Source organism: Legionella busanensis (assembly GCF_900461525.1).
Classification (GTDB): Bacteria; Pseudomonadota; Gammaproteobacteria; order Legionellales; family Legionellaceae; genus Legionella_C; species Legionella_C busanensis.
Genome location: NZ_UGOD01000001.1, coordinates 3,193,015 through 3,250,685 on the forward strand (window position 1 = coordinate 3,193,015; position 57,671 = coordinate 3,250,685).

Genomic DNA, 57,671 nt, shown 5'->3' on the forward strand with positions numbered 1-57,671 from the left:
TGGATACCAAATAACATTTTCAATCCACTGTAACCAAATAGCTAAAAAACCAGCTTTTTTACCAAAAGCTTCTTTAACCCAAATATAAATACCACCCTGGCGAGGCCAACCAGATGCTAATTCTGCAGAAACTAGTGCAGTAGGGATTAAGAAAAACAAAGCACCAAAAAAAAAGAAAAAAATCAATTGGCTACCAAATAAGGCCGTAGCAGGTAAATTACGAATACTATCAACTGATCCTACAGTTATCATGGTGAGACTAAAAATACTCAGCACGTGCTTGTTACTACTCATTGCATTCCTTCTTGCTATTTAAAACTGGCAAATAATTTATTATACGAGGATTAGCTTAAGAAAACCTTAATAATAGAATAAAAAATAAACAAAGTCCTAACTTTACTGTACTTAGAGATATTTGTAAATTATACATTACATTATTCTTGCTTTATTCCACTTAAATGCTTAATTTTAAGAAATTAGGTACCTTTGCAAAGATATAGTATTTCCCACTAATCTCAGACAAGACACAAAATAAGAAGACAACCAATTGTATAGGAGCATATAAGTAAAGTGGGAAACTTTTAATGCAGTATGAAACTTAAATAGAAGACGCTATAAAAAACCCTTGCTATACTTTTTCAATTCAATAATTAATGGCCTTAAAAGCTAATGAATAATAGTTTACTCATGCATGTTTTTATTTTTTTGGCTGCAGCTGCCATTATTGTCCCTATTGCTAGTCGGTTTAAGTTAGGTTCTGTATTAGGCTATCTTGTTATTGGTATATTAATAGGCCCATATGGTCTTAAACTGCTAGGTAATGCTGAGCAAATTATGCACTTTGCTGAGTTTGGTATTGTCATGATGCTCTTTTTAATTGGCCTAGAACTTGAACCTGAAATGCTTTGGCGATTAAGAAAAGCAATTATTGGCTTAGGTAGTTTACAAGTTATTTTAACAACGGCCTTATTTACCTTAATAGGTATTTTATTAAAATATAAATGGCAGGAGAGTTTAGCAGTTAGTATGGCGCTTGCGTTATCCTCTACTGCACTTGTTTTACAAATGCTTGAAGAAAAAAATTTATTACATACAGTAGAAGGCGAAACATCCTTTGCTGTTTTATTATTTCAAGATATTGCTGTTATTCTTATTTTAATTATTTTACCGCTGCTTGCTCCAGCAGGGTTTTCTCAACTTTCTCATTTGCCACAAGAATTTACAATTTCTCCTAGATGGCTCCATGCTCTCTTTGTTATTGGCGTTATTAGTGCCATTATACTCATGGGCCATTACTTATCTCACCATCTATTTTTTCTTATTGCCAAAACTAACTTGCGTGAAGTTTTCACAGCTGCCTCTTTAGCTATAGTCGTAGGGATTACTTTACTTATGCTAAGTATAGGTGCCTCCCCTGCACTAGGTGCTTTTATTGCAGGCGTTGTTCTAGCCAACTCGCAATATAAACATACTCTAGAAATGGATATCGAACCTTTTAAAGGATTACTGTTAGGTTTATTTTTTATTTCTGTAGGTATGAGTATGGATTTTAGCCTTTTTAAGGCATACCCCCTACCCATTATAGCTACAGTCGTTACTATTATTACTATAAAAGCGTCCTTATTAATTTTTTTAGGTCGCTTATTTAGTTTAACGGGTTCACAACGAATTGGCTTTGCGCTTGCTTTATCACAAGTAGGTGAGTTTGCATTTGTTCTCTTTCAATATGCGAGCAATGTAAGAGTTATATCAAATGAAACTGCAAATCTGTTTAATTTTATAGTCGCTCTCTCTATGGCATTTACGCCATTTCTCATGCTAATTTATAATCGATTTATCGTTCCAAGATATCTAAGTAGAATTCCTACTAGAAAATTTGATGAGATTGAGGAAAGCAATCCTATAATTTTGGCTGGTTACGGGCGTTTTGGTCAAATTCTTGGTCGTTTCTTACGCGCTCAAGATATAAGTTTAACGATTTTGGAAAAAGATCCTGAGCAAATTGAATTACTGCGCAAATATGGTTTTCAGGGTAATTTTGGTGATGCAACTAGGCTCGATATTTTACGCCGTGCGGGCGCAAATCAAGCTAAAATACTTATTGTGGCTATAGGCGATACAGAAGTTTCTCTTAAAATTATTAAATTAGCCAAACAATATTTTCCTAATTTAAAGATTTATGCACGCGCTCGGAATAGACGCCATGCTTATGAGCTCTACAAAGAAGGGGTAGATTATTTTAAACGCGAAACGTTTGATTCTTCATTAACAATGGCTCGTGATGTCATGATAGATTTAGGGTATAGTTCTGAGAGTATCCGTCGTAAAGCAAAGATTTTTTCTAAATTTGATGAGAAATCGCTATATGAATCTTTTGATTTTTTCGACAAAGAACATGAGCTCATTCGCTATTCACGCTCTTCGAATATTGAACTTGAACGTATTTTACAAAGCGACCAACAAATTGACCGATCTTATAATCGCCAACGTAAACGAACTGAAGTGGGGCAATATCCCCACCAGCAAATATGAATTTAACTCTAAATCAATTAAAGTTTTTAAGCTTTGTCTTTGGCAAAGCGTTCAATACTTTCCATAATTTCTTTATGAGCTGTATCAATGCCATCCCAACCATCTACTTGAACCCATTTACCCTCTTCTAAATCTTTGTAGTGTTTAAAGAAATGCTCAATGGATTGTAATAGATGTTTTGGTAAATCTTCATACGTTTCAACATCAGCATAAATTTTAGTCAGCTTATCAGTAGGTACTGCTAATAGCTTTGTGTCTTCTCCAGCTTCGTCAGTCATTTTCAACATACCTACTACTCGACAAGCAATAGCAGAGCCATTCAATAAAGGAACTGGAGCAACAACTAATACATCAACTGGATCCCCATCTCGTGATAAAGTACTAGGAATATAGCCATAGTTCACAGGATAGAACATAGCCGTACTCATAAAACGATCTACAAATAACGCGCCACTTTTTTTGTCAACTTCATATTTAACTGGAGCGCCGTACATAGGGATTTCAATGATAACGTTAATTTCATGTGGTACATTACGACCACTATCAATATTTATTAAGCTCACTTTATTTCATCCAGATTTAAAAAATAGCGTATTATGCGTAAATCTTTTTTAAAAGGCAAAAATTCTTAAACTTATTTTTATAATGATTAATTGAACAATTAACGTGTAAAAGCTTTAAACTATAATTTATTGCGAGTTTAATAAATGATTTGAAATCTTTTGCTCATTTTAATTTAGGTTTTGTACCGTGCTTTGTGAGATAACATTTAACAATATAAAGGAGCCTCTAACTCTTTAGATATCAAACTCATTTAGTTTAAATACTTTTTCTTCTTCTCCTTCTAAGTTTATAATGCTCATTTACTTCAGCCCTGGATACTTATGGATTGCTTGTTTTGTAAAATTGCCCAAGGTGAAATTAAAGCAAACATTATTTATGATGATAAAAATATGGTTGCTTTTCATGATATTCACCCGCAAGCACCTACACATATATTAATTATTCCTAAAAAACATATTACGACAATTAATGATGTAGAACATATTGATGAGCAGTTATTAGGTCAAATGATTTTGAAAGCTAGGGATATAGCAAAAGCTCAACAACTTAGTGAGAGCGGGTATAGATTAATTTTTAACGTTAACGCTGGTGGTGGACAGGCAGTTTACCACATTCATTTACATTTACTGGGTGGCCGGCAAATGATGTGGCCTCCAGGGTAGGGTTTTGTACATGCACGATTTATACAGACAAATTTTAAAGAATATTGGTGAAGATCCAGATCGAGAAGGCTTAATAGATACGCCTACACGCGCAGCAAATGCTATGCATTACTTAACAAAGGGCTATCAAGAAAAACTAGAAGATATCATTAATAACGCACTTTTTATTTCTGATATGAGCGAAATGGTGATCGTAAAAGATATTGAGTTATATTCAATGTGTGAGCACCATTTATTACCTTTTTTTGGCAAATGTCATATTGGTTATATTCCCCATGGTAAGGTCTTAGGGTTATCTAAATTTGCAAGACTCGTTGATTATTATGCTCGACGCTTACAAATTCAAGAACGATTAACTTCGGAAATTGCCCATTGTATTGAAGATATTACCGGTGCTCGTGGTGTTGCTGTCGTCATTGAAGCTAAGCATTTATGTATGATGATGCGTGGTGTTGAAAAACAAAATTCAGCCATGATCACTTCAGTTATGTTAGGCGAAATGCGTGAACATTCTATCAGCCGAAGTGAGTTTTTAAAGTTAATTAAGTAACACAATGCATCTAAATTAATCATTGCATTGTCTAAATACTCTTATCTTTCTACCAGAAAAAGCGGTGCACTGCCTTAAAGGCGGTGCCGGCATTAATTAAACGTTCTCCCGACTTAGTATGCATAGCTTACTTTTAACACTTTTAGACCTATACATAATACTTTCTCATAATATATATTAAGTTTAAATTATAAGCTATTTACTCAAAGAAATAGCACTTAAGCATTATTTTTTTGTACTCTGCAAACTAATTCAATTTCTTTTATTTCTACTGCTTCTGGTTTACTTATCGGGTCAATTCTTAATTCCCCAATAAAACCAGATAAGCTAGGTATACTAAAAACGACTTTCTTAAAATCGCTACTGGCCTCAATAAGCTCCGTGCGGTTAGCATTTCCTGAAAAGAATCGTTGCTTAGGGGTTTGAAAAAATACTTGTGCAATATCAGTTTGAGAAGCACGAAGTGAAAGAAGTACATCCAAAACCACACACTTTTCTATCTCTTTAGACGAGATATAAATTTGTGGATCATTATTTTCTGCTTTTAATTTTAAAGCTGATTCATCAGAGGGTAATATAATAGCATTTTGTATTTTGATATCTTGTTTATGCTCCGATAATCGAAATATTGTATTTCCCTCAGGCCATTTAAAAGCAGGTAAAATGCCTGTACGAGTGAATGAAGCATTAGTCAAAAGACCGTAAAGAAGGCCATCTTTTAAAGGCCCTGGATACAAAACTGGGCAATTGACTTCTTTTCCCTTTCGTATTTCTCTATTAAGGCATTTTATACCATCTGCCCTTACTTCACGCATACTTTTATAGAATTTTACATGATTTAACATATCGTTATATAACACGCTTAATATAAAAAGTATCGTAAACAAGATAGCAATCTTATGTATCAAACTTTTATTTATTTTATAAGTCTGCAAGATGTGCAATAAAATTGCTATAGCCCAAGGCCATAAAAGAGTAATCCAAAAATAATGCCACGGGTAAAAATTGAAAGAAAATAACTCTTTAAAGGTTGTTATTTCTGGCGGATGAAAGTTTGCTCTTCCTGAGCCCACCAGTAAAAGATAAATTAGAATTATGCTAAAGATAGATATATAAATTAATGCTGGCTTACTTTCTTCCCAACTAGGGGATATTTTTTTAACCAAAGAAGCGCATGACCAATAGAAAAAACCCATAATGAATATTAAGGCAATACTAGTTAAACCTATGGCTAAATTTGGTGAAGTATGTGATGGTAGAAAAGAACGAGCAACTTTAGCTAATATATAAATCCAAAAATCAATTTGATTAGGATACGCCATCGGTGCATCAGGTCGATGAGTACCCCCTTGCCAAAAGATTATTACCCACAATTGAGCAATTATTGTAATAATACCTACAAATAAAAGTAAATTACAGCCAATCAAAAGAGGCCTCGCTTGGCCTAACTTTAAAATTTTTATAAAAAATAAGAAAAGGATACTTAATATTAAAATTGAGAAAGCGCCACTTATATAGGAAAAACCAGCTAGCAAACCTAAGATAGGTAATAGTAAAACTATTAATTTATGATTGTGCCATTTTTCATTTATAAATAAATAAATTAAAAATATATTACATACTAAAGGAATAACTTGATGGTAGGCTAAATTTTGCATGCCCCAATAAGTAGCTGGTTGTAGCATAAGCAAAGTAAAACTAAAGGCTGAAGCAGCCAATAATCGATCTTTTAGTGCTACTAATAATAGTTGCCATTGAAGTAAGAGTAGAAAGCCTAACACTATCAGCATAGAGAGAAATTGGTAAGCAATAGTGTTCCCTTGCAAAACTCGATAAGCAAGAGCGTCTAATACTTTGCCAACAGGGTATAGGGTATCATTAGCTGGGGCAAAAAGTTTTGTTAACTTAAAAGAGCCCATATCATGCATCATGTACCCACGCCAATCATCTAAATAGGGAATATCAATACCAAAACTTAGCCAAGAAATTTCTGCAAATATAAGAATAGAGATAGGTAAAAATAAAAAAATATAAATTAATTTGTCACGCCATTTAATTTGCATAAAATATTGTCCTAAACATTATTAACTATCCCTATATCCTTTAATTTATTAGATTTTAGGCTTCAGATGAGAAATAGGATTTAGCATTTAATTTAAATATAATTTCATTTATTAATTATTTTTTATATCTATGCCAGAATGCCAATCATTAGAATACATTAACTATGGCTGCAGTACCTAACCTTAACGTGAGGCAATATTGATCTTGCTAATCTAGCTAGTAATAACTCCGCTTTCTATAGCTATCCTAATAATATGAGCGGCATATCCTAACACAATAATATTATGCTTTGAATAGCTTACAAAAGTGTAAAAAGAGCGAGCTAATAAACTCAAAGGCTTATGATGGAAAAGCATAATACCTTTAATTAGTCTTTATAAAGGTCCATATAATATCAATAACGTCCATTTTTTAATTAAGCGATATTTCATAGAGGGCGAATTTACAGATACTGAAGAAAAAGTATTATCTGATAACTTTTTTGATGCTTTGGGAAATACGCATGCGCCAGTTTATATTCATAAAACCAATTTTTAAAAAATCGAGCACTGCCTTAAAGGCAGTGCTTAGCCAAATTAATCTTCTTTTGGTGAGTATAACTCTTCTGGCTCTGTCACATTACTTTGTCCATCTAGATTAGATGTTTTATCTTCCTGATTAGTTACCTCTTCTGAATTTAAAGACTCTTGTCCTTGTTCCTCAGAAGCTTCTGGCTGGCTAGGTGCTGCAGCTTGTGGCTTATCTTTCCATTCAAGTTTAATGCGATTTTGTTTATCGATACCTGCAACATAGACTTCGATTTCTTGACCTTCGCTTAGTACTGACTCAACTTTTTGATTTCTATCACTACAAATTTGTGAGATATGTAATAAGCCATCCTTTCCAGGTAACAAATTAATAAAAGCACCAAAATCAACAATTTTGCTAACTTTACCTTTATATGTTTGCCCTACTTCAACCTCAGCAACTAGTGCCTTGATTTGCCGTTGTGCATCCTCTAAAGCTTCAGCATCAGGTGAGAATAATTGAATTGTACCAGAGTCATCTATATCGATAGAAACACCGGTAGATTCAATTAAACCTTTAATTGTTGTACCACCTTTTCCAATAACAGTGCGAATTTTATCTTCAGCGACTTTCATAGTTGTAATACGTGGCGCGTGCTTAGAAAGCTCTTCACGATGCTCAGAAAGTGCATTATTCATAACGCTTAAAATATGAATTCGACCTGCTAAGGCTTGATCTAACGCTTGTTGCATAATTTCTTTAGTAATACCTGTAATTTTAATATCCATCTGTAGCGCAGTAACACCTTTTTCAGTTCCCGCTACTTTAAAATCCATATCACCTAAATGATCTTCATCACCTAAGATATCTGTTAAGACGGCGAAACGTTCGCCTTCTTTAATAAGTCCCATAGCCACACCAGCTACAGGTGCTTTTAAGGGAACGCCAGCATCCATTAATGCTAAGCTAGTACCGCAAACAGTAGCCATTGAACTTGATCCATTAGACTCTGTAATTTCAGAAACAACACGTAAAACATATGGAAATTCATTGGCCTGTGGTAAAACAGCCATTAAGCTTCGTTTAGCAAGACGCCCATGACCAATTTCTCTACGTTTTGGACTTCCCACCATGCCAGTTTCTCCTACTGAATAAGGAGGAAAATTATAGTGCAGCATAAATCGGTCTTTACTTTCGCCTATCAAGCTATCTAAAATTTGCGCATCCCGCTCATTTCCTAAAGTAGCAGCTACAATCGCTTGAGTTTCACCGCGCGTAAAAAGAGCTGAGCCATGTGCTCGCTCTAAAAGTTTAGTACGAATAGCAATTGGTCTAACCGTTTGGTTGTCCCTACCATCGATACGGGGCTCACCGTCTAGAATACGTTGTCTGACCAATTTTTTCTCTAAATCACTTACGAAATCAGCAATACTTGATTGATCAATTTCAGCTTGCTCGGCAACGATAGTATCAACTACTTGTTGCTTTATACTCAATAATTGCTGGCGGCGTTCTTGTTTGTCCCTAATTAAATAGGCCTGACTAACAGCATCTGTAGCAAGCGCTTCAATGCGATTTTTTAATTCTTCATTACTAGTAGGCGGCATCCAGTTCCAAGTTGGTTTATTAACTTCCCCTGCTAATTCTTTAATTCCTTGAATAACACCTTGAAACATTTCATGACCAAATAAAACGGCACCAAGCATGATTTCTTCGCTTAATTCACGCGCTTCAGACTCAACCATTAAAATAGCATCATTAGTTCCTGCAACGACTAAATCCAAGTCAGATTGCTGAATCATTTTATGGCCTGGATTGAGCAAATAAATACCATCTTTATAACCAACACGCGCTGCACCTATAGGCCCTTGAAAAGGAATACCAGATATAGCGAGTGCTGCAGAAGCACCGATCATCGCTATAATGTCGGCTGGTACCTCTGGATTGAGTGACATTACTGTAGCAATAATTTGTACTTCATTATAAAAACCATCTGGAAATAGAGGGCGTAAGGGGCGATCCATTAAACGAGAAATTAATGTTTCTGACTCTGACGGGCGTCCTTCTCGCTTATTAAACCCACCAGGAATTTTTCCTGCAGCATAGGTTTTTTCTTGATAATTCACTGTCAAAGGGAAAAAACTATTATCGCCAGCGCCTTCTTTATTCCCTACTACAGTTACCAAAACTTGAGTGCCACCCATACTTGCAAAGATAGCTCCATCAGCTTGGCGTGCTATTTCACCCGTTTCTAGAGACAAAATATGCTCACCAAATCTTATCTCTTTAACAATTTTTCTACTCACGTAACTTACCTCATTAGAAATTAAAAAAAAGGCGCAGAATAACTGCGCCTTTTATGATGTATACAGCAGGTGTCTTATCCCTAAGGAAAATAGACTTTTAATAAGAATCACGCAGTCCAAGGCTTTGAATAAGATCTTGGTATCGTGCTTGATCTATGCTTTTTAAATATTTTAAAAGCTTACGTCTTTTATTAACAAGTGCTTGTAAACCACGACGTGAATGAAAATCTTTACGATTTACCTTAAAATGTTCTGTTAAATATTTAATACGCTCAGACATGAGTGCCACTTGAACTTCTGGTGAACCGGTATCTTGGTCAGCGCGTTGATACTTTTTTACAACTTCTGCTTTTTGTGCGCTAGCTAGCGACATAGGCTTACTCCCAAATATAAGCTAAGTATATTTTAATAAAGTTGTGTATTCTAGCAAGGCCTATGCTAGGACACAAGTACTTAGCCACAATTATAGTTAATATTTTGCTCAGTCCAGAAATGAATTAATTTAACAAAAAGACTTTATAAGGAACAGAAAAGCAACCATTTATTTATTTAACTAATATTCAAAAGATATATTATAATTTCAAACCGCTCATATTTTTAGCTAACAATCGCTTTACCTTTAGTACACTAGCGTCACTTAAATCCCCCAAGCCTATAAACTGCCCTTGATGATTGTGCAAACGCACACAGCCATGCGCTAGATCATTGTCTAGGGTCGTAATGATTTTTCCTTGACGTAAATGTGCTTCTTGGCAATCATCAATAGTAACAATTGGAAAATGATTAACTGCATATTCACAGGGAATTAAACATGCTAATAATGATTCTGAGTCAAGACAAGTTAAGTCACTCAATTCATACATAGGTTTATTTTTAAAATGATCAATATAAACTCTATGGAGCTTAGTTAAATGCGCATAAACACCTAAATTCTCTCCAATATCTTCAACTAAATTGCGGATATAGGTTCCTTTACCACAATGTACTTTAATAGTGAAATATTGGCCATCAAATGCAAGTAGCTCTATAGAATATATATTTATAGGTCTTGCTTCTCTCGCTATTGTAATTCCAGCACGTGCAAACTTATAAAGTGGTTGACCTTTAAATTTTAATGCCGAATACATAGAGGGTATTTGCAGCGTTGGCCCAAGAAATTGGTTAATACTTTCTTCTAATTGTTGCTTTTGAATAGCATACTCGTCAACCGCCGCGATAATTGCTCCGCAAGCGTCACCCGTATCAGTTTTAGCGCCTAATAAACCTGTGGCGAGATAAACCTTACTATCACTTAATAAATACTGACTAAATTTAGTTGCTTCGCCAAAACAGATTGGTAACATGCCGGTAGCGAGTGGATCTAAGCTGCCAGTGTGGCCTGCTTTCATTGCTTTAAAAAGATGTTTTACTTTTTGTAGGGCTAGGTTAGAGGTAATTCCTTGCGGTTTATTCAGCAGCAATATTCCATTTATTGGCCTCTTCTTTTCATTCATGCTCATGATCAGAATCTTGGCGAGGCACATTTACATCATCAATAAGTTTTCTTAAGCGCCGGCCATATTCTATTGACTCATCATAAACAAAATGCAACTGAGGGACAGTACGCAACTTTATTGTACGTGCTAGTGCTGTTCTTAAATAACTCGCTGCCGTATTTAAAATCTGCACTGTTTGTTCGACATCGCTATTTAATACAGTGAAATACACTTTTGCATGTCCTAAATCAGCAGAGATTTTTACTGCTGAAATAGTAACAAAAGCAGGCATGCGTGGATCTTTGATTTCTTGCTGAATAATTTGTGATAGCTTGCGCTGAATCATTTCTGCTACACGATCGGTGCGCTTAAAGTTATTACTCATAAATCTCGCTTGATTTCTATTGTCTCAAATACTTCGATTAAATCGCCAGCCTTGACATCATTATAATTTTTAACACCTATACCACATTCAAAGCCCTGTCGAACCTCAATTACATCATCTTTAAATCGTCTTAGGGATTCCAGTGTACCTTCATATATGACAACGTTATCACGTAATACTCGAATAGGGTTATTTCTTTTGATAGTACCTTCTATAACCATACATCCTGCAATAGCACCTAATTTGGGCGAGCGGAAGACATCACGTACCTCAGCAATACCAATAATTTCTTCTTTAAATTGCGGTGCAAGCATGCCTGAAAGCGCACTTTTAACTTGATCGACGATGTCATAAATCACGCTATAATAATGCAGAGAAACAGACTCTTGCTCAGCAAGACGTTTAGCCCCGCCATCTGCGCGAACATTAAAGCCTATGAGAATAGCATTTGACGCAATCGCAAGATGCACATCAGATTCAGTAATACCACCAACACCACTTGCCACGATTTGTACTTTTACTTCCTCATTAGATAATTTAACTAATGCATCAGCAATAGCCTCCACAGAGCCCTGCATGTCCGCTTTAAGTACAATACCAAGCACCTTAGTCTCGGCCATAGCCATATTTTCAAATATACCTTCAATACTTGATTTTTGTCGGCGTGCTAATTTTACATCTCGGAACTTTCCTTGGCGGAATAAAGCAACTTCCCTTGCTTTCTTTTCATCAGTAACAACAACTGCCTCATCACCGGCATGAGGAATAGCAGATAAACCTAGTACCTCTACTGGAATTGATGGACCTGCACTGTCAATTTGCGAGCCATTATCGCTAACTAAAGCTTTAACACGTCCATATTGAAAACCAGCTAATAATATATCACCTTTATGAAGGGTACCGTTTTGCACTAGTACAGTTGCAACAGGCCCGCGTCCTTTGTCAAGTCTAGATTCAATGACAACTCCTCGAGCCGCTCCATCTGTATGCGCTTTTAATTCTAATACTTCTGCTTGCAATAATACTGAATCCAGAAGATCATCAACGCCCAACCCTGTCTTTGCAGAAATATTTACAAACATGGTATCACCGCCCCACGATTCAGGAATAACCTCATAGTTGGACAGTTCATTCATTACACGTTCAGGATCAACATCAGGTTTATCCATTTTATTAACAGCAACAATCATTGGAACTTTCGCAGCTTTAGCATGTTGTACTGCTTCAATAGTTTGTGGTTTTACACCATCATCTCCAGCAACGATTAAGATAACAATATCTGTTGCTTGTGCACCGCGAGCGCGCATTGCGGTAAATGCAGCGTGACCTGGTGTATCTAAAAAGGTAATATTTCCTTTAGGCGTGCTCACATGATAGGCACCAATATGTTGAGTAATACCACCTGCTTCTCCAGCTGCAACTCGAGTGCGGCGAATATAATCAAGTAAAGAAGTTTTACCATGGTCTACGTGTCCCATAATAGTAACTACAGGTGCACGAGGCTCTTGGTTACTACCTTGTGTTAAGGTATTACCTAAATCTTGTTCAATAGCATCTTCTTTAAGTACCTTTGGTCGATGCCCCATTTCCTCAACAACAATAACTGCTGTATCTTGATCAATCACCTGATTAATTGTTGCCATAGCGCCAAGGCCCATCATAACTTTAATGACCTCTGCGGCTTTTACTGACATTCGTTTAGCTAACTCAGCAACAGTAATTGTTTCAGGTATAACTACATCACGAATTACAGGTGCAGTAGGCATAGCAAAACCATGGGTTAATGCTTCTTCTGCTTCACGATATTTCTCTGATTTTTCATTACCTTTACGTTTTTTCGCTTTATTACGCTTAAAACGAACCTGAGCATTTTCATCATCAATTTGAGGAGGTTGATATTTATTCTTCTTTTTACCTTTTTTCTCAGATTTGTCACTCTCTTCATAGTCAAAGTGCTTTTTCTTAGCCCCTTTTTCTATTTCTGTCTTTGGAGCGACTATTGCTGGATCCTTTACAAATAATTTAAGAGCCAAATCATCTTCTTGCTCTAACTCTTCTGTGGTATTTATTTCATCAATGTGCTCAGAAGTAGTTTCAGCCTCGAGTTCTTCTCCACTAGCTAATTGTTCCTCTTTAGCTTCAGGCATTTTTACTTCTTCTTCGCTTATACTGGTGTCAGGGGCTTCAGCTTGTTCAGAAGATGTAGCCGAGGTAGTTTCATTTATATTTCCTTCCACTTCCGTAGTTGGAATTATTAAATTCTCTTCTAATAAGGAATCTGTAGCCTGCTCTTGTATGCCTTCATTAGCAGAGAGCTGTTCATTTGGAGTTTGCTCTGGTAATGCTGAACGTTTTACATACGTTTTCTTTTTTCTAAATTCAACATTTACTGTTTTAGATTTGTGAATATCATTACCCTGCGGTATCTGTGTTAAGCTTTTGCGTTGCAAAGTAAAGCGCTCAGGTGTAGTACGTATATCACGTTTACCACTGCTTTTTAGATAATTTAGCAAGATTCGCTTTTGGTCTTCATTTACAGTTTGCACATCATTCGTAAATGATAAACCCGCTTCCTGCAACTGGTTCAATAAACGCTCAACTGGAATTCCCACAACTTGAGCCAATTGTTTAACCGTTACATCCGCCATATTCATGATCCTCGTTCAGCAATTATTTCATCGCTTATGTTCATATTTTTTGCTTGTTGCATTATAGAATAAATTACTAACAACATGCTTTAAAACCTTAATAACTAACTACAAATTTAAAGATAAGATCCTCGATTTATTTTAGTTTAATTTTAAGCTGTCATTTTAATTTAATTATATAAATTCTTTACGACACAACTTAAGCTCATTAAAGTTAAATAGGTCATTTTTCTATTAACTGTAAACTTTTAAATCCCACACATTTTTTTGTATTTATGTTAGTACCACTTCTGTCTTTAAATAAACCAAGGTTCACGAGCTTTCATAATTAAAGCCCCAGCCTTTTCCTCAGTCATACCAGGAATATCTAATAATTCATCTACAGAAAGTTCAGCTAGTTCTTCAACTGTATTAATGCCTTGGGCGCGTAGACTAGCAGCGATATCCTCTGTCATTCCTTCTAAGGTTATTAAATCATCATCATTTGAGGAATTTGATGTTTCAGTTCCAGATGTTAATGCTTGTGTTAATAAAGTGTCATTAGCACGATTTCTTAGCTCATCAACAATTTCTTCATCAAATTCTTCGATAGCTAAGAGCTCGTCTTTAGGTACGTAAGCAATTTCCTCAAGCGAAGAAAAGCCATTTGTTACTAATAGAGTAGCTAATTCTTCATCAATATCTAGTGCTGAAGTAAATAAATTAATACTTTTCGAAGTTTCCTCTTGATTTTTATTATTAAATTCTTCAATTGTCATAACATTGAGTGTCCAGCCAGTAAGCTGACTAGCTAACCTTACATTCTGACCATTACGACCGATAGCTTGTGATAATTGCTCTTTCTGAACAGCTAAATCCATTGTATGAGTATCTTCATCTACAACAATAGATGAAATCTCAGCTGGTGCCATTGCATTAATCACTAACTGAGCAGGATTATCATCCCATAGAACAATATCCACTCGCTCACCACCTAACTCACTAGATACGGCTTGTACTCGAGCACCACGCATGCCCACACAGGCACCTACAGGATCAATACGGCCATCATTTGTCTTAACAGCAATTTTAGCTCGTACACCAGGCTCACGCGCAGCTGCCTTAACTTCAATAATATTTTCACCTATTTCTGGTACTTCAATTCTAAATAGCTCAACAAGCATTTCATTGCGAACCCGACTAATGTAGAGCTGCGGGCCTCTAGCTTGTGGAGTAATATCATATAAATATGCTCGAACCCTATCATTTGTCCTAAACATTTCATTAGGAAGCATCTCTTGTCGTGGTAAAAAGGCTTCTGCTTTACCACCCAAATCAACAATGATGTTGTCCCGAGTAACCTTTTTAACTGTACCGTAAATGAGTTGCCCTAACTTACTTCTAAATTGATCAACAACTTGTTGTCTTTCAGCTTCTCTTACCTTTTGAGTAATAACTTGCCGTGCTGTTTGCGCAGCAATTCTACCAAATTCAATAGAGGGCATTGGCTCTTCTAATGTATCTCCAATTTGCAGGGATGGCGAACGCTCTTTAGCTGCACTTAATGAAATCTGACTCTCTGTTGATTCAAGTTCCTCATCTGGCACAACGTCCCAATAACGAAATGTCTCATATTCACCAGTTCGAGGATCTAATTTAACGCGAACATTAATATCAGCTACTGATAATTTGCGGGTTGCCGATTCTAACGCGGACTGAATAGCTTGCAATACTACCTCTTTGCTTACCCCTTTTTCATTGGATAATGCTTCAGCAATTAATAGCACTTCTTTACTCATTCTTGGCCTCACTCGCCTATCAAATTTGCTTTTATAATTTGGGAAAACTGCACTTCATATTCTTCATCATCCATATTTAAGATAAACGTATCTTCCTTTACAGATTGGATTATCCCTTTTATGGTACGCTTACCCTGGATAGGTTTATGAAGTTTCAATTTTATACCATAACCTATATATTGTTGATAATGTTCTTTATCAAATAAAGGGCGCGGAATACCTGGCGATGAAATTTCTAAGTTGTAATGTCCTTGAATTGGATCCTCGACATCTAAAAGTGCACTTACCTGCTTACTTACTCGTTCACAATCATCTATGTTAACGCCATCTTCCTTATCAATATAGATCCTTAATAATGAATATTTACCTTGCGACAAATATTCGCAGCCCCATAATATATAGCCTAATTGATTTACTACAGGCTTTATTAAATCTTGAATATCCTTTCTAATCATAACATACTCAATTTACAAAGTATTTGAATAAACTAAAGGCTTAATTCCAGATTAACGTTATTTAGTGATTCTTAATCAGGCAAATAACCTTTCTTTAATTACTAAAATTTGCCAATAGTAAAATTTTCTCTTTGGATGTAAAAATATCCAATATTAAAAGTTATTCATTATGAATAGTTATCGGCTTGCATCGCTTAAATATCAATAATTCGTTTCAAGATGCAAGGAAGATGACTACCGACTAAGTTTAATTATTAAATTTATTTAGCCGGCCACATTAATAACGCAAAGCATAAATTCTAACTAATTAAATTAGGTAGAATTGTCTCACCTCTATACGTCGAGCTAACCTATACATAATAAAAAACCCCATAAATGGGGCTTTTAATAGTGGTAGCGGGGGCAGGATTTGAACCTACGACCTTCGGGTTATGAGCCCGACGAGCTACCAGGCTGCTCCACCCCGCATCAACTGAGGCAATTATAAGCATGCCTCCAAAATATAGCAAGTTTTTTTTATTATTTCCTACTGTGTAAAGGCATTAATACATGCATTAATTAGCCCAGAAGGAAATATCCCTAAAAATAAAAGAGATAAACAGTTTAATGAATAAATAATAGTCGATGACTTCGAGAAAAATACTTCAGAAGTTTCAGCAGGCTCATCAAAATACATGAACTTCACAATCCTAATATAATAGTAAGCGCCTACTACAGCAAAAATTAACCCTACTACAGCTACCCATGTCATACCAACATCAATCAACGCTTTTAAAACGAGTAATTTTGTAAAAAATCCTACTGTCGGAGGAACGCCAGCCATTGAAAACATAACTATTAACATCATAAATGCTAACCATGGATTACGCTTATTTAACCCTCTTAAATCATTGACTTCTTCAATCTCAAATCCACTCTTAGAAAGTAAAACAATAAAGCCGAACGCAGCAATCGTCATTAAAGAATATACAAGAATATAATATGTCGCTGCAGCATAACCTGCAGCACTACCAGCTAATATACCAAATAATGTGTAACCAACATGCGCAATGGCTGAATAAGCAAGCAGTCGCTTAATATTAGTTTGACTTACAGCAATTAAATTACCTATGGCTGTTGATAAAAGAGCCATGACTAAAATAATTTGCTGCCATTGTGGCGTTACATTAATTAAACCAATAGTTAATATCCTTAAAGCCATACCTAATGCAGCAATTTTAGGTGCAGAGCTAATAAATAAAGTTACTGAAGTTGGTGCACCTTGATAGACATCGGGGGCCCACATATGAAAAGGTACCGCAGCAAGCTTAAATCCTACGCCTACAATAATAAAAACCAGCGCAAAAGAAATAAGCATATTTTGCTGATTCCAATTCACAGCAATAGCATTTGCAATATCAAGTAAATCTAATCTACCTGTAGCGCCATAAAGAAGAGAAAAACCATAAAGTAGCATGCCTGAGGCTATTGCACCCATAATAAAATATTTTAAAGCAGCCTCTGCAGCATCACTGTTTGTTCTTCTTATAGCCGTCATGGCATAAAGTGGTAAAGATAATAATTCTAAGCCTAAATAGATAGTTAGTAAGGAATGAGCTGAAACAAGTACCATCATGCCTAGGGTTGAGAATAACCCAAGAATATAATAATCACCTGCTGGCATTTGACGTTCGTCAATGTAGGCGCTTGAATAAACAAAACAAATGAATGTACTAATTGCAATAAAAATCTTCATCAGCTGAGCAATGTCATCACTAATGAATAAGCCATTTAAGATGAGAACTTTAAAGTTTCCAAGCAACATAAAACTGCATAATGCAGCTAAAGTAAGCCCAATCAAACTAATAGATAACGTGATATTTTTATAATGGTCCCTAAAGAACAAATCGGCTAGCAAGGCAATAGATGCCGTAATTAAAATTATTATTTCGGGAAAAGCAAAATTAAGGTTATCAAGTAATGAAATCATGTAATTAACCTGCCATTATAATTTAGATTTATCAGCGTAAGCCAGTGTGTTACTGACAGATTGGTGCACATAGTTAAGTATCGGTTTTGGATAAATACCCATTGCTAGTACCATCAATGCCAGTAATACATAAGCGCTTAATTCAAAGCCAGATAGATCTCTTAGAGCAGCAACTTTTTCATTTGCTACTCTGCCAAATATCACTCTCTTGTACATCCATAAAGTATAAGCGGCACCAGTAATTAAGGTTGTTGCAGCCCAGAAAGCAATCCAAAAATTAGCCTTAATACTCCCAAGAATAATCATGAACTCACCTACAAAACCCGAAGTACCTGGTAAGCCTGCATTAGCCATAGCAAAAAGCATAAAAAACGAAGCAAAAACGGGCATTGTATTTACAATTCCACCAAAATCCTTTAATTGTCTGGTATGCATACGGTCATAAAGATATCCTACACCGGCAAACATAGCGCTTGACACAAAGGCATGTGAAATCATAACGACAATAGCACCTTCAAGAATTAAACCTGCATTAGCCAAACCTGCATGGTTAGCAATTGCATAGATAGCAAAACAGCCTAACGTAACAAATCCCATATGTGAAATAGAAGAATAAGCAATCAAGCGTTTCATATCTTGTTGAATAATGGCAATCAGCGCAATATATACAACGGCAATTAAAGATAAAGCGATCATGACAGGCGCAAAATAACGACATGCATCAGGTACGATAGGAAGGGCGAAGCGAATAAAACCATACCCACCTAATTTAAGTAGAATCGCTGCTAATACAATTGAGCCACCAGCTGGTGCTTCTGTGTGTGCATCAGGAAGCCACGTATGCACAGGAAACATAGGTATTTTAATTGCAAAACCAAGAAAAAAGGCAATAAAAATTAATGATTGAGCTGTCATCGTTAAGTTAGCAGCATAAAGCATTTCAATTTTAAAAGAACCTGCTTGAAATCCAAGGTAAATGAAAGAAGCAAGCATTAAAACCGAACCTAAAAAGGTATAGAGGAAAAATTTTATTGCCGCATAAACTCGATTATCAGAGCCCCAAATACCAATAATAAGATACATAGGAATGAGAGTTGCTTCAAAGAAAATGTAAAATACAATTGCGTCTGTTGCCGAAAATACCCCAACTAATAAACCTTGCATAATTAGAAACGCAGCTAAATATTGACCCACGCGTTTATGAATACTGTCCCATGTTGCTAAGATAACAATTAAATTAGTAAATACGCTAAGTACAATCATTAGCAAGGATAAACCATCAATACCAAGGCTATAGTTAATACCAAAAGCAGGCATCCAAGGTAATTCTTCAATATATTGCATACCAGCTAAATTTGGATCAAACCCAATGACTAGAGGGATACAAAGAATTAAAGTGAGCAAAATAGTAAACAATGCTAAAAAGCGAGAATTATTTGGGCTTTTATCATCACCAGTCAAAAATACAAATATTCCGCCAATAATAGGTAACCAGATTAATAAATTAAGCAAATAATGCATTTCCTCACCTTCTATTAGCCAAGTAATAACCAGCATAAAAAGACAAACAGACCCAATACCATTACTGTCGCGTAATGATATAGATACCCACTTTGTAGCGCTCGCCCTTTTCCAGCGGCCCAGCGTACCATACGACCCGTCCCATTAACAAAGAAGCCATCAATTAATGCTTGATCGCCGCCTCGATAAAATATACGACCTAGAGCTTTAGAACCACGTACAAAAACCCTATCGTTGAATGTATCAAATCCATATTTATTTAATAGCAATTTATAAACACCAGAAAATTTTCTTGCCAAAATGGCTGGTGTACTTGGAAAAGCAATATAACAAAGCCAAGCTAAGAAAATACCAGCTAAAGTTACCCAAAAAGTAAGTGTCAAAGGAGAATGAATAGCACTCATTAATGGTGATGTTACTTCATGCGCTAACTCAGCTAATACGTTATGTTCTGGTAAAACAAAAATTGATTTATCTAATAGAGCAGGTCTATCAAATAACATTGGCATGTATAATATATAACCAATAATGACTGATGGGATAGCCAGAAGAACTAATGGCACCCATACTACAACTGGTGATTCATGTAAATGTGACCATGTATGTTCATCCATCCGTGGCTTACCATGAAACGTCATAAACAAAGCTCGGAAAGTATAAAGCGCTGTAACCATAGCGCCTAGAGCAACACAAAAATAAGCGTAACGTGCGCCTGGTACAGTAGCCAATTTAGTTGCTTCAATAATGGTATCTTTAGAATAAAAACCTGCGAAAGGTGGAATAGCACATAAAGCTAAGCTGCCTATAATAAATGTTACATAAGTGATTGGCATTTTCCGCCATAAGCCCCCCATTTTACGCATATCTTGCTCATGGTGCATGCCAATAATAACTGAGCCTGCGCCTAAAAATAATAATGCTTTAAAGCAAGCATGAGTTAATAAATGGAATATACCAGCGCTATAGGCTGAGGCGCCCATAGCAACCATCATATAACCTAGTTGAGATAATGTTGAATAAGCAACAACTCGCTTAATATCATTCATCACAATTGCAAGAATTCCGGTAAAGAGAGCACCGGTTGCACCAATAACTAGAACAAAACTTAGCGCTGTATTAGAAAACTCGATCATAGGTGAGATACGAGCAATCATAAACACACCAGCGGTAACCATGGTTGCGGCATGAATGAGTGCAGAAATAGGTGTAGGACCTTCCATCGATTCAGGCAGCCAAACGTGCAATGGTACTTGAGCTGATTTACCCATCGCACCAATAAATAGCAGGATACAAATAACTGTAAGTAATGACCAATTATGTCCACTATAGAGCTGAATAGATTGGCCAGCTAAAAACTTAGCACTTCTAAAAACTGTTTCATAATCGATACTACCTGTATATGCTAAAATTAAGCCTATACCTAACACAAAACCAAAATCTCCAACACGGTTAACTAAGAAAGCCTTTAAATTACCCTCTATAGCTGATTCTTTTGTATACCAGAAACCAATCAGTAGATATGAGACTAAACCTACACCTTCCCAGCCAAAAAATAGTTGCAGAAAGTTGTTAGCTGTTACCAGCATTAACATCATAAAAGTAAATAATGAAATGTAGCTAAAAAAGCGTTGATAGCCATCATCATCAGCCATATAACCAATACTATATATATGTACCAGTAAGGATACAAATGTGACTACTACTAGCATCACAGAGGTTAGAGGGTCAATTAAAAAACCAATATTAAAGGTATAAGGGAAAAAAGCACCGCCACTTGCCCAAGTATAAAGATTAGTATTTAAATCACCAGCCCTACCAGAAAAAATTGCTGTCGCTACGATAAGAGATAAAATAAAAGAAATACCTACACCGGCAATAGTCACTGAATGAGCACCAACGCGCCCAATTTGGTTACGAAAAAAGCCAGCAATGATTGAGCCAATAAGCGGGGCAAGAACAAGTAAAAGACATAGTTGTTGAATATGCACGTTATTAACCTTTTAAATGATTCATTTTGTCGATATCAATGTTGCCACGATTTCTATAAAGCAACACAACAATAGCCAAACCAATTGCAGCTTCAGCAGCAGCAACAGTTAAAATAAAGAAGACGAAAACTTGCCCTGCTATCCCACCATAATAATGGGAAAAAGCAATAAAATTTGTATTGACTGCTAAAAGCATTAATTCAACGCAAACAAGAAGGAGAATAATATTTTTTCGATTTAGCATAATGCCAACTAAACTTAGTCCAAATAAAAGGGCAGCTAAGATTAGGTAATGATTAACTGGTATCATGAGTTTTCCTGCTACTTATTTTTCAGATTTTAGCGAAACAAGCTTAACTCTATCTTCAGCTCGAGTCATAATTTGTTTTTTAATATCTTGTCTTTTCGAACGTATAATACCACGGTGCGCTAATGTGATAGCTGAAATAATAGCAACTAATAAAAGAACCGCTGCTAACTCAAACGCTAAGACATAATCAGTATAAAGAACCATACCTATCTGTTCTGTATTTGACAATCTATTCTTCATTGCCTTCACATCCGCTATATCATGCAAATCCAAAGGCTGAGCTATGGGTACAGATGGCGCAACAGCTTGCGAGTACCATGTATCTGGTAAAGCAATTAGCAGCAATCCAACAAGGAGCGCAATTAAAATCATGCCAAATGGCAAATATCTAGCAAAGTGCGCCTTTAAAGATTCTGTATCAATATTTAACATCATCACGACGAACAAAAAGAGCGTCATAACTGCGCCTACGTAAACTAATACTAAGATTAACGCTAAAAATTCTGCTCTTAATAAAATCCACAGCACTGAACTTGCAAAAAATGTTAAAACAAGAAACAAAACACAACGAACAGGATTATTTTGCGTAATGACCATGATTGCAGAGAGTAAAGCAAGCGCTGCAAAGACGTAAAAAATTACTTGAACTAATAAATTTCCCATCATTACCCCATTATCGCCATTCTTTATCAGCTTCTCTATCGGAAGCCAGTCTTTTTTCCATCAAATCGCCAACTGCTAAGAGTTTTTCTTTTGTCATGATATTTTGGCCACGTTGGTTAATATGGTAATGCTGTATAGGTGTTAAAACGATTGAATCTACGGGACAGGATTCCTCACATAAGCCACAATAAATACATTTAAAGGCATCAATATCGTAGCGCGTTGTACGTCTTGAACCATCTGCACGTTCTTCCGACTCAATAGTGATAGCTAGTGCAGGACAAACCGCTTCACATAATTTGCAAGCTATACAGCGCTCCTCACCGTTGGGATAGCGTCTTAATGCTAACATATGCCCACGAAAACGGGGCGAAATTGGTGTTGCTTCTTCAGGAAATTGGATGGTAACTTTTTTCTTAAAAAAGTATTTTCCTGTTAATTTTAAGCCTGCCAATATATCTAGCAGTAGAAAGCTTCGAATATAATATCTTATGACTCGGTATATGTTTTTCATTAATTTACTCAGTTACTAATTAAACCACGGTTTTAGCTGTGCCAATACCATTAAAGCAGTAACAATAACCCATACAATAGTTACAGGAATTAAAACTTTCCAGCCCAAACGCATTAATTGATCATAACGATAGCGTGGGAGTGTGGCACGTACCCATAGATAAACAAATAGAAAAAATGAAATTTTTACCAACAACCACACAAAACCTGGTACAACATCGAAAATATCGCCTAAAATTGGAATACCTTCAAAAGGAGATAACCAGCCACCCAAGAACAGTAGTGAGATCACTGTTGAAATTAGTACCATACTTGCATATTCTGCTAAGAAGAAAATCATAAAGCCCATACCAGAATATTCAACATGGAAACCTGCTACAATTTCTGACTCTCCCTCTGCTAAATCAAATGGTGCACGGTTAGTCTCTGCAAGTGCTGCAATCCAAAATATAACAAAAAGAGGAAACAAAGGGATAAACCACCAATGCCAAATTCCACCTTTTTGAGAAAGAACGATATCAGTTAAATTCATACTACCAGCAGCAAGTAATACACCTACAAAAGCAAAGCCCATAGCAATTTCATAGGAAACTGTTTGTGCTGCACTACGTAGAGAACCAAACATTGCATATTTAGAATTCGATGCCCAACCGGCAATTAATACACCATAAACAGCCAAAGAGCTAAGTGTAAAGATAAGCAAGACACCAGCGTTTATATTGGATAAAACAAGTCCTTGACTAAAAGGTATCACTGCCCATCCAGCAAGTGCTGGCGCTAATGCAAATAAAGGAGCAATAATAAATAAATATTTATTAGACTTATTAGGAACTACGATTTCTTTGTGTATAAGTTTAATTAAATCAGCAAACGGTTGTAATAGCCCTTTTAGCCCAACACGATTAGGACCAATACGTGCTTGTATATAACCAATAACTTTACGCTCAGCATAAGTTAAATAGGCTACAACGAGCAATAATGGAACTACAATAACTAGGATCTTAATAATAATCCAAAGCAAAATGCTAATATCATGAAGCATGTTCTTACCTATTTAGCGCTTAATGGTGATTGCTGCAAATGAATGCCCTAAATCTAATGTCTCTGGTACTGCATTTACGACCCAGATTGCATCTAAAGCTATCCGCTCGTCGCGTTCAAGTGGCAATGTTATCTCAATATCTCCTTGAGAAACAGTAGCAACTTTATCTAATTGCAAACGATTAGCAGTTTCTGGGTGAATTCTAATACAAACAGGATCAGCGGCAGCACAATGCTGTAAAGCTTCTGCATTACGGACAATGTAATCTGTGCGATATAATGGCCATTCGCCAATTCGAACTAACTGCTGATTTAACACAGGTAAAGATTCAGGATAATAAGGTTGATATTTTATCTCACTCATCATATTTACATGTGTTTTAATCTCATCTAATACTTCCTCTGATGAAGTATATTCAAAACCTTCACAATCTAATAAATTTCCTAAAACTCTGAGTACTTTCCAAGCAGGCCTAGCCTGACCGAAAGGCTTACATACACCTTTAACTGATTGCCAAATATTGTCAATATTAATATAAGTTCCAGACGTTTCAGTATAAGGCGCTATGGGTAATATGACATTTGCATAATCCTTCATAGAATCATGACTAAACGCTGAGAGCATCACTACAAATTCAGCGCCTAACATTGATTGACGAGCGCCATAAGGATTAGCGAAATCAAAACCTGGCTCAAGTCCAAGTAAGAAATAACCTTTGAGCTTATTCTCTAGAGCTTTTTGAATATCAAAACCGGGATTATCTATTGTTTTACCTGCAGCACTTCGGTGTGGCAGCATACCCGCTAATTGGGCACCTGCAGTATTTGCTCCTGTAGTAAAACGAATTACCTTCACATTTGTTAATTGCTCTAAAGCATACACTAATGTTCTTATTAAAGCTGCATGCGGATGATTTTCAGCAGTTGCTCCTAAAACAATAACAGATTGTGGTTGTTTTAAGCCATTTGCAATTGCTCGTGATTTTTCACTAGGTTCAAGCCCAATTAATAACCGTTGTACTTCTTTTGAAAATTGTGAAATATCAGGTGAAATTGCCAGTAATAGTTGAGCAATTTGCTGAGGTATTTCTAAAGGAGAGACAATTTCTTTTGTATCTACAACAAAATGGTAATCATAATCAACTGAGTTAATTGCATAAATTTTTGCACCGTCTCGATAAGCCTTACGAATACGTGTACTAGCTAGAGGTACTTCTCGGTTAATGTTACAACCTATTAAAAGAATATGTGCTTGTTTTTCTAACTCGGCGTACGTTAATGTATTATTTACGATGATAGGTAAATAATCTTGATCGCTAAAGTCTGTTTGATGAATGCGATGGTCAAGGTTATTAACACCCAAAGAGCGCATTAATTTTTGTAATAAATAAAATTCTTCTAATGTTGCAGAAGGTGAGGCAAAAGCAGCGAATTGTTCTGCACCATATTGCTTTACAATGCGACTTATCCCTTCAGCTGTAAATTTTAAAGCAGTTGGCCAATCAACTTCTACCCATTGTCCATCTTTTTTAATTAATGGCTGTGCAGCCCGACCTGGCCCAATTAAACCTAAATAACTAAACCTATCTCTATCGGAAAGCCACATTTCATTAATTTGTTCATTTTCGCGTGGCACAGCCCGCATAAGTTGATTTCCATTTCGTACATGTAAATGAACATTTGATCCTAAGCAATCATGAGGCGCAACACTATCATACTGCACTAATTCCCAAGGGCGAGCAGTAAAACGATAGGGCTTAGAAGTTAGAGCGCCTACAGGACATAAATCAATAACATTTCCTGATACTTCTGAAGTCATACTATGATTTATAAAAGTACCAATTTGCGTTTTTTCACCACGCCCTAACGTACCAAGTTCACGAACACCCGCTATCTCAGTACCGAAACGCACACATCGAGTACAATGAATACAGCGAGTCATTTCAGTCGCAATTAAGGTTCCTAAGTCATCATCCACAACTGAGCGCTTGGACTCATCGTATTCAGAATTTGAATAGCCAAAGCCTAATGAAATATCTTGTAGCTCACACTCACCGCCTTGATCACAAATAGGACAGTCCAGCGGATGATTAATTAATAAAAATTCCATCACGGCTTTTTGAGAACGAACCGCTTCTTCTGATTTCGTAAACACCTTCATACCATCAGTAATTGGTGTAGCACAAGCCGGCACAGGTTTACGACCATTTTCGACTTCAACCAAACACATCCGACAATTTGCAGCTATTGATAACTTTTTATGATAGCAAAAACGAGGGATATAAATGCCTGCGTCATCGGCAACCTCTATAATCATTTTACCGTTTTCCGCGTCTAGCGTTTTTCCGTCAATTTCAATAGTAGCCATTTTTAAACCTTATCAATTATGCCGCAATCATTGAGCGCTTATGCTTGATGAAATAATCAAATTCATGATAGAAGTGTTTCACAAAGCTTTGCACAGGCCAAGCTGCTGCTTCTCCTAGTGCACAAATCGTACGGCCTTCAATCTTATTAGCAACATCAACTAATTTCTCAATATCTCCAGGCTCACCATGACCATGCCGGATACGATGAATTAAGCGTACCATCCAACCCGTACCCTCACGACAAGGCGTACATTGGCCACAGGATTCATCCATATAAAACTCAGAAATTCGATAAAGGGCATCAACCATGCAGGTTGTTTCATCCATAATAATTACGGCACCTGATCCTAATCCTGAACCTGCTTTTTGAATACTGTCATAATCCATATCGAGCTGCATCATAACATCACCTGGTAATACTTTCATGGATGTTCCACCAGGAATAACAGCTTTGATACGATTATTATTAAGCATGCCACCAGCTAGCTCTAATAAATCTTTGAACGGCGTGCCAAGTGGAATTTCAAAATTTCCAGGCTTATTGACATGACCACTAACACTAAAGCACTTAGTACCACCATTATTGGGCTTACCTAATTTTAAAAACCAGTCACCACCTTTTTCTAAAATAACCGGCACAGAAGCAAAAGTTTCAGTATTATTAATTGTTGTAGGTTTACCATATAACCCATAATTAGCAGGAAAAGGTGGCTTGAATCGGGGCATGCCTTTGCGGCCTTCAAGTGAGTTTAATAAAGCGGTTTCTTCTCCACATATATAAGCGCCAGCACCTAGATGGCTATACAAATCAAAGTCAATGCCACTACCAAGGATATTTTTGCCTAGTAATCCTGCATTATAGGCTTCTTTTAAAGCTTGCTCACAATGTTGAAATGGCAGCCAAAACTCGCCCCGAATATAATTATAACCAACTGTTGCACCCATAACATAACCAGCGATAGCCATGCCTTCTATTAATTGATGGGGATTATAAGTCAGAATATCTCTATCTTTGCAGGTACCCGGTTCACCCTCATCTGAATTACAAACAACATATTTTTGTACAGGTGCATTACGATTCATAAAGCTCCATTTAAGCCCAGTTGGGAATCCTGCACCACCTCTTCCCCGTAGGGCAGAAGTTTTTAGCTCATCAATAATTTGCTGAGGCGGCGTCTGTTCAGCTAAAATACGTCGCCATGAACTATATCCGCCTAAACTTTCGTAAGACTTTAATGTCCACGGTTCTTTAAGATGAAGCGTTCGGTAACACACTTGATTTAGTTGAATCATTGCTACGACCTCACTCACGAATATTGTTCTAAAACTTGATCAATTTTATCTTTGGTCAAGTTTTCGTGATAATCCTTGTTCACTTGCATCATAGGGGCATTGATACATGCACCTAAACACTCGACTGAACGAATAGTAAAACGCCCATCAGCTGTAACTTGACCTAGATTTACCCCAAGTTTTTGCTGTAAATAGTCAACTACTTCTGCTGAACCTCGTAATTGGCATGAAATATTGGTACATACATTGACTATATTTCTAGCTGTAGGTTTATGCTCATACATTGTATAGAAAGTTGATACTTCATATACAGCAATTGCAGGCATATCTAAATAATCAGCAACAGCGTCCATTAATTCAGACGTTAAATAACCATATTGATCTTGTACAATATGTAAGGCACTCATAACCGCAGATTGTTTTTGATCTGGAGGATATTTTGCTATCCAACTATCAATTTCTGCTATTCGCTCAGGCGTTAAAAATTGACAAAGTAGTTTTGCTGAATTCTGAGACATATTTTAACCTTAAAAATATTTAACCTTGCAATTGACGAACAGCCAATATAAAACACTACAGTTAATTTTCAGTTTCTTTATTATTGAACAAATCCTAGCGCTAAAACGTAATGCAATTCTTTATAGTTATATTTCAAGAATGTAGTAGCTTTGAGTACGTGCCAAATTAATTATTTTTAATAATTTATTATTAACTTGGAAGCTAGTTTTGTCGCTTTAATTCTAAGTTTAAAATAGACCCGTATATTAATTACCGGTCTATCTCCCCAAATACAATATCTTGACTTGCCAAAATTGCCACACCATCTGCTAACATATGGCCTTTAACCATTTCATCATAACTTGATAAATGAGCAAAACCTGGCGCACGAATTTTTATTCTATAAGGCTTATTCGCCCCATCTGATACCAAATAGATACCAAACTCGCCTTTGGGCGCTTCCACAGCTGCATAAACTTCACCTCGTGGCAAACAAAAACCTTCGGTAAAAAGTTTAAAATGATGAATTAAGGCTTCCATATCATGTTTCATCTCAGCGCGTTTTGGCGATGTTATCTTATGATCATTAATTCTTACAGGCCCGGGATTTGCTTTCAGCCATTCTATGCATTGACGAATAATACGATTAGATTGACGCATTTCTTCTACGCGAACTAAATATCTATCATAGCAATCGCCTGTTTTTCCTACTGGAATATCAAACTCCATTTGATCATAAGCAGCATAAGGCTGCTTCTTACGTAAATCCCACGCAATACCTGATGCACGTAGCATTGGGCCTGTAAAACCCCATTGCAACGCATCCTCTGGTGAAACAACGCCTATATCAACTGTACGTTGTTTCCAGATGCGATTATCAGTAAGGAGCGTTTCATATTCATCTACTCGCTTAGGGAAGCGCTCTGTGAAGGCCCAGAGAAAATCTAGTAAACTGCCTTCTCTATCCTGATTCATTTTGTCCACTTCTCGATCATTATGCCAGCGAGAAGGTTTATATTTTGGCATACTATCAGGTAAGTCCCGAGCAACGCCACCTGGACGATAATATTTAGCATGCATACGTGCCCCTGATACGGCCTCATAACAGTCAAATAAATCTTCTCGCTCACGAAAACAATATAAAAAAACTGTCATTGCACCAATATCAAGCGCATTAGCACCCACCCAAAGCAAATGATTTAATATACGTGTTACTTCGTCATACATTGTGCGAATGTACTTAGCACGAATGGGTGGCTCAATCCCTAGAAGTTTTTCAATTGCTAAAATATAACCATGTTCATTACACATCATGGATACATAATCAAGGCGATCCATATAACCAATATTTTGAAGGTACGGTTTGGTTTCGGCCAATTTTTCGGTGGCACGATGTAATAAACCGATATGAGGATCAGCTCTTACTATCGTTTCGCCTTCAAGCTCTAATACTAATCGTAGAACGCCATGTGCAGCCGGATGTTGTGGTCCAAAATTGAGTGTATAATTTTTAAGTTCAATCATTAACCACCCCTTTTACATCAAAATAGCGATTATCATTACGTATTACTTTAGGAACAAGGACACGAGGCTCTAAATCCACTGGCTCATAAATTACTTTTTGGGTAGCAGCATCATAACGCATCTGCACATGGCCACTTAGTGGAAAATCCTTTCTAAAAGGATGACCAATAAAACCATAATCAGTAAGAAGACGTCTTAAATCTGGATGATTTTCAAATAAAATACCATATAAATCATAAGCCTCACGCTCAAACCAATTTGCACCTTTCCATAAGTCATGTACGGATGGAACAATTAAATGATGTTCCTCTACAAAGGTTTTAACTCGAATGCGATGATTAAGCTTTGTCGACAATAAATGATAAACTACAGCAAATCGAGGTTTATCCATTATATAGGCTCTGGACTCATGTCGCTCAACGCCCCGCGAAAAACCATACTCTGTTGCTTCTTGGGTTTCCCAATCATATAAACCATAATGTAGATAATCTACGCCACAAAGATCCATAAGCTGATCGCAAGCAAATAATTCATTGGTTTTTAGGGCATTTAAAACGAATTTGAGATTAGCTATCTCAACGTCTAATGTAATTTCACCAAACTCAGTATTAACTAAGGCTAATTTGCCATTTAATTCTTTTTTAATACTTTCCGTTAAAGCTGCTAATTTTGTCATCTGATTTTACTGTCCTAATCTAAACTTCAATCACAGATTTATGCTTAATTTTGTTCTGAAGCTGGATTATGCCATATAAAAGCGCTTCAGCTGTAGGAGGACAGCCAGGCACATATACATCTACAGGTACAATCCGATCACAACCACGGACCACTGAATAAGAATAATGATAATAGCCACCACCATTAGCACAAGAGCCCATCGAAACAACCCATCTGGGTTCTGGCATCTGATCATAAACTTTACGTAACGCAGGTGCCATTTTATTGCATAGCGTTCCTGCAACGATCATCACATCAGATTGCCGGGGACTAGGCCTAAAAATGATGCCAAAGCGATCTAAATCATAACGAGAAGCGCCAACGTGCATCATTTCAACAGCACAACATGCTAAACCAAACGTCATTGGCCACATTGAACCACTACGCGCCCACCCTACTAATTGGTCAATTGAGGTAGTGATAAAGCCTTTTTTTTGCAATTCTGCAACCGCCATAGAAGCCTCTAGAAAAATCTTATTCCGTAACTATGCTCACTCTAAAAATATGGGTTTCGAAGCCAGCTCATTTAGTTTTAAACTATGCTTTACTTGCATAAATGTTGCAGTTTATAAGCAATTAAAAGAGGATGCAAATACAGTTAACTAAGTATAAAGCCAAAGAAACGATTTCGAAAGGTGTCTATTCCCACTCAAGAGCACCCCGCTTCCATTCATATATAAAGCCTATTACCAATAAGCCTAAGAAAATCATCATTGCCGCAAAACCAAACCAGCCAATCTTTCTTAAGACTAAAGCCCAAGGAAAGAAGAAAGCTGTTTCTAAGTCAAATATAATAAATAGTATAGCAACTAAATAAAATCTTACATCAAAAGGAATGTGGGAACTCTCAAAAGCATTGAATCCACATTCGTAAGGAGCATTTTTAGCTGAGTCTGGAGCATGCTTAGAAAGCAAAGCCCCAGCTGAAAATAAGGCTACGCCTAGACCTATGGCGATAACAATAAAAACAAGTACTGGCAAATATTGTGATAGCATAGTTTCATTTCGCTTAAGATTGGTGCCGAAGGCCGGACTCGAACCGGCACAGCTTTACGCCACCGCCCCCTCAAGACGGCGTGTCTACCAATTCCACCACTTCGGCAAATAATTATTGTTTTCCTTTGCTGCTATCAACCGGTACAGGAATTTTAGTCTCCGGTACACTGGTTTGTTGAGGTATTGCTTGTTGCGTCGCTTTTTGATATTGCGTTGAAACAAGGTAAGATAAAGTCAAACTTGTTATGAAAAAAGTCAGCGCCAATCCACCTGTCAATTTAAACAAAAAGCTACCAGTTCCTTGGCTTCCAAAAACAGTATTTGAGGCCCCTGATCCAAAGGCTGCACCTATATCGGCACCTTTACCATGTTGTATGAGTACAAGGCCAATTAAAGCAATTGCTACTAATACGTGAATCATTAAAATTAGCTGATACATTTAATAATTTCCACAAACTGCTGTGCATTAAGGGATGCACCGCCAATCAATCCACCATCAACATCAGGCATTGCAAATAACGCTTTTGCATTTTTTTCATTAACACTTCCGCCGTATAACAGAGGAACTGTATTTGCATCATCTTTGCTAAATTCAGCAATAATGGACCTGATAGTCAAATGTGCCATTTGAACTTGTTCAGGAGAAGCAGTATGGCCTGTGCCTATGGCCCAAACAGGTTCATACGCAACAACACAATGGCTAAAAGCATGTCTATTATTTATTGCTATTGCTTGTAACTGGGTAGCTAATACTTGCTCTGTTTTACCCTCGTCACGCTCTTTTAGCGTTTCTCCCACACACAAGACCGGTATCATACCATGATCTTTAACATGGTGGAATTTATCTGCAATAAATTTTTCATCTTCACCAAATAAAACTCGCCGTTCAGAATGCCCTACTAAAACATACTCACAAGCATAGTCTTTCAACATTGGCCCAGATAACTCACCTGTATAGGCTCCTGCATCTTTTGGGTATACATTTTGTGCACCCCATTTAATATTACTTTTACTTAAAGTACTATTTATTACAGGTAAATAAATAGCCGGAGGTATAACAATACACTCTGTAGCTAATGGATTTGGTAATAGCTCTACTAAGTCACGTAGTAGCGACTCAATTGACGCTAATTGGCCATTCATTTTCCAATTACCAGCTACAATTTTTTTCCTCATTTATACTCCATAATAAACGGCCGCAAATATACCTTAAAGATTAAGCATGCGTCAATCATATGATTTGTATAATACATAAATTAAATTCACCTGTATTTTAAGAAAATAAGAAATTAAAAGTGAGATAAATAGTTAAGCTTTAAATAGTAAATTTTTAGCGAAGGAAAGTTATAGCAATAATGAATTTATATTAAAAATGTATTTTAGGCTACTAAAAGCGAATATTAGAAAGTACTGAAGTAACTATTCTTGCAGTAGCCCATTAATTATTAATACTCAATTTAATAGCTATTAATTATCTAAATCGATTTGCATAATATTATCTCTTAATTGCTCGGCATAATTCGTTACCAGTTCTTTATCTTCACCTTCAACCATTACCCTTAATAAGGGCTCTGTGCCCGAAGGGCGTAAGAGTACTCGGCCTTTTTGCTCCAGTTTTTCCGTCAACGTATCAACTAAATCGACCACTTGTTTATTTTTTGCTAGAGTTAACGCATTAGGTGTTTTAATGTTTAAAAGCACTTGTGGGTATAATTCAATTCCCTGTGTAAGTTCTTCTAATGTTTTACCGTGCATAATCATACAAGCTAAAACTTGTAATGCAGCAATAATACCATCTCCTGTCGTCGTCTTATCCAAGCATACAATATGACCTGAAGATTCACCGCCGATCTGCCACTTCATATCTCTAAGTGTTTCTAAAACATAACGATCGCCAACGTTAACACGCTTAAAAGGAATATCTAGAGCAGATATAGCCCTTTCTAAGCCATAATTACTCATTAGGGTGCCAACCACACCACCTTGTAGTACGCCTCGCTGTTGTCTATCCCGAGCTAAAATATATAAAATTTGATCACCATCAACTACGTTTCCGACAGCATCAATTAAAATGACCCTATCTCCGTCACCATCAAGAGCGATACCTAAATCAGCGCCATGGTGTAAAACTTGTTGTCTTAGTTCAGCCGGCGCAGTTGAACCACATCGCTGATTAATATTAAGCCCGTCAGGTTCGTTATAAATAGCAATCACCTCAGCGCCTAATTCATTAAAAACATTAGGCGCAATATGATAAGTGGCACCATTAGCGCAATCGACTACGAGCTTAATGCCAGTTAAACGTGTTAGTGAAGATATGGATGACTTACAAAATTCAATATAACGTCCCGGCGCGTCACTAATACGTTTTGCTTTACCTAATTGACTAGAAGAAACAATTTCTAATGGCTTATCTATTTCTTCTTCAATAGCCTGCTCGATATGGTCAGGTAATTTACTGCCATCTGCTGAGAAAAATTTAATACCATTATCTTCATATAAATTATGTGATGCACTAATAACAATACCTGCATCAGCTCGCAAGGTTTGAGTTAAATAAGCTACAGCTGGTGTAGGCATAGGGCCTAATAAATTAACATCTACTCCGGCAGCTGATAAACCAGCTTCTAAAGCAGACTCCAGCATATAGCCTGAAATACGCGTATCTTTACCAATAATGATTTTATTGCGATAACCATTTGAAAGTATACGGCCTACAGCCCAGCCTAATTTTAATACGAATTCAGGATTAATATTTGATATCCCTACTTGCCCACGAATACCATCGGTACCAAAATATTTACGTTGGCTCATTCCTGCTTACCTTTTAAATTATTATTAACCTGCATAATTGCATTTAACATAACTAATGCTTGTTTTGTTTCAGTTACATCATGCGTCCTGATTATATTTACACCATTTAAACTGGCAACTATGTTTAAAGTGGTACCCCCAATTAACCGCTCATCAACATTTTTATTTAAAATAGCTCCTATTGTGCTTTTTCGAGACACACCTAACATGATAGGTAAGTTATGTCGTTTAAATTGGCTTAAATCTTTAACTAAACATAAGTTATGCTCAACAGTTTTACTAAAGCCAAAGCCGGGATCAATTATGATATTGTGGCGTTGAATACCCGCTTCTAGACAACGCTCAATTTCTTTTTGAAAAAATAAATTAACTTCAGCAATAATGTCTTTATAGCTTATTGGTAAAGCTTGCATAGTTTCTGGTATTCCTTTCATATGCATTAAACATACAGGAACGTGTAATTTAGCTATTAGATTAAGCGCATCTTTATCTCTTAAAGCTGTTATATCGTTAACTAAATCAGCGCCTACCTCTATAGCTGCTTGCATAACAGCAGCCTTTGTTGTATCTACAGAAATACAACAGTCTGTTTCATGGCGTAATCGCTTAATAAGGGGAATGACGCGGGCTATTTCTTCATCAACACTAATAGGTTTTGCGCCAGGCCTTGAGGATTCACCTCCAATATCCAAAATATCAACACCCTCAGCCAATAATTTCTGCGCGTGTGTAAAGGCATGCTCTAAATCTAAATAGCGTCCTCCATCAGAAAAGGAATCAGGTGTTACATTAATGATCCCCATAATCAAAGGCGACTGATACTGATTCGTTTTTAAATTTAATTGCTGACGCCAGCTACTAAATTGCTGATTATTCATTAATAACCTTTATTTGGAATTAGAACTTAAAAGTTAAAAGTCAAACTCATATAAATTGAAGTTTTAAAAAGTATTAGAATTATTACTAAAACTCTTATACCTCAGAAGTATTTTATAAATTTAATTAAAGGTAAATCTCCGCCTAATGGCGGAGAAAATCTTAAAGAAAGATCAATCAATGTTCCTCAGCTGGACGATCTACTGGCTTACCATTAATGACTTTGGTATCAGATTTAGGTGTATTATCTGAATCAAAAGACTTTAATGCTTCCCAATCATCAGGAGGAGAAGGTGGTTTACCTGCCATAATTTCATTAATTTGCTTAGTATCAATTGTTTCATATTTAATGAGTGCTTCAGCCATTAAATGTAGAATATCCATTTTAGCCACCAGAATATCTTTGGCACGCTGATAATTTCTAGTAATAATGTTATTAACTTCTTCATCAATTAACTGCGCAGTTTTATCAGAAATTTCTTTGTTATGATTTACACTACGACCTAAGAAGACTTCACCTTCTTCTTCACCAAAGGTCAATGGGCCTAAATCTGATAAACCCCAACTAGTTACCATCTTACGAGCAATTTCTGTAGAACGCATAATATCATTTGATGCACCTGTAGTAACATTTTCAGCACCAAAAATTAGTTCTTCTGCAATACGACCACCAAATAGACTAGATAATTGACTTTCTAAACGTCGTTTACTATGGCTATAACGATCTTGCTCAGGTAAAAACATAGTAACACCAAGCGCACGGCCACGAGGAATAATAGTCACCTTATAAACGGGATCATGTTCTGGAACAGATAAGCCAACAATAGCATGACCTGCTTCATGATAGGCAGTTAATTTCTTCTCATTTTCATCCATGACCATTGAGCGACGTTCCGCACCCATCATGATTTTATCTTTAGCTTTATCAAGTTCTAACATACCAACTTTACGTTTATTAGAGCGTGCTGCAAATAGGGCTGCTTCATTAACTAAATTAGCTAAATCAGCGCCTGAAAAGCCTGGTGTACCCCGTGCTATAGGCAATACTTCAACTTGCTTATCAATAGGTACTTTGCCTAAATGAACTTTAAGAATTTGTTCCCTACCACGTATATCAGGTAGTGGTACAACTACTTGACGGTCAAAACGGCCTGGACGTAGGAGAGCAGGATCAAGAACATCTGGTCTATTTGTTGCAGCTACGACAATAACACCGTCATTACCTTCAAAGCCATCCATTTCGACAAGTAACTGATTAAGTGTTTGCTCGCGTTCATCATGACCACCCCCAAGGCCCGCGCCTCGATGTCTTCCTACCGCGTCAATCTCATCAATAAAGATGATACAGGGGGCTTGTTTTTTTGCTTGTTCAAACATATCGCGTACGCGCGACGCGCCTACCCCGACAAACATTTCCACAAAGTCTGAGCCAGAAATGGTAAAGAAAGGAACCTTTGCCTCACCCGCTACTGCTTTAGCTAAAAGGGTTTTACCAGTACCTGGTGGCCCTACTAATAACACACCACGTGGAATACGGCCACCTAAGTTTTGAAATTTGCTCGGATCGCGTAGAAAATCAACTAATTCTTTAACTTCTTCTTTTGCCTCATCGACACCTGCTACATCAGCAAAAGTAACCTTAACTTGATCTTCACCTAATAGACGTGCGCGCGAACGACCAAAAGACATAGCGCCTCGGCCACCCCCACCTTGCATTTGTCGCATGAAAAAAATCCAAACGCCAATAAGCAACAGCATAGGGAACCAATTTACAAATAAATGTAATAAGAAACTTTCTTGCGGTTTTTCCTGTCCACTTACTTCAACCTTATTTTGTAATAATTGTCCTAATAACGCATTATCTTGCATAGGCATATAGGTTACAAAACGTTGATTATTTTTTGTCGTTCCCCGAATCACCTTATTATCTTCAACGGTAACAGAATTAATCATACCTTGATCAATTTCTGTCAAAAATTGGCTGTAGGGAATTTTTTCTGTTGTGCCATGGCGAGGTCCAAAATTACTAAACACAGACACTAGCACGATAGCTATAACAAGCCACAAAAATAAATTTTTTACCATGTCGTTCAAAACATTAACCTCGATATGTGCGAATTTCTACGCTAAGCAATAAAGTTACTATAAATTATAGCCCTTCGCCAGCATATAGGTTTCATGCGAGCGTGAGCGTGATGCTAAAGGTTTACGAATAACTACCTTATTAAATTGTTGACGGGCTAATTTAATAAGGTTATCGAACCCAGCACCATGAAAGATCTTTATTAACATAGCACCACCTGGTTTAAGCATTATATCCCCAAAATCAAAAGCTAACTCGGCTAAATACATTGCTCTTGGAATATCAACTATCCTTGCTCCACTCATATTTGGGGCCATATCTGATAAAAGCAAGTCTAAACCTCTTTTGGGTATCAAATTTATTAATTGTTGAAAGACATTTTCTTCTCTAAAGTCACCTTGAATAAAATTGACACCAGGTAATTCAGCCATAGGTAATAAATCTAAAGCAACAATTGTTCCATTTCCATTTAATTTTTGGGTAACGAATTGGGTCCAACCACCTGGAGCTGCACCTAAATCTACAATAGTCATTCCTGGCTTAATAATATTTTCTCTTTCATCAATTTCTTTTAACTTGTAAACAGCGCGGCTCCGATAGCCCTCCGCCTGCGCCTTTTTAACAAAAACATCATCAAAGTGCTCCTTTAACCAGCGGTTACTACTTTTCGAACGAGGCATACGGAACAGAAAATATTAACTTATTCTTATAATACTCAAATTTACTACCGTTTCCCAGCAAAACGTGCAATAATTTAACATTTAAATGAGATTTCATTGTGGATAGTACATTTAGACAAACTCTTAAAGCTAAAGCCCATCATTTAAGACCTGTCGTTTTACTGGGTGCCAAAGGTTTAACTACGGCTATTGTTGAAGAAACAGATATTGCTTTAAATGCTCACGAATTAATTAAAGTTAAAATTAATGGCGCAGAAAGAGAGGACCGGCAGAAAATGGCTACTAAACTTTGCCAGCAATTAAATGCAGAGCTTGTTCAGCTGATTGGCAATACTGTCATTATGTATCGGCAAAAAATTGACGACTAGCCAAAATTATTAATATCAATTCTTAATAAAAAAATAAAATATATCTCCAAAGGCAAATTCTGGACAAGAATTGCTTAAAATCTTCATTAAAACAAGGCAAAATACTCAAATTAGACCTACTAGCTCTGCGCTTTTGCATTATTTTGCCTGAATCTCTTTGATTTTTTTGTTTTTTAACCCACTTTTATCTCGAATTCGCGTTTTAATTAGCTTATTAAACTGATGTAGTAAATTTATTTTTTCTGAGCGTATTAAACTTAAACTAATTTTTACTTGCAAATGAGAATGATTATCATTTATATTTAATTATTTTCATGGAGTGATAATTATGGCCCTAGCTTATAATCAGTTTGAAGAGTTAATTCATCAGTTGCGTTTTCTCCTTTTTGAAATAGGAATAGGATTGCCGCAACAAGCAGTTAAAGCAGTTGTTAATGACACGCATAATGCATGTTTAGCTCGTTTACAATATGCAGCTATAAAGGAAAAGCTAATTGATAAAACTTTGTATAGTTATCATATTTCTGATTTCACAGAGCAATTACAATTAAGATTAAGTATATCTAAGCCTGCGAGTCGTTTTTATCGATGGGAGTTATTAGCAAAAGAGTTAAATGAATCCATTGCCAATGAAGCAATGGCTGTCATTTACCGCAAACGATGGCAAGCTCAATTAATTAAACAAATGCAAGGCGAGCGCTCTTTTTGGGCTTGGCTGGCTAAACAAGAAAGTAAAGATACCTTACCCTTTCTTGAGCAATGGGGCTGTGTAGGGCATCCTTATCATCCTAATTTTCGTGCGAAAATGGGCCTTAATCGGCGCGAAGTGTTACAGTATTCGCCTGAATTTAATGCCAAAGTTAATGTTCATTGGTGCGCACTACACCAACAGAAAGTACATGCTACCTCTAGCAATAAATCTTACTTAGAATTAATGGCAAGCTGTTTTCCTAAAGACTATGCTACTTGGCAACATAAGCTTCGATGTCAACAAATAAATCCGGATGATTTTTACCCTATTCCTGTTCATCCTTGGCAATGGCGCAATCAATTGCAATCGTCTCTAGCTCCTTTAATTGATAAAAGACAACTTATTTTGACGCCACATCATCAATTAACGCAACCTTCAATGTCATTAAGAACTATGATACCTGTTTCTGCACATGCTAATCACTTAAAATTGGCTTTAGGAGTCCAGACAACTTCAGCTATTCGCACAGTATCGCCGGCATCTATTGAAAATGGTCCCCTCCTTTCTAATTGGTTAACACACCTATTAGAATTAGAGCAACACTATGAAAATACACTTTTTGTTGCACGTGATATCGCTGGGGCACGTTTAAACGATCCCAATTTTGCTTCTATATATAAGCAATTTGGTTTTCTTTTAAGAGAAAGCCCATTGCAGTTTATTAAAGATAATCAACAAGTTATTCCTCTTGCTGCACTCTTTGTAGACTCTCCTCTTTCTAATCAACCTTTATTACTTGAAATCATTCAGGCTAGTAATATTTCCATAGAAAACTATTTTAGCCAGTATTGCCGTTGTGTCCTTAAAGGACAGTTACACTTATTAATGCGTTATGGTATTGCTCTTGAGGCACACCAGCAAAATACGCTCGTAGTCTTTGAAAATCATCAACCTCAATCTCTTATTATTCGTGATTTAGGCGGAATTTATATCTATCAAAATAGTGAGTTTCAAGACGTTAAGAGCCCAACATTACATTCAGATTCAACCATTATCACCGACAATTTAGTTGATACCTGTAATAAATTTATTCATGGCAATCTACAAAGTAACTTAGCTTACTGGATTAATCATCTCTGTCGCTTTAGTCATCTTTCTGAAACCCATTTATGGAAGATTGTATTTGATACGCTAAACAGGGAATTTCAACAAATAGCAGCACAAATAAAACCAGGTATCTTAGCTTGGCACCAACAACGTTTATTAAAAGATGCTTGGCCTCATAAGAGTCTGCTACTTATGCGTTTGTCACCTAGCAAAAAACATAATCAAGCGAACTTAACATCTAATCCTCTGAGCCAATTTAATGTCTAAATCATTAATGAGAACACTTTTTATTAGCCAATTTCTTATGTTACTTGCATTGGAAATGAGTAATCCCTTCCTACCTTTGTTTATTGCTAAACAAAATCTCTCTCTTGATAAGGTGGCCTTTTATAGTGCGTTAGTATTTGTTCTTCCCATGCTTGCTAATATTTTTATGGGCCCTATATGGGGCATATTAGCAAATCGTATTGGTTATAAAACAATGTTAATGCGGGCTGCTTTGACGCTTGTTATTACGCAAGGGTTAATGATGTTTTCTAATAGTATTATAGCTATATTAATTATTCGATGTATTCAGGGCGGTTTTGCTGGTTTTATTGCGGCCATGCAAATGTATGTTCTATCACTCAATATAGCCAATAATAAAACGCAACAGCTAGGACATTTACAATTTAGTAAAGCGCTAGCAACAAGCATGGCAGGCCTTATCGGTGGTAGCTTATTAAGTCTGCTTAATTTTAAAGGCTTATTTTTTATAGCTATGGCTTTATGTTTGACTGCTACACTTATAATTTATAAAAAATTACCAACTAGCGAAAGTACTATTATTCCTTTTCAGCAAAAAAAACAATTTCGTTCATTGCATTCTTTTTTCCGCCTCATGAATTTAGGTTTACTAATTATACTTACTCAAACTGTTAAATTTCTTCCTGAACCAATTTTCATCTTAACTCTTAGTACTTCTATTACCCATAATACGATTACCTTAGGCTTGCTATATTCTATGCCTGCTATTGGCCTTTTTTTAAGTTCAAACTATTGTAGTAAACAATTTGATCAATGCCGTAAGATGCCTAAAAAAATTAAAACTTATCTAATATTTTATAGCTCTTTAGGCATTCTAATTATGCTAGGACATGCCTTTTTTACCGAGCATACTCTTTTAATGATGTTCATTCGCCTTCTTTGGGGAATTGTTCTTGCAGCTCTTTTGCCTGCCCTATTCTGTTTAATGAGTGATAAATTTCAACATCAAGGCCTTGCTATAGGGTGGGCAAATACGTTTGCCAAGATAGGCAATTTAATTGGTATTAGCTTAGGGGGGGTTTTAGGTAGTTATATTACTATGACTTACTTATTTATCTTACTGGCTGGTATTTATGGGGCAATAGCGTTTATTAGTCTATGTTTTAATACTAAATCTATAGCAACTACTTATATAAACCAACAAGCTTTACCAGTAACTTAGTTATGAAGACTTAGCTAGTAAATTTAGGGGATACATGAATAAACGATCTTATATCATCATTTTATTAGCCTGGACTTTAGGTAACTATAGTATCCTATTAATTATGCCAGCCCTGCCTAAAATCGCAGCAGATTTTCATATCAGCACTCGACTTGCTCAACTTACGATTAGTATATTTTTACTAGGTAAAGCAATAAGTATTATTCCCTGGGGTATTATTTCTGAAAAGTTAGGAAGAAAGCCTGTTTTTATTTTAGGGCTATTAATATTTTCCCTAGCAAGTCTGTTTACAGCTTTATGCAGTAATATTTATATACTGTTAATTGGCCGATTTCTGCAAGGTGTTGGTGTTGGTGCAACAGTTCTTATGGGACGAGCCATGGTGAATGATACCCAAAATGAGCAGCAAGCTATCAAAAAATTTGCTTTTTTCTTCTCCTTAAGTGGCATATTTATTTGTTTTATACCGCTCATAGGTAGTTATATTACTACTTATTATAATTGGCCAATTGCATTTGTCATTATGGCCATTTACAGTGCCATATTATTTATTTACTGTCCTGGAATAAGTGAAACTAGGCCGAAAAATTTAGCCAACATTACTGTATTAGATAGTATGTTGCTAGTTTTCAAAAATAGACTTTTTGTAAGTTATCTTCTAATTTCTGCTTTAATGATGGCAGGAGAATCTGCCTTTAATACATGTGCATCCTTTATTTTAATTAAACATGCACATTATAGCATTACAACCTTTAGTAATATAAAAACAATGATGTCTATTTTATATGTTATAGGCACTTTAGCATGTGGTTTTCTAATAAAATATTGGCGTAGTGATTTTTTAGTTAGCATCGGTATTCGTCTCTTTATCGGCACCGCCTGCCTAATGTGGTTTTTTTACTTTTTTAATTATACAGTCGAAATAACTTTTGTTTTGCCCATGATGATTTATTATTTTGGCACAGGATTTATTGTGGCCTCAGCAACAGCAGCAGCCGTTCGGCCTTTTCCCAAGCATATGGCTATTGCTTTAGCTTTCTCTTTATTTTGTCAATTTAATATCTCTGCCTTATTTAGTTTATTAAGCAGTTTAATTGCTATTGAAAGCGTGAAACCCTTTATGATTTTAATTTCATCTATTAGCATTTTAGCTCTATTAACTTGGTATCAACGTCCTGCTCCTTTAAAAGCAGTATTAATCAGCTAAAGAAAAGTTCATCTAATTTAAGCTAAATGCTAACATTTTCATTTAGTTGCAGATAAGGCGAAAGAGTGTACAAACAAGTACATGATTGAGCCAAGCAAGTCTCTAACAAAGTATCAAACTCAGTAAGAGAAGCTATATATTAATTCAATCAGGTGACAGCCTTAACAGTATTGTATACACTTAAATGGTTTCTACCGAGTATTGTTAATACATACGTTAGATAAAGCATTTTAGCTCACTTTCTATGACTTACAAAAATGTAAATTATAAAAGTGAAATTTTAAATAAATGTATTCAGACACATGATGCTAAAATATATACCCAATGCACTTACTATTTTTCGCTTAATACTAATAGCACCTTTCCTACTTTTTTTATATTATCGTTATTACGCGGCTGCATTTTATGTATATATAATAGCTGGTCTTACTGATAACTTAGATGGTTGGTTAGCTAGGCATTATAATTGGCAAAGCCTTTGGGGCTCTTTTTTAGACCCTTTAGCAGATAAGTTATTAATTGCTAGTAGTTTTATATCTCTTGCCTTAATTGGTTCTTTACCTTGGTGGTTAGTTATTTTAGTTTTTCTGCGCGATTTAACAATTTCAATAGGTGTTATAGCCTGGCATTTATTTGTCCCTACAAAAATTTATTTTCAACCTACACTTCTAAGTAAATTTAATACCCTCCTACAACTTATTTTAGTAACCTTATGTTTATTTGAATTAGCCTTTGTTAAATTTATACCTACACAAGTTTTTAATAGTTTAATTCTATTAACTGCAGTAACAACTGCCATAACTTATTTTGATTATGTTTGGACATGGGGCAGAAAAGCATACTTAATATGCAAATAAACTCTCAATTGGCATTAACTATTCAGTTAAATCATCAAGCGACCCTTAATAACTTTTGCTGGGGTAATAATTTATTCTTACAGCAGCAGATTGCTTATCTTGTAGCTGGCCACAGTGAGCGTTTCCTTTATCTTTGGGGAGATAATGGTTGTGGAAAATCTCATCTTCTACAAGCATGCTGCCATGCTATAGCACAAGAATCTGCCTATTTACCTTTAAACTTACTTAAAGAATGGGGTCCTGTTAGTATTGAAGGAATGGATGAACAAAGACTCATTGCTATCGATGACATAGACACTATTGTAGCTGATAAACTTTGGGAAGAGGCGCTCTTTCATTTATATAACCGCGTACGCGAAAATGAGCAAACAATTCTCTTGATAGCGGGTAAAAAATCACCTGCACACTTAGGATTACAATTGCCTGACTTACGTTCTCGGCTAGGTTGGGGACTTGTTATTCAGATACAAGAATTACCTGATGAATTAAAAATCACTACTTTACAACAACATGCAGAGCAACGAGGTATCTATTTATCTAATAATGTCGCTCTGTTTTTAATAAACCGCTGTACGCGTAATATGCATTCTCTTTATAAAATCCTTGATCAGCTTGATGAAGCTTCACTTGCTGCCCAAAGAAAGATTACTGTACCCTTTATTAAATCGGTTCTAAATCTTTAATTACTAGGCTCAGTTGCAAAAAAACTAGATTCACTGTCACTGTTTAAATGGGCTAAATGGCTTGTTCTATGTTTAATAAATGAACCTGCAGTAGGCGTAGCAAATAATGAAAAACGTGTCGCCCCAGCAGAAAATAGTGCTGATTGCTTTGTATTAGATTCTAAATAAAAGTCACCTTGAGTTAATGGCTCTGACAAAAGCAAGCTGCTTGTCGGGGCGGAATCTAAAGTTTTTGGGTAAATAGAGCTTAACTCAAAACTTTCAGTTAAATCATAATCTTCTTTTTCTTCTCTATATTCAGCAAACTCTCTTTGTTTTTGGATTTCAGCAAAATTTTTCTCCAATTCAACATAACGAACTTCTAAATCTTTAAGTGATTGCTGAGTTTCTTGGATTTTTCCTAGCTCTTCTTTTCTCTCTAACAACATTTCTTCAACATTTTTTAATTTTGCTTTATCTTTTTTAACCTCATCAGGATCACAAAGTTCTTCTATCTTCTCTTTATCTAATCCTAACCATTTACCAATTAAATTTTCTACACCTGGACGCTGCACAAACCAGTAAAGAGCAAAAGCCGATAAACCAACAAAGATACTTGCTACAAGAATAGGCCAAAAAGTAGAAGCAACAGCTGTTGTAATGAGCCCAGCAATTGCTAAAGCTACAGTTTGGCCAGCAAAGAACCCACCACTAAAAAATATAATTCCTGTAATAATAGAAGCGGTTACTTTTGCAGCTTGAAGGGCAGGCCTTTTTAAAGCCATGGTAAGTGCATTTCGTTCTGTATCTAGTTCATTATATAATTGTATTAATAGCCGAATAAGTTGAATATCTGAATCAATATCATCTAAAGTTTTTCTATGAAGAATATTATTGCGTAGATTAGCACTGATAGATTTAATATATTGTACTTTTTTAAGATAATTATCTATTAACTTAGGCGCACTTTTAAGATTAACACCCAGATTTTTTGAAACTTCTAAAAGATCAAAGGCATAAAAGACAGCAATAGAAAGCAAAGAAAAAACGAGTCCAATTCCAAAAATTGCGATTGAAGGTAAAGATGTTGCGCCTAATACGGCGCTAACACCATCAAAACCTTCACAACCGCAAAAAATCGTACCAGCGATAGCTAAGAAAATAAATTTCGCTTTCGCGGTCCAAGGCGTCTTTTTATTATTTTTCTCTTCCTTTGTATTGTTCAACCCTTTATTTAAATCTTCAAGAATTGCTATATAAAGTGATTCTAATAAAAGTCGTTGCTTAGCGTCTACTCTTTGTTTTTGCTTAAGCCATTGAAATAATTCTTGAGTCTCTGTGCAATTACCTTTAAAGGAGGGAAAATTAATGGTTAAAGGTAATTTACTTAGATACTCGAGGGTATTATCACTTAATACAGTGATATCTTTCATCACATGCTCCTAACTAAGTTTTTTTCTTAGTGAAGTGTTCTGACTAGGGCGTATTTTAGTGATTTTTCCTTAACTAAACATTAAGCGCTTGCTTTTTTTTGATCACTTAAAAATCTTTTTGATTTTAATTAAACCAAATAAAACTTTTTTTACACTTATGTAATAAAGTTTACAAATTTTTGTTAATTGAATTTATTTAAACAGCAAGCTAATAATATTTTTGCTAAATAAGCAAATTAACCACAATAATTATCACCGTCCCATTTATTGTGGTTAATAGACATTTAGATAACTTTTTTAAAGAGCAGCAGACAAGGTTAAAGCAGGCGCCTCTTTAATAAAATGGGTCAATTTAGATGAGATTAACCACATAAAAAAGCCAATAGCTAACGTAGCTAAGCCTATGTAAGCAAAAACATCCGTGTAAACAGATAAAGATTCAATCCCAGGTTTAATATGTTCTGGTAAAGCAGTCATTGATGCCACTGTTGCACCAACAAAACCTGCTATGGATGATGTTAAAAACCACATTCCCATAACAAAACCTGCAATGTGGGTGGGAACTAATTCAGCAACCATAGCCACACCTAAAGCTGACACTAATAATTCACCCGTACTTTGGAAAAAATAACTGCCAATTAACCACCAAGAAGAAACCATGCCTGCTCCATCATGCATAAAACGAGCAAAATACAGTAAGCTAAAACTTAATCCACAACATATCATTCCCGCTGCAAATTTATAAGGTATAGAAAATGCAATACCATGTTTATTAAGTTTATTGTAGATAAAGGCTAAAATGGGACTCATTACTATAATCCAGATTGGATTTAGAGCTTGGAAACTTTGCGGATCTAATGTAATACCTAATAAAGTAGGCGTTACATTATTAACAGCAAATAAATTTAATGAAGTAGGCATCTGTTGATACAGGGTAAAGAAAACGACCGCTTCGATCATTAAAACTAAAGCAACAAGCATACGCATAACAGATTGCCGCTCTTCCCGATACATGTAGAAAAAATAGACAGCTGTAACAGCAATTGTAACAAGCCAAACTAATTGTTTGGCGAGCATAACATGTTGAAGTAGATAAGCGGAAAAGTAAGTTGTAGCAACAATACTTACTACAATTAAAATGCTATGCCAAAGGCTAATACTTTTTAGATCAGCAGGAGTATTGATATTTTTGACATGCTGACGCTGAAAAGCATAATTGACTATGCCTAAAACTAGACCAATAAAACTAAGGAAGTAAGCGTACGAGTAGCCTAGTTGAGTAGCAATAGCAGGTCCCATAAATAAAGCAAATGTAGAACCTAAATTAATGGCCATGTAATACAAAGTAAAACCGCTATGTAGTCTAGGATCATTTTCTTCATAACATTTAGCAAGAAGACTAGAAGGATTGGCTTTAAATAAACCATTACCTACACAGATAAGACCCAGTGCTAAAAATACATGTTGGGTATCGGTGATAGCAAGTGATAAATACCCTAGGGCAAGAACAATTAAACCTAAAACAATGGTACGTTTTGTACCTAAAATTTTATCACCTAAATAACCACCAAAAGCGATCATCCCATACACAAGAGCAGAAAAAGCGCCAAAGGTATAATAAGCTTGTACCTCATTAAAACCTAATGCTCGAATAAAATATAAGGTAAGAATGCCCTGTACTGTGTAAAAACCAAAACGTTCCCAAACTTCAAGCATAAAAATCATGCTAAAAGCGCGCGGTTGATTATTAAAAAGTCGCATTTCGTCCCTTTGCTTTGTCTTAGCTTTAAAGCTAACCTATATTACTTTGTAAAAGATTGCAACCTGTAAGGGATTAGGAAAGGTGTACATTATCAGGCCTACCCTCGCCTTCTCCCTCATCATCCTCTGCTTCATTTTCTATTTTTAAAGGGATTGACGTTTGGGGGTTACTTTGAATAGCTATTTTACTAAGGATGGGAGAACTTAAAGTAGAGTCATCAACAGTATCTTCATTTAAAGAACTATTATGATGTGTAGTCCCTGGCATAATACCAAGTGCTAATTCCATAATAGCTTCAGATTTATGGCTAACCTGTGACGACATCTCTACAGGCTTGTTTACATCTGTTTCAGAATTTTCTTTTAACACTATATTATTACTTCTATCTAGGTGCAATTGGTTATTTAATTCCACTAATTCAAAATACTCCTGATACGCTTTAAAATCATCTTCATTAAGATCATCTTTAGCTATTTTTGTTTCAGAAACTTCTTTGGCATTAAACCCAATCTTCTTAGCTAAGAAAGGTATCGCTACTCGACCAATCAGATAAAGGATGCCTACTGCAGCGCAAGCTGCAGCTATAGCAAAACCTACCGGGGGAAAAGCAATGGCAATAGCAACGCCTATCAATATACCAGCTGATAAAAAGACAGCCGCTGTTTTGTCTAAAATAGCTAAATTGTCACGCTTAGCTAATTTATAAGTACAAGCTTCTTTTTTGTCATATAGAGTTTGTAGAGATTTACAGCGATTATCATACTCTTCTTTTATTAGGACATACGCTTTTAATAAAACGGTTCTTTCATACTCATTTGCTTGCTTTAACTGTGTTTTAAGTGATTGTGCTTCTAATTGTAATTTATTTAAATCTTGTGTTTCTTCATGAATCTGTTTAGCAATATTTTTTAAGTCTTTTTTAAGCTGATAACGCTGATATAAAAGTCGGCCTAAAGTAAAAATAGAGTTTCCTAGAATAAAGCCTGCAATAATAACACCTACTATTGGTACTGCACCGGGTATAGCTATCATTAAAGCAGCTAATGCTACCATTGCTCCAGCATAGGCCCATTTTCCTACTTTTGATAAGGTAAGAGGAACTTTTTTCCCAAGCAGTGCCGCTGCCAAAAAAATTGCTGGTATCCTAATAAAATCAATAATCGCTAGACCTAACCTTAAACCATGAAAAGAAGTTTGAGCAACGTTAGCTCCTGCTGCCAAACTTTCTTTTAATTGCATCAAAGCACTAAAATTCTCCCCTGTATCATTAATGCGATCGAATACTTCACTTAAACCAGGTATTAACTTAAATAAATCTAATATTTTAGACTTTCTAGAAACAGGGCGAGGCTTAAAATTGATAGCCCCAGTCATTGTCTCTAATTCAGCCAGTGCTTTATCGTATTCAGGCTGCAAATTAGTGTGATACATTTCTTCAGTGGGCATTATATTAACTCACATTTATCTCATTTAACGACTTAAAACTAACCTACGAGTGGGCTACAATAAGCCGCTTATATTACAAATATTAATCTTATAGTTTATTATACAACCATATGGTGTATTTTGTAGCATGATTTTGCAGTTTTAGCCTTTTAATATCTAATAAAGTTGGTACCTAAATTAAACTAATTCACACTTGATACTTAGGGGGGAAGAGCGCTATATTGTTATTTTTAATGAAAAAAATAATTAATGACGAAAAAGGCACTTTACTTAGCAGGTGGTGGCGCTCGAGGTGCTTATCAAGCTGGCGTTCTCAAAGCGATTAGCACCATCCTTAATGTGAAGAAAATTCCTTTTGATATGGTTAGTGGCGTTAGCGTTGGTTGTATAAATGCAGCCATTTTAGCTGAAAACGCGCCTGATTTTCCTGCAGCCACCGAAAAACTTGAAATGCTCTGGTGTGATATTTATTGCCAGCAGATTTTTAATGCCAGTAATTATGAGGTTAGTAAATCGGTTTTAAGAAATTTAATCCCTATGCTTATAAGACGTAGCCAATCGGGTTATTTACTCGATACCTCACCGCTGCGTAATTTTATTAACGAAAATATTAACTTTAACCAATTAAATGACAATATTAAAAATAATTATTTAACGACGATGGAAGTACTTAGCCATTGTTACGAAACCCAACAAACTATTTCTTTTTATCAACATGCCAATCCTGAGTTCGAAGATTGGAATTATCCAAGACATTTAAGTCTTCGCACTGAGTTGCAGATGGAACATATTGTAGCTTCAAGCGCCCTACCTCTGTTTTTCCCAGCAGCAAAAATTGATGGCTCACATTACGGCGATGGTAGTATGGGGTTAGTAGCGCCTTTACGTGGTGCTATCCGCTTTAAAGTGGATAAAATTTTAATTTTAGGTACTCGGCAATTACCTACTTCTTTTTTCTATGAAGGCACTCAAAATGGCAATATTGGTTTTGCCCGGATTTTAGGTGGCATGTTAAATAGTTTATTTATGGATAATTTAGACCGTGATATTGAAATGGTAAATCGCATGAATGAAATTGCGCGCCTATTGTCTTTATGGAAAAAACGTCGCTCCCCCTGGCGCCCTGTGCAAACAATCCATTTAAGACCTAGTGCGCCGATAGCACCAATTGCCCAAGCCCACTATAAAAATATGCCAGGCTTACTCCGATTTCTCCTCAATTTATTAGGAGCCAAAAGTCACTCAGGAGATTTACTAAGTTTTTTATTATTCGAAAAAGAATTTACTCGGGAATTATTTCAATTGGGTTTTGATGATACCCTATTAGCTCGGGATGTTGTGCTTGAATTTTTCGAATCTAAATAACCCCTATAAGCTACTATTTACTCAATATAAGTTAGTATAATTTAATAATTACTAAGTGCCTGATATAAATTAATGAGTTATTACCAGCCACAATATATTATTTTTACATTTCTTTTTAATTTTTTTGGTGTAACGTAGTTAGCGGGCCAAAGTCAAAATCCTTATCTTTTTTCAAGGTATCATCTAACATTCTATTAAATTTTTCGATAAGGTCACTGTGTTGGAAAATACGGCCGGTCTGTTCAGAGAAAAATGGTAAGTATCGCCTGCGGAATTGATCCTTTACAAATGAAAACTGTTCAGGATTACTTAATCCTTGATATTTTTCCATTTTCCATCTTAATTCTTGCGCTGCAATTTCAAATGCTTTTGACTCAAAAGCCTGCATAATATTCACCCATGTCGTGGTAGCCCCATATTGACCAAATGTTTGCATTAAGCTCCCACGTTCTGACTTTAAAAACTTTTCATTGTTTTTTATACTATGAAATACTCGCTGTAGAGAATTGTAATCATCTACATTATTAATGTATTTAAGGATATTATCCTTAAATTTTTCTTTATCATGTGGAAGATATAACTCTTTATATTGAATCCTGTCGGTATATTTTGCGTTAAACGCTACTATCTCATCTAAAGTATGAATTCTTATTAATTTTTTTAACAATTTATTTTGTTCAGCAGCCTCAAGAGTATCTAATTTTTTTAGACTAACTTTCAATAAATCTAATTGTAGACTTATAAAGTCTTTTACCTCACTTGGGCTTAAGCATTGTTGCAAAGCTTGACTATCTATAGCATTACCTAATTCATAAGCGCTAAAAGGGTCATTATTGTCTTTCAATATAGCAAGAATTTCTTTCTTCAGAGATTCAACATCATTAGGAGTGGAAATAGTTTTTCTAAAACAAATCTTAACTTGTTCGCCTATTTTCCTGGTAGTAGCTATTAAGTCTGTAGTAGCTGGAGACAGTTGGAATTTTTGAATTTGATACTTTTGGTCTAAGTTGAGAATACTAAGTAAGATACTGTCAATGAACTCTGAGGATTTATTATTAGTCATTTCCTCAAATATTCTCTCTAAACCTTTTCTGATTTCTTCTGGTTCTAAGTTGTCTATTTGGGTTTGAGCTTTAAAATTTTTACGTTTATTATCGTAATCAGGTGGTGTTTGCACTTTATCTCTAGGAACGCCCCAAACTTCTAGCAAACTAATTGCTGCTGCATAAAGATCTATTTTTTCAGGATTGTTTTTAGCTATTTTTTGTGGACTTTCATATTGACGTGTTTTTGCAGCAATACCAGTATTTTTAGCTTCTGCCGTATCAAGATCAATAAGCTTTAAAGACCTTATAGTATTAGTTTGAAAATCTATATCAATCATAATATTTGGTGGTTTAATATCAGTGTGGATAATACCCCGATCATGCAACTCTTTAATGGCTTCTAACAATTTCCTAGAAATAGCAAAACGTAGTTCCGGCGTAAGTTTTTTTGATTCGGTTAGAATATCTGCTAAAGTTCTTCCAGCCACTTGATGCATAATATTATTATAAAAATACTCTTTATCTTGTGAAGAGAGCTCATAGACAACACTACCCTTAGTATGTAGTGGGTTATATATTTTGATTACTTCAGCAATGCTTTTATATTTTTTAATAGCAGTCTCTTTTCTAACCTCTTCTTCCGTTTCCCAACACCTGAAAACAACTACTTCTTCTGGGCGGTGGACCTTAACTACCCGAGGATGTTGAGGATCACTTTTAAAAGTGGCCATTTCTTTTGCATCAATAGTGACCGTTTCTGCAAAATAAACCTTTGCTTCGCCACCACTACCTATTTCCTTAATTAAGACCCGACTGGTTTTTTCATTTTCTTTATAGATTGGATATTTCAACTTTACCCGATATGCAATGCCATTAACTGTTACAGCATAGACATTGGATGTGGAAAAATATCTTCCTAACTCTGCTTCACTTAATAGCTTGCCAAGCACGGCTGAATGCTCACTGGTTAGCTTGGTTGGATCGATACTTACTTTAACCATAAAATATATAATATTTATTAAATATGATTAATTATATATCTTTTTGAATTAATTTTAATAGATAAAAACCTTTAATTATGGGTATCTAGAAATAAAGCGTTTATTTATTTAAATTAATTAGTAGGAATTGTTTTTTAATGCTCCTAATACTGATGTAGTCTCAGGTTTAAAGTCATGCCATATATAAAACGCTTCTGCTGCTTGCTCAACTAACATCCCTAAACCATCATACGCTTTGCAGCTATTCTCTTTAGCGAAATTAATAAATGGTGTATCTTTTTCCCGGTTATAAGCTAAATCATAGCAAAAAGGTTTATTAGCTAGCATATTTACGGGTAGTAAAGTAAATGGGCTATCACTTAAGCTTGCTGACGTTGCATTAATAATTACATTGAACGCGCCCGACAATTCGCTAAACTCTGCTAACGTTATAGAAGGAAAATCATTAGCAACAGCTACAAGCTTCTCTTTTGTACGATTTACAATAGTTAAACGTTTAACTGAAGCCTCTAATAAAGGCCCAATTATACCTCGCGCTGCACCACCTGCACCTAAAAGAAGAATATCTTTATCAGCTATATCAATATAATGCTCTAAATCTTTTATAAGACCTACACCATCTGTATTATCAGCCCATAGCTGATTTCCTTGCATCCACAATGTGTTAGCTGCTTTTGCTTTTAAACAACGGGCAGTCACCTGATTGGCCATCTTAAAAGCACGTTCTTTGAAAGGCAGCGTAATATTTAACCCTGTGCCGCCTGATTGAAAAAAATCTATAACTTGCTCTTCAAAATTTGTATCATTGCCTAGAATTTTGTCATAAATTATTTCTGTTCCTGCTTGTTTAGCGAAATTTTGGTGAATTATAGGAGATAAGCTATGCGCAATGGGATTGCCTACAACAGCACAACGACTAATCATATTTTATGCCTTCATTTAATCTTACTAATTTTAATACTGAATGTAACTTCTAGTTGGGCAAACGTTAATACATCCCCGCTGATTAATATTTATTTAAAGCTATCACCTAGCAATGATGTACAAAAATATAGCAGTAAGTTTAAAAACATGCTCGCCCAAGATAAAGATTTAGCAGATTATAATTTAAAACCTATTTTTGACAATCATCCTTTACATATTACGCTTTATTTAACTCAATATCCTCTTAAAAATACAAAACTCCTTATCAGCTATGTTAAGAAATTAAGCCAGCAATTTCATGCTTTTACTATTAAAGCACAATACTTAACAGCAGCACCTAGCGGCTATGTCATGCTGAAAATTAAACCACAACTATACTTACAGCACGTAAGTGATAGCGTTGTTCGTTCAGTACATCACTTAAGGGATCCTTTAGCAAATATTCCTAGTTGGGCAGCCCATAATCCACAAAAATTAAATAGTTTTAAGCAGTATGGGAGTCCGAATGTTTTCACTAATTATGCACCTCATCTTACCTTTTTAGCGCCTAAAGAAATTTATTCAGTGCAGAAAAAAAATCAGTTAATCCAGGGTCTAGCAAACGCTATAGAGCAATTTAATCAAAAGCATCCTACTACTATAAAAGCTACAGTTAGTGCTGTTGCTATTGGCATTACAGATGAACAAGGACAAATCATCCAGGAGTTGGCTACTTTTGCGCTTAAATAAGCTATTTTAGATTCCGCCATTGTTTAAAAGGCAAAGCTTTTAAACAATGGCCTCATTAATCCTTATACCTGTAAGCTTTTTGCAACAATTTCGCTTAAATCACGTGATAAAGGATGAGTTTCTAAGCGTTTTAATTGCTCAAACATGAGCGATTGCCTTTTTTCATCATAACGGCGCCAACGAGTAAAAGGGGTCGCTAGGCGCGCTGTAACTTGGGGATTTATAGCATCAAGCTTAATTAACATATCTGCTAGAAATTCATAACCGCTACCGTCTAAAGCATGAAAATGCCGTGGATTAGCCTGGACAAAAGCACCTATCACCGCTCTTACTTTGTTTGGATTGGTAAAAGAGAAAGCCGGATGACCTAATAATTCTTTCACTTTATTTAATGTATGAGGTAATTCACTTGTTGCTTGCACAGCAAACCACTTATCTAATACTAATTCATCGTGGGCCCACTGCGTATAGAATTCATCTATTACTTTTTCTTTTACTTTAGCAACAGAACAGTTATTTAATAAGGCAAAACTTGTTATTTGATCAGACATCGTACGTGATTCAGTAAATTGATTTTGACATGCATTTAATGTGGCTTCTTCATTCGCTTTCATCATAAACCATAAACAAGAATTACGCAGTTTTCTTTGCCCATAAGCCTTAGCATTCATTTCATGTTCTTCACGCGACCATAGTAAGTCATACATCGCTTGCGCTTGCTTATAAAGTGCTTTTCCTAATTCCGCCCGATAAAAATCCCGAGCTGATTCAATAACATCGACATCAGTCGCTTCAACAAAAGTAGCTACTTCTTCAAACTCAGGTGGCATTATTAACTCAGCACGTAAGGCTAAATCTAAAGATTCATCTTGCAAGACATGTGCAAAAGCCGCAGTTAAATTAGGTGGAATTTTCCACTCACTTCTTGCTGTTTTGCAAAAATTCGCAAGACAAGAAAGTGCTAAACATTGTGCAGCATCCCATTTAGCAAAACCATCCGTTTCGAAGCGCAATAAAGCTAATAAATCATCCTGACTGAGCTCTCTTTGTATTTTAACTGGGGCTGAAAATTCTCGTAATAAAGAAATCACCGGCCTTGAGGTAATATTCTTGAAAGTAAAAGTTTGTTGTCGCTCACGTAATTCTAATAAATCTTGCTCTAACGAAAATAATTTTCCATTTTGAGCAAATAATGCTATTCGGATAGGAATATGAAAAGGTTGTTTTTCCAGGCATTCTGCCGTTGGCGGACAGCTTTGAGTCAACGTTAAAGTTAATGTATCATCTTTATAGTCGCTTGTTACTGCAACCGTAGGCGTACCAGCTTGACTATACCAACGTTTAAATTGGGTAAAATCAACATTGTTAGCGTCTTCCATTGCAGCCACAAAATCATCAATAGTTACGGCTTGACCATCATGGCGATTAAAATACAAATCCATACCACGACGAAACCCCTCTTTACCTAATAAAGTATACTGCATACGAATTACTTCAGACCCTTTATTATAGACAGTCGATGTATAAAAATTATTAATTTCTTGATAAGCTTCAGGCCTAACTGGGTGTGCCATTGCACCAGCATCTTCGGGAAATTGAGTTGTTTTTAATACTTTTACATCTAAAATACGATTAACATCACGTGAATTCATGTCACGTGAAAATTCTTGATCGCGAAATACCGTTAGACCTTCTTTTAAACTTAATTGAAACCAATCGCGACATGTTACTCGGTTTCCGGTCCAATTATGAAAGTATTCATGAGCAACTACCCCTTCCACATCAGCAAAATCTTGATCGGTTGCTGTGTCAGATCTAGCTAAAATATATTTAGAATTAAAAATATTTAGACCCTTGTTCTCCATAGCCCCCATATTAAAATCACTAACCGCAACAATCATAAAGATTGATAAGTCATATTCTCGTCCATAAACTTCTTCATCCCACCGCATACATTTATGTAAAGAAGCCATGGCATGCGCACATTTATCTTCATTTCCAAGCTCAACATAAATTCTTAAATCAACTTTTTTACCTGAGCAAGTTGTAAACTCATCAGATACGCAAGCTAAGTTACCTGCAACTAAGGCAAATAAATAAGAAGGCTTTTTAAATGGATCTTGCCAAATGACCCAGTGCCGCCCATTTTCTGCATCGCCTGCTTCAATTAAATTACCATTGGAAAGCAAAATTGGATATTTTTCCTTATCAGCGGTAATACGAGTAGTAAAAGTTGAAAGGACATCGGGACGATCAGGATAAAACGTTATTCGGCGAAAGCCTTCTGCTTCACATTGAGTACAAAATAATTGATTTGAGCGGTAAAGCCCTGAAAGTTTTGAATTTTTTTGCGGGTAAATACGGGTTACAATCGTCAAGGTAAACTGCTCTGGACAATCATTAAGCAGCAAATCATCATTTTTATGACTATAATCTTTGTCTGTAAGAGGCTCATTATTTAAAGCGATACTTATTAATTCTAATTCATCACCATATAAATGTAATAAACCAGGATGCACTCGCTTAAGCGACATTTTATTTTCGACTAACACATAATCATCATACAGCTCAAAATTTAGATAGATATTTTCTACTAGAAAGTTTGGTGGCATATAGTCCTTCAAAAAAATAGTTGTGTCTGGCATGATGAATACTCCGGTGACAAAAAATAAAATTGGGCGCTAATAAATAATGAATTGATTCTTCGTAATTTTTTAAACTTTTTAGCTAATTAGTTCTATACTAAATTATAACCAGTTTAACAAATTTACCACTGAATTAATAAAAGAAGAATTAGCGTTTTCCTCCTCCCAGGAAACGTCATAGAGGATAGCAAAATGAATACGCATGATTTTCTAACCAGCTACACCAAACGCTTTGTTGACAACAAGGAAGAAGAGTTAAGCTTAGGCGAATATTTAGAGCTATGTCGTCAAGATCCTTCTGCCTATGCTAATCCTGCAGAGCGACTATTAATGGCTATTGGCGAACCTGAGGTAATTGATACTCGCCATGATCCTGTTTTATCTCGTATTTTTTCTAATAAAGTAATTCATCGATACCCAGTTTTCAGAGAGTTTTTTGGCATGGAAGAGCCTATTGAGCAAATCGTAGGCTTTCTTAAGCATGCTGCGCAAGGATTAGAAGAAACTAAGCAAGTGCTTTATCTCCTAGGCCCTGTCGGCGGAGGAAAATCTTCCTTAGCTGAAAAATTAAAAGATTTAATGCAGAAAGTACCTTTCTACGCTATTAAGGGCTCACCTGTTTTTGATACCCCTTTATCCTTATTTAATCCGGAGGAAGATGCTGAGCTTTTAGAAGAACGTTTTGGTATTCCAAGACGTTATCTACGTTATGTTATGTCCCCATGGGCTGTAAAACGCTTACATGAATATAATGGTGATATTAATCAGTTTAAAGTTATAAAAATTAAACCTTCACGATTAAAACAAATTGCAATTGCTAAAACTGAACCGGGGGATGATAACAATCAGGATATTTCAGCTTTGGTAGGTAAAGTCGATATCCGCAAGCTTGAAGAATTCTCGCAAGACGATCCGGATGCTTATAGTTACTCAGGCGGATTATGCCGTGCTAACCGTGGTTTACTCGAATTTGTGGAAATGTTTAAAGCACCTATTAAAGTATTACATCCACTATTAACTGCCACTCAGGAAGGTAACTACAATGCCACTGAAGGGCTATCCGCTATTCCTTTTGAAGGTATTATCCTTGCTCATTCTAATGAATCTGAATGGCAGGCATTCCGTAACAATAAAAATAATGAAGCGTTTATTGATCGGATTAACATTGTTAAAGTTCCT

Annotated in this window: 47 protein-coding genes, 2 tRNA genes and 2 pseudogenes (2 of these 51 only partly in view); 12 read left to right on the forward strand and 39 right to left on the reverse strand. The window is 35.9% G+C overall.

From position 1 onward, the window contains the following. Positions 1-294 carry the 5' end (the start) of an APC family permease gene (locus DYH30_RS14175; RefSeq protein ID WP_115332269.1) on the reverse strand. Its footprint begins 1,119 nt before the window's first position, so 294 of the gene's 1,413 nt are visible here — the first part of the coding sequence; it begins with the start codon at positions 292-294; the stop codon falls past the left edge of the window. A gap of 375 nt (positions 295-669) precedes the next feature. Between DYH30_RS14175 and DYH30_RS14180 the strand changes: the two genes are divergently transcribed. Beyond that, complete coding sequence (locus tag DYH30_RS14180; RefSeq protein WP_115332270.1) at positions 670-2,532, forward strand: monovalent cation:proton antiporter-2 (CPA2) family protein; 1,863 nt, start codon at positions 670-672, stop codon at positions 2,530-2,532. Positions 2,533-2,558: 26 nt separating this feature from the next. Here DYH30_RS14180 and ppa read toward each other — a convergent pair whose 3' ends face one another. After that, a complete protein-coding gene (gene ppa, locus DYH30_RS14185) occupies positions 2,559-3,095 on the reverse strand; it encodes an inorganic diphosphatase (protein WP_115332271.1) in 537 nt (178 codons plus the stop codon). A 321-nt stretch (positions 3,096-3,416) separates the two neighbouring features. On the opposite strand from ppa, the gene DYH30_RS14190 reads away from it, so the two are divergent. Together DYH30_RS14190 and folE are read left to right on the forward strand one after the other, a co-directional pair. Continuing rightward, positions 3,417-3,758 (forward strand): histidine triad nucleotide-binding protein, encoded by a 342-nt coding sequence (locus DYH30_RS14190; RefSeq protein WP_115332272.1) that lies wholly within the window; start codon positions 3,417-3,419, stop codon positions 3,756-3,758. 10 nt (positions 3,759-3,768) lie between these two features. Then, positions 3,769-4,308 (forward strand): GTP cyclohydrolase I FolE, encoded by a 540-nt coding sequence (gene folE, locus DYH30_RS14195; RefSeq protein WP_115332273.1) that lies wholly within the window; start codon positions 3,769-3,771, stop codon positions 4,306-4,308. Positions 4,309-4,526: 218 nt separating this feature from the next. Here the strand turns inward: folE and DYH30_RS14200 are convergent, their stop codons facing one another. The 31 genes and pseudogenes from DYH30_RS14200 to rlmE all read right to left on the reverse strand — a co-directional run bounded on the left by DYH30_RS14200 (position 4,527) and on the right by rlmE (position 37,781). Further along, positions 4,527-6,371 carry a hypothetical protein gene (locus DYH30_RS14200; RefSeq protein ID WP_115332274.1) on the reverse strand — a complete coding sequence of 615 codons (1,845 nt, stop codon included), beginning with the start codon at positions 6,369-6,371 and terminating at the stop codon, positions 4,527-4,529. A gap of 576 nt (positions 6,372-6,947) precedes the next feature. After that, the gene (pnp, locus tag DYH30_RS14205; RefSeq protein ID WP_115332275.1) at positions 6,948-9,185 is read right to left on the reverse strand and encodes a polyribonucleotide nucleotidyltransferase; all 2,238 of its coding nucleotides are present in this window, start codon (positions 9,183-9,185) and stop codon (positions 6,948-6,950) included. A 97-nt stretch (positions 9,186-9,282) separates the two neighbouring features. Beyond that, on the reverse strand, positions 9,283-9,558 hold the full coding sequence (gene rpsO, locus DYH30_RS14210; protein ID WP_115332276.1) for a 30S ribosomal protein S15: 276 nt from the start codon (positions 9,556-9,558) through the stop codon (positions 9,283-9,285). Between the two features lie 199 nt (positions 9,559-9,757). Beyond that, entirely contained in the window at positions 9,758-10,684 is a 927-nt protein-coding gene (truB, locus tag DYH30_RS14215) for a tRNA pseudouridine(55) synthase TruB (protein WP_115332277.1), read from the reverse strand. After that, positions 10,671-11,045 (reverse strand): 30S ribosome-binding factor RbfA, encoded by a 375-nt coding sequence (gene rbfA, locus DYH30_RS14220; protein WP_115332278.1) that lies wholly within the window; start codon positions 11,043-11,045, stop codon positions 10,671-10,673. Before rbfA ends, truB begins: the two co-directional genes overlap by 14 nt. Then, positions 11,042-13,021: pseudogene (gene infB, locus DYH30_RS14225) on the reverse strand (translation initiation factor IF-2); the annotation flags it as partial. The pseudogene infB and the gene rbfA, both read right to left, overlap by 4 nt. Positions 13,022-13,371: 350 nt before the next feature. Further along, positions 13,372-13,693 (reverse strand): annotated as a pseudogene (locus DYH30_RS18720) (translation initiation factor IF-2 associated domain-containing protein); the annotation flags it as partial. A 296-nt stretch (positions 13,694-13,989) separates the two neighbouring features. Further along, positions 13,990-15,471 (reverse strand): transcription termination factor NusA, encoded by a 1,482-nt coding sequence (nusA, locus tag DYH30_RS14230; RefSeq protein ID WP_115332280.1) that lies wholly within the window; start codon positions 15,469-15,471, stop codon positions 13,990-13,992. 8 nt (positions 15,472-15,479) lie between these two features. Continuing rightward, entirely contained in the window at positions 15,480-15,926 is a 447-nt protein-coding gene (rimP, locus tag DYH30_RS14235; RefSeq protein ID WP_115332281.1) for a ribosome maturation factor RimP, read from the reverse strand. 391 nt (positions 15,927-16,317) lie between these two features. Then, positions 16,318-16,394: transfer RNA gene (locus tag DYH30_RS14240), tRNA-Met, on the reverse strand. 58 nt (positions 16,395-16,452) lie between these two features. Continuing rightward, entirely contained in the window at positions 16,453-17,895 is a 1,443-nt protein-coding gene (gene nuoN / locus DYH30_RS14245) for an NADH-quinone oxidoreductase subunit NuoN (protein ID WP_115332282.1), read from the reverse strand. Between the two features lie 15 nt (positions 17,896-17,910). Next, positions 17,911-19,416, reverse strand: coding sequence for an NADH-quinone oxidoreductase subunit M (locus DYH30_RS14250; RefSeq protein WP_115332599.1), 1,506 nt, complete (start codon positions 19,414-19,416; stop codon positions 17,911-17,913). Positions 19,417-19,430: 14 nt separating this feature from the next. Beyond that, positions 19,431-21,404, reverse strand: a complete 1,974-nt coding sequence (gene nuoL / locus DYH30_RS14255) for an NADH-quinone oxidoreductase subunit L (protein WP_115332283.1) — start codon at positions 21,402-21,404, stop codon at positions 19,431-19,433. 4 nt (positions 21,405-21,408) lie between these two features. Beyond that, complete coding sequence (gene nuoK, locus DYH30_RS14260; RefSeq protein WP_115332284.1) at positions 21,409-21,714, reverse strand: NADH-quinone oxidoreductase subunit NuoK; 306 nt, start codon at positions 21,712-21,714, stop codon at positions 21,409-21,411. A gap of 15 nt (positions 21,715-21,729) precedes the next feature. Beyond that, entirely contained in the window at positions 21,730-22,377 is a 648-nt protein-coding gene (locus tag DYH30_RS14265; protein WP_115332285.1) for an NADH-quinone oxidoreductase subunit J, read from the reverse strand. Positions 22,378-22,387: 10 nt separating this feature from the next. Next, positions 22,388-22,891: an NADH-quinone oxidoreductase subunit NuoI gene (gene nuoI, locus DYH30_RS14270; RefSeq protein ID WP_115332286.1), complete on the reverse strand. Its 504-nt coding sequence runs from the start codon at positions 22,889-22,891 to the stop codon at positions 22,388-22,390. Between the two features lie 15 nt (positions 22,892-22,906). Next, positions 22,907-23,932 carry an NADH-quinone oxidoreductase subunit NuoH gene (nuoH, locus tag DYH30_RS14275; RefSeq protein ID WP_115332287.1) on the reverse strand — a complete coding sequence of 342 codons (1,026 nt, stop codon included), beginning with the start codon at positions 23,930-23,932 and terminating at the stop codon, positions 22,907-22,909. Between the two features lie 12 nt (positions 23,933-23,944). Next, the gene (gene nuoG / locus DYH30_RS14280; protein ID WP_115332288.1) at positions 23,945-26,299 is read right to left on the reverse strand and encodes an NADH-quinone oxidoreductase subunit NuoG; all 2,355 of its coding nucleotides are present in this window, start codon (positions 26,297-26,299) and stop codon (positions 23,945-23,947) included. Between the two features lie 16 nt (positions 26,300-26,315). Beyond that, the gene (gene nuoF / locus DYH30_RS14285) at positions 26,316-27,593 is read right to left on the reverse strand and encodes an NADH-quinone oxidoreductase subunit NuoF (protein ID WP_115332600.1); all 1,278 of its coding nucleotides are present in this window, start codon (positions 27,591-27,593) and stop codon (positions 26,316-26,318) included. 14 nt (positions 27,594-27,607) lie between these two features. After that, positions 27,608-28,111 carry an NADH-quinone oxidoreductase subunit NuoE gene (nuoE, locus tag DYH30_RS14290; protein WP_115332289.1) on the reverse strand — a complete coding sequence of 168 codons (504 nt, stop codon included), beginning with the start codon at positions 28,109-28,111 and terminating at the stop codon, positions 27,608-27,610. 250 nt (positions 28,112-28,361) lie between these two features. Then, entirely contained in the window at positions 28,362-29,615 is a 1,254-nt protein-coding gene (locus DYH30_RS14295) for an NADH-quinone oxidoreductase subunit D (protein WP_115332290.1), read from the reverse strand. Continuing rightward, positions 29,608-30,291 (reverse strand): NADH-quinone oxidoreductase subunit C, encoded by a 684-nt coding sequence (locus DYH30_RS14300; protein ID WP_115332291.1) that lies wholly within the window; start codon positions 30,289-30,291, stop codon positions 29,608-29,610. Before DYH30_RS14300 ends, DYH30_RS14295 begins: the two co-directional genes overlap by 8 nt. 19 nt (positions 30,292-30,310) lie before the next feature. Then, a complete protein-coding gene (locus DYH30_RS14305; protein ID WP_115332292.1) occupies positions 30,311-30,787 on the reverse strand; it encodes a NuoB/complex I 20 kDa subunit family protein in 477 nt (158 codons plus the stop codon). Between the two features lie 184 nt (positions 30,788-30,971). Next, positions 30,972-31,328 carry an NADH-quinone oxidoreductase subunit A gene (locus DYH30_RS14310; RefSeq protein WP_115332293.1) on the reverse strand — a complete coding sequence of 119 codons (357 nt, stop codon included), beginning with the start codon at positions 31,326-31,328 and terminating at the stop codon, positions 30,972-30,974. A gap of 20 nt (positions 31,329-31,348) precedes the next feature. Further along, positions 31,349-31,434, reverse strand: a tRNA-Leu gene (locus DYH30_RS14315). A gap of 6 nt (positions 31,435-31,440) precedes the next feature. Further along, entirely contained in the window at positions 31,441-31,767 is a 327-nt protein-coding gene (gene secG / locus DYH30_RS14320; RefSeq protein ID WP_115332294.1) for a preprotein translocase subunit SecG, read from the reverse strand. Continuing rightward, positions 31,755-32,504: a triose-phosphate isomerase gene (tpiA, locus tag DYH30_RS14325; protein WP_115332295.1), complete on the reverse strand. Its 750-nt coding sequence runs from the start codon at positions 32,502-32,504 to the stop codon at positions 31,755-31,757. Before tpiA ends, secG begins: the two co-directional genes overlap by 13 nt. 291 nt (positions 32,505-32,795) lie before the next feature. Next, entirely contained in the window at positions 32,796-34,142 is a 1,347-nt protein-coding gene (gene glmM / locus DYH30_RS14330) for a phosphoglucosamine mutase (RefSeq protein WP_115332296.1), read from the reverse strand. Next, entirely contained in the window at positions 34,139-35,020 is an 882-nt protein-coding gene (gene folP, locus DYH30_RS14335) for a dihydropteroate synthase (protein ID WP_115332297.1), read from the reverse strand. Before folP ends, glmM begins: the two co-directional genes overlap by 4 nt. A 175-nt stretch (positions 35,021-35,195) precedes the next feature. Next, positions 35,196-37,103 carry an ATP-dependent zinc metalloprotease FtsH gene (gene ftsH / locus DYH30_RS14340; protein WP_165482137.1) on the reverse strand — a complete coding sequence of 636 codons (1,908 nt, stop codon included), beginning with the start codon at positions 37,101-37,103 and terminating at the stop codon, positions 35,196-35,198. 57 nt (positions 37,104-37,160) lie between these two features. Then, on the reverse strand, positions 37,161-37,781 hold the full coding sequence (gene rlmE, locus DYH30_RS14345; protein WP_115332299.1) for a 23S rRNA (uridine(2552)-2'-O)-methyltransferase RlmE: 621 nt from the start codon (positions 37,779-37,781) through the stop codon (positions 37,161-37,163). Between the two features lie 98 nt (positions 37,782-37,879). On the opposite strand from rlmE, the gene yhbY reads away from it, so the two are divergent. From yhbY to hda, 6 genes are all read left to right on the forward strand, one after another. Then, a complete protein-coding gene (yhbY, locus tag DYH30_RS14350; RefSeq protein ID WP_115332300.1) occupies positions 37,880-38,149 on the forward strand; it encodes a ribosome assembly RNA-binding protein YhbY in 270 nt (89 codons plus the stop codon). 328 nt (positions 38,150-38,477) lie between these two features. Then, positions 38,478-40,214 (forward strand): IucA/IucC family protein, encoded by a 1,737-nt coding sequence (locus tag DYH30_RS14355; RefSeq protein WP_115332301.1) that lies wholly within the window; start codon positions 38,478-38,480, stop codon positions 40,212-40,214. Next, entirely contained in the window at positions 40,207-41,415 is a 1,209-nt protein-coding gene (locus DYH30_RS14360) for an MFS transporter (RefSeq protein WP_115332302.1), read from the forward strand. The genes DYH30_RS14355 and DYH30_RS14360 overlap by 8 nt, the downstream gene beginning before the upstream one ends. Before the next feature lie 34 nt (positions 41,416-41,449). Continuing rightward, complete coding sequence (locus tag DYH30_RS14365; RefSeq protein ID WP_115332303.1) at positions 41,450-42,622, forward strand: MFS transporter; 1,173 nt, start codon at positions 41,450-41,452, stop codon at positions 42,620-42,622. 302 nt (positions 42,623-42,924) lie between these two features. Further along, positions 42,925-43,479, forward strand: a complete 555-nt coding sequence (locus DYH30_RS14370) for a CDP-alcohol phosphatidyltransferase family protein (RefSeq protein WP_115332304.1) — start codon at positions 42,925-42,927, stop codon at positions 43,477-43,479. Further along, positions 43,470-44,162 (forward strand): DnaA regulatory inactivator Hda, encoded by a 693-nt coding sequence (gene hda, locus DYH30_RS14375; RefSeq protein WP_242604689.1) that lies wholly within the window; start codon positions 43,470-43,472, stop codon positions 44,160-44,162. The genes DYH30_RS14370 and hda overlap by 10 nt, the downstream gene beginning before the upstream one ends. On the opposite strand, the gene DYH30_RS14380 is transcribed toward hda, so the two are convergent. From DYH30_RS14380 to DYH30_RS14390, 3 genes are all read right to left on the reverse strand, one after another. Continuing rightward, positions 44,159-45,574, reverse strand: a complete 1,416-nt coding sequence (locus tag DYH30_RS14380; RefSeq protein WP_115332306.1) for an ABC-2 transporter permease — start codon at positions 45,572-45,574, stop codon at positions 44,159-44,161. The genes hda and DYH30_RS14380 overlap by 4 nt on opposite strands. 297 nt (positions 45,575-45,871) lie before the next feature. Beyond that, a complete protein-coding gene (locus DYH30_RS14385) occupies positions 45,872-47,335 on the reverse strand; it encodes an oligopeptide:H+ symporter (protein WP_115332307.1) in 1,464 nt (487 codons plus the stop codon). A 73-nt stretch (positions 47,336-47,408) separates the two neighbouring features. Then, positions 47,409-48,782 carry a hypothetical protein gene (locus DYH30_RS14390; RefSeq protein WP_115332308.1) on the reverse strand — a complete coding sequence of 458 codons (1,374 nt, stop codon included), beginning with the start codon at positions 48,780-48,782 and terminating at the stop codon, positions 47,409-47,411. Between the two features lie 249 nt (positions 48,783-49,031). Between DYH30_RS14390 and DYH30_RS14395 the strand changes: the two genes are divergently transcribed. After that, positions 49,032-50,147, forward strand: coding sequence for a patatin-like phospholipase family protein (locus tag DYH30_RS14395; protein WP_115332309.1), 1,116 nt, complete (start codon positions 49,032-49,034; stop codon positions 50,145-50,147). 115 nt (positions 50,148-50,262) lie between these two features. On the opposite strand, the gene DYH30_RS14400 is transcribed toward DYH30_RS14395, so the two are convergent. Both DYH30_RS14400 and aroE read right to left on the reverse strand, forming a co-directional pair. After that, positions 50,263-52,194, reverse strand: a complete 1,932-nt coding sequence (locus DYH30_RS14400; RefSeq protein ID WP_115332310.1) for a protein kinase domain-containing protein — start codon at positions 52,192-52,194, stop codon at positions 50,263-50,265. A 117-nt stretch (positions 52,195-52,311) separates the two neighbouring features. Beyond that, a complete protein-coding gene (aroE, locus tag DYH30_RS14405) occupies positions 52,312-53,118 on the reverse strand; it encodes a shikimate dehydrogenase (protein ID WP_115332311.1) in 807 nt (268 codons plus the stop codon). On the opposite strand from aroE, the gene DYH30_RS14410 reads away from it, so the two are divergent. After that, entirely contained in the window at positions 53,077-53,847 is a 771-nt protein-coding gene (locus tag DYH30_RS14410) for a 2'-5' RNA ligase family protein (protein ID WP_115332312.1), read from the forward strand. The two genes, aroE and DYH30_RS14410, sit on opposite strands and share 42 nt — an antisense overlap. Before the next feature lie 62 nt (positions 53,848-53,909). On the opposite strand, the gene pepN is transcribed toward DYH30_RS14410, so the two are convergent. Beyond that, the gene (gene pepN, locus DYH30_RS14415) at positions 53,910-56,492 is read right to left on the reverse strand and encodes an aminopeptidase N (protein WP_115332313.1); all 2,583 of its coding nucleotides are present in this window, start codon (positions 56,490-56,492) and stop codon (positions 53,910-53,912) included. Positions 56,493-56,684: 192 nt separating this feature from the next. Between pepN and DYH30_RS14420 the strand changes: the two genes are divergently transcribed. After that, positions 56,685-57,671 carry the 5' portion of a PrkA family serine protein kinase gene (locus DYH30_RS14420; RefSeq protein WP_115332314.1) on the forward strand. The gene runs 945 nt beyond the window's last position, so only the first 987 of its 1,932 coding nucleotides appear in the window; the start codon lies at positions 56,685-56,687; its stop codon lies off the right edge, out of view.

Excerpts from the sequence above, each read along its gene's own strand:
- DYH30_RS14180 (WP_115332270.1), top strand. The coding sequence starts at position 670 with ATGAATAATAGTTTACTCATGCATGTTTTTATTTTTTTGGCTGCAGCT.
- DYH30_RS14190 (WP_115332272.1), top strand. The coding sequence starts at position 3,417 with ATGGATTGCTTGTTTTGTAAAATTGCCCAAGGTGAAATTAAAGCAAAC.
- folE (WP_115332273.1), top strand. The coding sequence starts at position 3,769 with ATGCACGATTTATACAGACAAATTTTAAAGAATATTGGTGAAGATCCA.
- DYH30_RS14200 (WP_115332274.1), bottom strand. The coding sequence starts at position 6,371 with ATGCAAATTAAATGGCGTGACAAATTAATTTATATTTTTTTATTTTTA.
- rpsO (WP_115332276.1), bottom strand. The coding sequence starts at position 9,558 with ATGTCGCTAGCTAGCGCACAAAAAGCAGAAGTTGTAAAAAAGTATCAA.
- truB (WP_115332277.1), bottom strand. The coding sequence starts at position 10,684 with ATGAGCATGAATGAAAAGAAGAGGCCAATAAATGGAATATTGCTGCTG.
- rbfA (WP_115332278.1), bottom strand. The coding sequence starts at position 11,045 with ATGAGTAATAACTTTAAGCGCACCGATCGTGTAGCAGAAATGATTCAG.
- nusA (WP_115332280.1), bottom strand. The coding sequence starts at position 15,471 with ATGAGTAAAGAAGTGCTATTAATTGCTGAAGCATTATCCAATGAAAAA.
- rimP (WP_115332281.1), bottom strand. The coding sequence starts at position 15,926 with ATGATTAGAAAGGATATTCAAGATTTAATAAAGCCTGTAGTAAATCAA.
- nuoN (WP_115332282.1), bottom strand. The coding sequence starts at position 17,895 with ATGATTTCATTACTTGATAACCTTAATTTTGCTTTTCCCGAAATAATA.
- DYH30_RS14250 (WP_115332599.1), bottom strand. The coding sequence starts at position 19,416 with ATGCATTATTTGCTTAATTTATTAATCTGGTTACCTATTATTGGCGGA.
- nuoK (WP_115332284.1), bottom strand. The coding sequence starts at position 21,714 with ATGATACCAGTTAATCATTACCTAATCTTAGCTGCCCTTTTATTTGGA.
- DYH30_RS14265 (WP_115332285.1), bottom strand. The coding sequence starts at position 22,377 with ATGGGAAATTTATTAGTTCAAGTAATTTTTTACGTCTTTGCAGCGCTT.
- nuoI (WP_115332286.1), bottom strand. The coding sequence starts at position 22,891 with ATGAAAAACATATACCGAGTCATAAGATATTATATTCGAAGCTTTCTA.
- nuoH (WP_115332287.1), bottom strand. The coding sequence starts at position 23,932 with ATGCTTCATGATATTAGCATTTTGCTTTGGATTATTATTAAGATCCTA.
- nuoG (WP_115332288.1), bottom strand. The coding sequence starts at position 26,299 with ATGGCTACTATTGAAATTGACGGAAAAACGCTAGACGCGGAAAACGGT.
- nuoF (WP_115332600.1), bottom strand. The coding sequence starts at position 27,593 with ATGATTCAACTAAATCAAGTGTGTTACCGAACGCTTCATCTTAAAGAA.
- nuoE (WP_115332289.1), bottom strand. The coding sequence starts at position 28,111 with ATGTCTCAGAATTCAGCAAAACTACTTTGTCAATTTTTAACGCCTGAG.
- DYH30_RS14295 (WP_115332290.1), bottom strand. The coding sequence starts at position 29,615 with ATGATTGAACTTAAAAATTATACACTCAATTTTGGACCACAACATCCG.
- DYH30_RS14300 (WP_115332291.1), bottom strand. The coding sequence starts at position 30,291 with ATGACAAAATTAGCAGCTTTAACGGAAAGTATTAAAAAAGAATTAAAT.
- DYH30_RS14305 (WP_115332292.1), bottom strand. The coding sequence starts at position 30,787 with ATGGCGGTTGCAGAATTGCAAAAAAAAGGCTTTATCACTACCTCAATT.
- DYH30_RS14310 (WP_115332293.1), bottom strand. The coding sequence starts at position 31,328 with ATGCTATCACAATATTTGCCAGTACTTGTTTTTATTGTTATCGCCATA.
- secG (WP_115332294.1), bottom strand. The coding sequence starts at position 31,767 with ATGTATCAGCTAATTTTAATGATTCACGTATTAGTAGCAATTGCTTTA.
- tpiA (WP_115332295.1), bottom strand. The coding sequence starts at position 32,504 with ATGAGGAAAAAAATTGTAGCTGGTAATTGGAAAATGAATGGCCAATTA.
- glmM (WP_115332296.1), bottom strand. The coding sequence starts at position 34,142 with ATGAGCCAACGTAAATATTTTGGTACCGATGGTATTCGTGGGCAAGTA.
- folP (WP_115332297.1), bottom strand. The coding sequence starts at position 35,020 with ATGAATAATCAGCAATTTAGTAGCTGGCGTCAGCAATTAAATTTAAAA.
- ftsH (WP_165482137.1), bottom strand. The coding sequence starts at position 37,103 with ATGGTAAAAAATTTATTTTTGTGGCTTGTTATAGCTATCGTGCTAGTG.
- rlmE (WP_115332299.1), bottom strand. The coding sequence starts at position 37,781 with ATGCCTCGTTCGAAAAGTAGTAACCGCTGGTTAAAGGAGCACTTTGAT.
- DYH30_RS14355 (WP_115332301.1), top strand. The coding sequence starts at position 38,478 with ATGGCCCTAGCTTATAATCAGTTTGAAGAGTTAATTCATCAGTTGCGT.
- DYH30_RS14360 (WP_115332302.1), top strand. The coding sequence starts at position 40,207 with ATGTCTAAATCATTAATGAGAACACTTTTTATTAGCCAATTTCTTATG.
- DYH30_RS14365 (WP_115332303.1), top strand. The coding sequence starts at position 41,450 with ATGAATAAACGATCTTATATCATCATTTTATTAGCCTGGACTTTAGGT.
- DYH30_RS14370 (WP_115332304.1), top strand. The coding sequence starts at position 42,925 with ATGATGCTAAAATATATACCCAATGCACTTACTATTTTTCGCTTAATA.
- hda (WP_242604689.1), top strand. The coding sequence starts at position 43,470 with ATGCAAATAAACTCTCAATTGGCATTAACTATTCAGTTAAATCATCAA.
- DYH30_RS14380 (WP_115332306.1), bottom strand. The coding sequence starts at position 45,574 with ATGAAAGATATCACTGTATTAAGTGATAATACCCTCGAGTATCTAAGT.
- DYH30_RS14385 (WP_115332307.1), bottom strand. The coding sequence starts at position 47,335 with ATGCGACTTTTTAATAATCAACCGCGCGCTTTTAGCATGATTTTTATG.
- DYH30_RS14390 (WP_115332308.1), bottom strand. The coding sequence starts at position 48,782 with ATGCCCACTGAAGAAATGTATCACACTAATTTGCAGCCTGAATACGAT.
- DYH30_RS14395 (WP_115332309.1), top strand. The coding sequence starts at position 49,032 with ATGACGAAAAAGGCACTTTACTTAGCAGGTGGTGGCGCTCGAGGTGCT.
- DYH30_RS14400 (WP_115332310.1), bottom strand. The coding sequence starts at position 52,194 with ATGGTTAAAGTAAGTATCGATCCAACCAAGCTAACCAGTGAGCATTCA.
- DYH30_RS14410 (WP_115332312.1), top strand. The coding sequence starts at position 53,077 with ATGCGCAATGGGATTGCCTACAACAGCACAACGACTAATCATATTTTA.
- aroE (WP_115332311.1), bottom strand. The coding sequence starts at position 53,118 with ATGATTAGTCGTTGTGCTGTTGTAGGCAATCCCATTGCGCATAGCTTA.
- pepN (WP_115332313.1), bottom strand. The coding sequence starts at position 56,492 with ATGCCAGACACAACTATTTTTTTGAAGGACTATATGCCACCAAACTTT.